The following is a 57,671-nucleotide window of genomic DNA, read 5'->3' as shown; positions in this document are numbered from 1 at the left end:
CGACCAGGTGGAAGAGGCCATCCTCCGCCAGATCGCGCTGCTCTGGCAGACCCGGGTGCTGCGCCGCGAGAAGCTGGGCGTGCCCGACGAGGTGGAGACCGCGCTTTCCTATTTTCGCGACGTGTTCCTGCCGGTGCTGCCCGCGCTCTACGCCCGCTGGGACCGCGCGCTGGGCGACCGCGCGCCGAGCTTCCTGCGCCCCGGCAGCTGGATCGGCGGCGACCGCGACGGCAATCCTTTCGTCACTGCCGACTCGATGCGCTTCGCCCTCGCCCGCGCGGCGGAGACGGTGCTCGACCATTATCTGGAGGCGGTCCATGCGCTAGGCGCCGAGCTGTCGATCTCGACCGAGCATGCGGAGGTGCCCGAGGCGGTGCTCGCACTCGCCGAAGCCAGCGGCGACACCGGCAAGAGCCGCAGCGACGAGCCCTATCGCCGCGCGCTGACCGGCATCTACGCCCGCCTTTCGGCGACGCACGAAAAGCTGGTTGGCAAGCAGCCGGGCCGGCCGTCGCCGATCGCGGGCGCACCCTATGGCCACCCCGCCGAGTTCCGCGAGGATCTCGTCGCCATCGCGCGCGGTCTCGCGGACGGCGGACCGCTCGCCACCGGCGGCGCGCTGGGTCGGCTGATCCGCGCGGTGGAAACCTTCGGCTTCCACCTCGCCACGCTCGACATGCGCCAGAACAGCGCGATCCACGAGCGGGTGGTCGCCGAGCTGCTGAAGTCGGCCGGCGTGTGCGACGACTATGCCGCGCTCGACGAGCAGGCGCGCATCGAGCTGCTCCGCCGCGAGCTGGCCAATGCTAGGCCGCTGACCAGCCCCTATGCCGTCTATTCGGAGGAGACCGCCACCGAACTGGCGATCGTCCGCGAGGCGGCGGCGGCGCATGCCCGCTACGGTCGCGACTGCATCCGCCATTACATCGTCTCGATGGCGCAGTCTGTGTCGGACCTGCTCGAAGTCCATATCCTGCTCAAGGAAGCCGGGCTCTATGTGCCGGGCGAGACGCCGCAGGCGCACATCATGGCGATCCCGCTGTTCGAGACGATCGCCGACCTCGAGGCCGCACCGCCGATCATGGAAGCCTGGCTGGGCCTGCCCGAAGTCGCCGCCATCGCCGCCGCGCGCGGGCACCAGGAAGTGATGATCGGCTATTCCGATTCGAACAAGGACGGCGGGTATCTCACCTCCACCTGGCAGCTGAGCCGCGGTTCGACCGCGCTCAAGCCGGTGTTCGAGGAAGCCGGCATCGCCATGCAGCTGTTCCACGGCCGCGGCGGCGCGGTGGGGCGCGGCGGGGGCTCCAGCTTCTCGGCGATCCTCGCCCAGCCGCCGGGCACGGTGCAGGGCCGCATCCGCATCACCGAACAGGGCGAAGTGATCGCCGCCAAGTACGGCAGCCCTGAAAGCGCGATGACCAATCTGGAGGCGATGACCTCGGCCACGCTGCTCGCCAGCCTGGAGCCCGAACGGCTGGCGCCTGCCGATGCCGATCGCTTCGCCGCGGCGATGGACCAGCTTTCGGACAGCGCCTTCCGTGCCTATCGCGGGCTGGTCTACGAAACGCCGGGCTTCACCACCTTCTTCCGCCAGATGACGCCGATTGCCGAGATCGCCGGGCTCAAGATCGGCTCGCGCCCGGCCAGCCGCAAGAAGAGCGACGCGATCGAGGATCTGCGCGCGATCCCCTGGGTGTTCAGCTGGGCGCAGGCCCGCGTGATGCTGCCCGGCTGGTACGGCGTCGGTGCGGCGCTCGACGCGTTCGAGGACAAGGGGCTGCTGCGCGAGATGGCCAGCGCCTGGCCGCTGTTCCGCGCGACGCTCGACAATATGGAGCAGGTGCTCGCCAAGTCCGACATGGGCATCGCCAGCCATTATGCCGCGCTGGTCGAGGACGGCGAGCTCCGCGACGCCATTTTCGGGCGGATCAAGGACGGCTGGCAGCAGACCCAGGACGGGCTGCTCCAGGTCACCCGCCAGACGCGGCTGCTGGAGAAGCACCCGCTGCTCGACACCTCGATCCGGTTGCGGCTGCCCTATATCGAGCCGCTCAACCTGCTCCAGATCGAGTTGATGAAGCGGCACCGGGCGGGCGAGGCGGATCCGCGGATCGGCGAGGGCATCCTCCTGTCGATCAACGCGATCGCCACCGCGCTGCGCAACAGCGGGTAACCGCCCGGAGCCGGGTCGAAACGCCCGGTTAACCATGGGGGCCTAGCGCTGATGGGCATGGGTCCAGGGCATCTCCGCAACATACGACGCGATTCGCTTCTCGCGGTCGGGCTCGCGTTGCTGATGGGGATCGCCTGGACGGTGCGCGACCATGTCGCGCTGGGTGCCTTGCGGTTGCCCGATACCGACGATCTGATGCGGCTGCAGCAGATACGCGACTGGCTGGGCGGACAGAGCTTTGCCGATCTCGCCCAGCACCGGCTGGGCCCGGCGCCGGGGCTGCAGATGCACTGGTCGCGGCTCGCCGACTTGGTGCCCGCGGTGCTGATCCTGACGTTGACGCCGCTGCTCGGCGCACATGCCGCGAGCGTGGCCGCCGTCACCGTATCGCCGCTGCTGCTGTTTGCCGCGATGCTGATCGTCGTCGCCGCGATCGCCCGCCGCCTGGGCCAGTCGGGGGTCGTCGCCGTCGTGCTCGGCGCGCTGGCCTTTCCCGCGATCACCTTGTTCACCCCCGGGCGGATCGATCATCACGCGCTGCAGATCGTGCTCGTGCTCGTGCTGCTCCATGCCTGTGCCGGGCGGGGCACGCTGGGGCAGGGGGCGATCGCAGGCGGGGCGACGGTGCTGTCGCTGATCGTCGGCATGGAGACGGCGCCGCTGCTCGCCGCCGGCGGTGCCGCCATTGCGCTGCGCTGGCGCCTCGATGCGGCCGCCGGCCAGGCGCGGATAGCGGGTTATGCGACCGCGCTGCTGCTGGGCCTGAGCGCCGCGGCGGTGGTCTTCCGGACGAGCGGCTGGGACGTTGCCGCCTGCGACGGCTTCACCGCCATCCTGTGGCTCGCGGCGATGCTGACGGCGCTGGCACCCGCCGCGATGGCCGTGGCGGGCTTCACTACCCAGTCCGTGGCCGTGCGGACCGGTGTGCTGATCGTCGCCGGAGGGCTCGCGCTGGCGGGTGCCGTCATGAGCGCGCCCGCGTGCCTCCATCCCTATGGGCAGGTCGATCCGCTGCTTGCGCGGCTCTGGCTCGCCCATGTCAACGAAGCGCAGCCGCTCTTCGCGCTGCCGCTCGGCAAGGCGGTCGCCGCCGGGGGCATGGCATTGGTCGGGCTCGGCGCCGGCATCTGGTTCGCCTGGACGACGCGGACCGCCGCGGCTTGGATCCTGCTCGTATTTCAGGCGACCGCGGTTGCGGTGATGTTGGTACAGGTACGCGGGGCGCCACTGGCGGCGCTCACCGCGGTCCCGGCGCTGGCCGCGATGATCGCCGCCGCCCGGCCGCGCGGACCGCTGGCGCTGGTGGTCGCCTGGCTGGCCGCCAGCGGAATCGCCTATGGGGGGGTCGGCGACCGGCTGACACCGCCAGCGCAAGCGTCTGCCCGTGGCTGTACGCCCGCCGCTGCCGCGGTGCGGCTCGCTGCGCTGCCGCCCGGCCTCGTTGCCGCGCCGATCGACTTCGGCCCGACGCTGCTCGCCACTACGCGACACCGTGTTCTCGCCGCGCCCTATCACCGCGATACGCAAGGAAATCGTGCCATGTACGACCTGTTCCTCAGCCCCTCCACCCAAGCGGAAACGCTCGCGCGGCGATGGGGGGTGGACTATATCGCGCTCTGCAAGGACGGCTTCGCCGAAGTCGGCGACCGTGCGCGCGATCGCCAGCTGCTGGCTGGCAGCCTGATGGCGGGGCAGCTGCAGCCCTGGTTGCGGCCGATATCGCCTGCGGGGTCGAGCACCCAGGTCTACACCCTCACCCAGCCCGTACGACGCACCGCCCAGTGAGCGAACCGCGGAGGGGGGAGGTGCGCTGGTGGGAACAGCGCTGGTTCGCGCTGGCGGCGGTGCTGCTCAGCGCGGTGCCGCTGCTGTGGCCCACAGTGCCGCCGCTTACCGACCTGCCCGGGCATATCGGCCGCTACCATATCGCCGCCCAGCTAGGGGATTCGGCGCTGCTCCGCCAGCATTGGGACTATCGCTGGCGGCTGATCGGCAACCTCGGGGTCGATCTTGCGGTGCTGCCGCTGGCACGGGTGTTCGGGGCGGTATTGGCGGCCAAGCTGGTAGTGCTGGCGATCCCGCCGCTCACCGTGGCAGGCCTGATCCTGGTGTCGCGCGCGAGCGGAGGGCGGCTTGCGCCTGCTGCGCCCTTTGCCTTCCCGCTTGCCTATGGTTTCCCGTTCCAGTTCGGCTTCGTGAATTTCTCACTTTCGGCAGCACTCGCGCTGCTGGCGCTGGCGCTGTGGATGCGCATGCAGCGCGCGCCGGGTATGCGTGGCCTGCTGTTCGTGCCCATCGCCCTGCTGCTGTGGGTGGCGCATTGCTTTGGCTGGGCGATGTTCTGCCTGTTCGCCTTCGGTACCGATCTGGCGGCGCTGCGCGCGAACGGTCGCGGCTGGGGCGAGGCGATCCTGCGCGCCGGGCTGCGCTGCCTGCCGCTCACCGTGTCGCTGGTGCCGATGCTCGCGGGCGGCGGCTCCGGGGATGGAAGCCTCGGCGCAAGCTGGGAATGGCTGGCCAAGCTGCAATGGCTGGCATCGCTGCTGCGCGAGCAGTGGCAGGGCTATGACCTGATCTGCGCGGTGGTGCTCCTCGCGCTTGTCTGGCTGGGTCTTCGCAGCGCGGCGCTGCGCGTGGACCGGCCGCTTGCCTGGTCAGCGGGGATCGGCGCGATCGCGTGGCTGGTGCTGCCCTATCGGCTGCTCGGCGGTGCCTATGTCGACATGCGGATGACGCCCTATGTCGTCGCACTGCTGATCGTCGCGATCCGAGCCCATGATCGACGGTTCGCCAACGCGCTGGCGCTGGCCGGCACCTTCTTCTTCCTGTTGCGCATGGCGACCACCACCTGGGTGTTCCTCGGCGCCGCCGCGGCACAGGAGCAAGCGGCGGCGGTGACAGTGCGGCTGCCGCGGGGTGCCGCAGTCCTCGTCGCGGTGCGTGAACCGTGCAGGTCCTGGAGCGTCGCGCGGCTGGCGCACGTCACCGGGCTCGCAGTTGCGCGGCGCGACGTGTTCGAGAACGGCGAATGGACCCTCGCAGGCCAGCAGTTGCTCCGCGACCGGCACCCCCGAGCCGGCGCCTATCGTGCTGATCCCTCGCAGATGATCTATGATGCGGGGTGCGGGGTGGACGCGCCCGGGCTGCCGGCGATGTTGCGAAGCTTCGATCGCGGCACCTTCGGCTATGTGTGGACGATCGATCTGCCCACCCCGCCGCTGCCGTCGGACCTGGTGCCGGTCGCGCGTTCCGGGCCCTCGACGCTGTTCCGCGTCGCACCTACGCCGCACAAGCGCTTGCCGTCCGGGCCGCTCGCGCACTAAAGCGGCGCGATGGATAAAGGGGTTCCGCTGCGCTGGTGGCAGACGCGCTGGTTCGTATTGCTCGCCACGCTGGTGGCGGCCGTGCCGCTGCTATGGCCGGAGATCCCGCCGCTCGTCGACCTGCCCGGCCATATGGGCCGCTACCGCGTGCAGCTGGTGTACGACCAGGTGCCGTGGTTGCGGCAATGGTATGATTTCCGCTGGCAGCTGATGGGCAATCTGGGGGTGGACCTGCTGGTCTTTCCCATGGCCAAGATCTTCGGCCTCGAACTGGGCGTGAAGCTGATCGTCCTCGCGATCCCGACGATGACGGTCGCGGGCTTCCTGATGATCGCGCGCGAAGTGCATGGCCGGATCCCCGCGACGGCGCTGTTCGCCTTGCCCTTCGCCTATGCCTTCCCCTTCCATTTCGGCTTCGTGAACTTCGCGCTGTCGATGGCGATGGCGATGCTGGCGTTCGGCTGGTGGTTGCGGCTGGCGCGGCTGGGCAAGTTCCGCTTCCGCTCGATGGTGTTCGTGCCGCTCTCGGTGATCATCTGGATCACCCACACCTTCGGTTGGGGCGTGCTCGGCGTACTTGCCTTTTCGGCCGAGCTGATCCGCCAGCACGATCTGCGCCGCAACCCCGACCTTCCCTGGTACAAGGATCTGGCGGGCGGCTGGCTTGCGCCGGTGTTCTTCGCCGGCCTGCAATGCGCGGTGATGGCGCTGCCAGCGGTGCTGATGGTGATCTGGCGCGGCGGCGAGCATGTCTCCGGCCAGACCTTCGACTGGTATAATTGGCGTGCCAAGACCCTGTGGGTCACCCAGATGTTCCGCGATCGCTGGCAGCTGTTCGACATCGCCAGCGTCGGCGTGATCTTCCTGCTGCTGCTCAAGGCGGTGCGCGATCCCAACATCCAATATTCGCGCAACCTCGGCCTCTCCGCGCTGCTGCTGCTGCTGGTCTACATCTTCCTGCCGCGCGTGGTGTTCGGATCGGCCTATGCCGATATGCGGATGGTGCCGTTCATGTTCGCGATCGCAATCCTGGCGATCCGGCCCAAGCCGGGCCTGTCGATGCGCGGCGCGACGCTGGTGGCGATGCTCGGTCTCGCTTTCTTCCTTGCCCGCATCGGCGCGACGACGGCGAGCTTCTACCTCTACGACAAGGCCTATGACCGCGAGCTGAAGGCGCTGGACCACGTCCCCATCGGCGCACGGCTGGTGAGCTTCGTCGGCGAGACCTGCTACAACGAATGGGCGATGACCCGGCTGCAGCACGTCCCCGGCCTCGCGCTCGAGCGGCGGCTGGCGTACACCAACGACCAATGGTCGATGGCCGGCGGCCAGCTGATGACGGTGCGCTACCGCGCCGCCAAGCGCTTCGCGCACGACCCCTCGGAGTTGGTGACCAACGTCCAGTGCCCGCGCGAATGGTGGCGCCCGATCGCGCGCAGCCTGGCACTCTTCCCGCGCGATGCGTTCGACTATGTCTGGCTGATCCGCCCACCGGCGTTCGACAAGCGTTACGAGCAGGGGCTGGTGCCCGTGTGGCGCGACGGGCCGAGTGTACTGTACCGGGTCGATCACAATGTGCCCGGGCCCGGCCTCAACCCGGGCGACCTGCCGATCCCGCGCCCCGAAGCCGTGCTGATCCGCGAGGCCGAGGCGGCGGGCGAACTGCCGGGCAACGGCACCGCGCCACCTTCTTGAGCGCACGCGTGATCTTCATGCCTACCCCACCATTGGCAGCAGCGGTGTCAAAGGATCCTGAGACGCCATGATTTCCACGCTTGCCTTGGCTGCCGTTGCACAATGGTCGATCTACACGAACGTCCGTTTCGGCTATTCCGTGTGCTACCCGCCCTCGGTCCTGCAGGCGCAGGAGGAAGCCGATAATGGCGACGGGCGCAAGTTCCTCGGCGGCAAGGGAGCGACGCTGCTGGCCTTTGGGCAGTGGAACAGCGAATCGGTCAGCCTGGCCGCCTGGACCGAACGCCAGGCCAAATTCTATGCCGGCAAGCATGGCAAGATAACCTATCGCGCGGGGCGCGGCGGCTGGCAGGTGATCTCGGGCACGAACGGGGCCGGAAGCGAATTCTACATCAAGGCCATGACGCGCGACGATGCGTTCGTCACCTTTCAAATGGAATATCAAACGGCGGAGGCGGCGAAGTACCGGCCGATCGTGCAGCGCCTTTCGCGTTGCTTTGCCTGGACCAGTCCGCCGCGCTGATTCCGACCGGTATCAGTCCGCCTTCTTGAACGGCGTCAGCTCTTCCAGATATTCCTGCTCGCGCTCCACCGCCTGCTGCTCGCGCACCAGGAAGTCGGCGACGGCACGGCGGAAGCCCGGGTCGGGGAGGTAGTGCGCGGAGTACGTCGTCACCGGCACATAGCCGCGCGCCAGCTTGTGTTCGCCCTGCGCGCCGGCCTCGACGCGGGGCAGGCCGCGTTCGATCGCGGCGTCGATCGCCTGATAGTAGCAGAGCTCGAAATGGAGGAAGGGCACGTCCTCAACGCAGCCCCAATAGCGGCCGTAGAGCGCATCGCTGCCGATCAGGTTGAGCGCGCCGGCGATCGGCCGGCCGTCGCGCTCGGCGAAGATCAGCAGCACCTTGTCGCCCAGCGCTTCGCCGAGCATCGAGAAGAAGGGCCGGGTGAGATAAGGGCGGCCCCATTTGCGGCTGCCGGTATCCTGGTAGAAGGCCCAGAAGGCATCCCAATGCGCCTCGGTGATCTCGGCGCCGGTGAGGCGGCGGATGGTCAGCCCCTCGACCGCCGCGGCGCGTTCCTTGCGGATCGCCTTGCGCTTGCGGCTGGCGAGCGCGCCGAGAAAGTCGTCGAAGCTCGCATAGCCGTCATTCTGCCAGTGGAACTGCGTGCCCGTCCGGATCAGCCAGCCCGCCGCTTCGAACAGCGGCACCTGCGCTTCCTCGACGAAGGTGGCGTGGGCCGAGGAGAGGCCGTGCTGGTTCACCACCGCCTCGACCGCGGCGATCAGCGCGGGTGCCTGGGCGGGGTCGCGCAGCAGCAGGCGGGGGCCGGGGACCGGCGTGAACGGCACCGCGATCTGCAGCTTGGGATAATAGCGGCCGCCGGCATGCTCCCAGGCATCGGCCCAGCTATGGTCGAACACATATTCGCCCTGGCTGTGGCTCTTGGCATAGGCAGGGGCGATCGCGGCGGGGGTGCCGTCCGGGCCGTCGACGACGATCGGCAGCGGCTGCCAGCCAGTCTGCGCCGTCGCCGAGCCCGACGCTTCGAGGATCGACAGGAAGGCGTGGCTGAGGAACGGGTTGTCTGGGCCCGCACAGGCATCCCACTGCGCCGCCGGGATCGAGGCAACGCCGTCGGCGAGGCGGGCGGTGACGGATGGGGATCGCACGAGGGACAAGATAGTGGCTGGCGCGCGGGGTGCCAGCCCTTTGTAATCCTAGAGGCAGGCCAGCGTGGCCGCGTCGATCGCGCTCGCCGCGCCCTGCAGCGCATAGCCGTCGACGAAGGGCACGCCGCCCGTATCCACGCTCTCCACGCTCAGTGCCCGCCCGTCGCGCATCGCGGCGACGATCGCCGAGTCGGTGCGCGCATCGGGTGCCCAGGCATCGTGGCGGCTGGCGGTGAGTTCGAAGCGTCGCTCGCCGGCGACCAGCATCACCCGCGCATGGTCCGCGCGCGCCCGGCTGAGCCGGACATAGAGCTGGTGCCGCACCCCGCGTCCCGGCCAGCTCGCGACGCTGAGATAGGCCTCGCCGCGCCGGGCAAGGTCGGTCGGCCGCGCCACCGCGAAGCAACGCGTGGGCGCGGTGTCGCGGAAGGCGCCCCAGCGTTCGAAAATGCCGATCGTCTCGCGCGGCCCCGCCAGTGCGAGCAGCGCCAGCGCCAGGATCATGCCGGCGCCGCGCCGCGCCCGGTGCCGAGATGCACCACCGTCTCCACGCCGCCCTCGATCCGGACGATCGAGCCTTGCGGCAGGTCAGGTGCCACTGGCGCATCGAACTGCGGCAGCACGTCGCGGCCAGTCATCACCCCGCGCAGGATTCGGCTCGACATGCCGTGCATGATCACCAGCCGGTCGCCGGGATCCTCGTCGGTATCGGCCAGCCAGCTGGAGACGCGCGCGGCGATCGCGTCATACCATTCGCCGCCCTCCGGCGGCCGCGTGTAGAGCCCGTGCTCGCGATCCAGGAACGTCCCTACCTCGCGCTCCAGATCGGCATAATAGCGCCCGCTCCAACTCCCCATGCCGATCTCGACCAGCCGATCGTCGGTGCGCGTCTGGTGCCAGTCGAGCTCGAGATGCTCGGCGATGATGGCCAGCGTCTGGAGCGCGCGGCCGGCGCTGGACGCCCAGAGCGTCAGCTTGGGCTTGGGGCCCAGCAGCGCGCGCAGCGCCGCGCCCATCGCATCGGCCTGGGCGAAGCCGGCGCGGGTCAGCGGGGTGTGGGGATGGTCGCCCTGCATCCGCCGGGCGATGTTGAACACGGTCTCGCCATGCCGCGCGATGAAATCGCGGCCTTTACGGGTGCTGGCCATGGCCATGTCTCTCGGGCGAAACCGGCGGAAACGCAATGCCCCGTTTTGGCCCTGATTCGTTCATCCCGGCGACAGGGCGCGGGGTGCATCCGTCCCCTCGCTCGCGGAGCACGCCGGGAGCGAACGGGAGGAAGAACAGGTCGCGGCGCCCATGGCGGGCCGCCCCTTCCCCTCGATGCCGAGCGTCCAGCCGAAGCCCTTGAGGCTTTCGGTTGAAGTCAGGTCGCACCCTGTCGGTGCGGCTTCAGTGAGGAGTATTCGTTATGCGTACCAAGCTTTCCATCGCCGCCCTGATCGCCACCACGGCCTTCGCCGCACCGGCCTTCGCCCAGTCGCAAGACCAGAGCTTCAACGGATCGCACGTCGAGGTGATCACCGGCTGGGATCATGTGAACGACAAGTCGTCCTACGACGCGTCCAAGGACGGTGTCACCTATGGCGGCAACATCGGCTATGACATCCAGCGCGGCAGCACCGTGTTCGGTGTCGAGGGCGAAGTGAGCGGATCGAGCATCAGCGACCGCAGCGGCGACGTGCTCACCGCCGGCGACCGGCTGCGCGTGAAGGCGGGCCGCGACCTCTATGTCGGCGGTCGTCTCGGTTTCCTCGCGGGTCCGCGCACGCTGATCTACGCCAAGGCCGGCTACACCAACGCGCAGTTCATCACCGACTATGATTCGCCGGCCACCGCTACCGCCCCGGCGCTCTCCTTCCGCCAGCGCGACAATTATGACGGCTGGCGCCTGGGCGCCGGTGCCGAGTTCAAGCTGACCGACAAGGTCTTCGCCAAGGCGGAGTATCGCTATTCCAACTATGGCTCGCAGGCCAACGGCGTCGATCCGGAGCGTCACCAGATCATCACGGGTCTCGGCGTCCGCTTCTGATCGCCGAAAAGGCAGTCTGACTGTGGAAAAGAGGGTCGGGGCAGCTTGCTCCGGCCCTTTTTCGCGTTAAGGGTACGTCATGGCGCATTGCCACCGGCCGGGTCTCGCCGGGTAGAAAGCAGGGCGACGGCCCGGGGGTTTGAGGTACATGAAGGCGACGATCGAACGCGCAACTCTGTTGAGGGGCCTGAGCCACGTCCAGTCCGTGGTTGAGCGGCGCAACACGATTCCGATCCTGTCCAACGTGCTGATCGATGCGCAGCTGGGCGGCACGATCCGGCTGATGGCGACCGATCTCGATCTGCAGATCGACGAGACGATACCGGCCGCGGTCGATCAGGTCGGCGCGACGACGGTGTCGGCGCACACGCTGTTCGACATCGTCCGCAAGCTGCCCGAGGGCTCGCAGGTGGTGCTCACCGCGGCCGAGGGTAAGCTGACGGTGGTCGCCGGCCGCGCCCGCTTCCAGCTCGGCACGCTGCCGCGCGACGATTTCCCGATGATCGCCGAGGGCGAGCTGCCGACGACGTTCGAGCTGCCCGCCGAGACGCTCAAGCAGATCATCGACAAGACCCGCTTCGCGATCTCCACCGAGGAGACGCGCTATTATCTGAACGGCATCTTCTTCCACGTGACCGACGATGCCAGCCGCATGCTCCGCGCGGCGGCGACCGACGGCCACCGGTTGGCGCGCGTCACCGTGCCCTGCCCGGATGGCGCCGATGCGATGCCGGGCGTGATCGTGCCGCGCAAGTGCGTGGCGGAGCTGCGCAAGCTGCTCGACGAAGTCGACGGTTCGGTGGGCGTGTCGCTCTCGCCGTCGAAGATTCGCTTCGACCTGGGCCAGGCGATCCTCACCTCGAAGCTGATCGACGGCACCTTCCCCGATTACAGCCGCGTGATCCCGACCGCGAACGACAAGCTGCTCAAGCTCGATCCGAAGAGCCTGATGCAGGGCGTCGACCGCGTCTCGACCATCGCGACCGAGAAGACCCGCGCGGTGAAGATGGCGCTGGAGCGCGACAAGGTCGTGCTGTCGGTGACCAGCCCCGAGAACGGCGTCGCGGCCGAAGAAGTCCCCGGTGAATATGCCGCAATGGGTTTCGAGATCGGCTTCAACAGCCGTTACTTGATGGACATTCTCGGCCAGATCGAAGGCGATCTCGTCGAAGTACATCTGGCGGACGCTGCTGCACCGACGCTGATCCGCGAGAATGATTCGTCGCCCGCGCTCTACGTATTGATGCCGATGCGGGTCTGATCCCGCATCGATTTTTCTTGTGCGAACAGCGGCTTGTCCATGGTTGACGGCCGCTTTCCGGCGCACCCCGCGCTTTCCCCGGCTATGTCGGCCGCTGCTTTGCGACCATAAGTGGGCCCAAGCCCCGAGGGTCGCACTTTACGGGACTTGGGTCGGGCGGCGGGTCTCCCTGGATCCGTCGTCCGCCTCAAAGCTTTCGGCCGCGCGTTGAAAAGATCCCGCGCGCCTGCTATTAACAGTCATGTCAGTTAGAGGGATCGGACTGCATGGCGACCAAGGCTCCGCAACCGTTGCTCAACCCCGGCGTGCCGCTCAAGCGCGAATGGAGCACCGCCTTGTCGGCGCTGCGCAAGCTGCTCGCCAATGGCGACGATACCGAACAGGTCTTCAAGATCATGCGCGCGCTGAACGGCGACGTCAGCCAGCGCAATTACCGCAAGCTGCTGACCATGCCCGGCGGCGGCAAGCTCGCCTATCGCCGGCTGGAGCTGTCGCAGCGGCTCTCCGACCGCAGCTGGATCGACAGCTTCGCCCCCGGCACCTTCGGTGCGGCCTATCGCGATTTCCTCGATTCGACAGGCTATTCGGCCGACGGGCTGGTCCAGGTCAGCATGGTCGAGGGTGGCTTCCAGGGGATCGAGGTCGAACACCCCTATGCCTGGATGGGCCGGCGCGAGCGCGATATCCATGATCTCTGGCACGTGCTGACCGGCTACAAGGCCGACGAGCATCTGGGGGAACTGTGCCTGGTCGCCTTCTCCTATGCGCAGACGGGCGGCACCGGCTGGGGCTTCATCGCCATTGGCGGCGCGCTCAAGAGCATCCGCACCACCGGGCGGCTCGATTGCGTGAAGGCGATCTGGGAAGGCTATCGCCACGGCAAGCGCGCCGGCTGGCTGCACGCCGAGGATTACGAGCAGCTGCTCGAGGAGCCTTTGGAGACGGCGCGGGCGCGGCTGGGTATCACCGAGCCGAAACAATATCGCATCGCCCAAGCCAAGCTGGCCGAGGCGGGGATCGGCGCGCTCTAAGGGGTCTCGCCCCACTTCCGCTTTTCCTCCTGTCGCTTCTCCTCCATCTCCTTCGCGATCGATCGCAGCGCCTCGGGGCTGAACAGATCCTTAGGGACGGCGAAGCGGGCGGGAGCGATGGGCTCGAAGTCGAGGGCGAGCAGTTGAACGGTCCTGGCATCGCCGATCATCAGCGGCGCGCCCTTTTCCGCCATCGCCGCCAGAGCCGCGCGGAACTGGCCGCGCTTGTCCAGCGGGCCGAACGTATCGAAAAAGCCGCTGGCCGCCGATCGGAGCGCGCGGTTCACCGGTGCCAGCTTGGGCGAGTCGGTGAACGCGGCTTCGATGCTGTCCGCCGGGTCGCTCTTGCCCGCGGGCCAGAGCCGCCAGACCTGCCCCTTCAGCCCCAGCACCTCGATCGCGCGCAGCGGCTCGAGACGCGGGGCGGCCGTAGCCGGTGCGGGGGGCGGCGGTGTCTTCCCGGCCGCGCGGAACATCACGCGGAGGAATTCCAGCATGTCGTCGCGGTGGCCGGAGATAGCCATGCCGTCGAACTTGCCGAAGGTGACATATTCCTCGCCACCGCGGCGAAGATAGACGAAGTCGTCGATCTGGACACGCGCGTCGCCGTTGTCGGCCACTTCCACGATCAGCCGGTCCACGCCGGCCTTGTAGGTCGCGGTGACGTCCGCCAGCGCCGGCCATGGGGCCAGCGCCAGCAGGATCGGCAGTGCGCGTGCCAGACGCTTGCGCATTACTTCGCGGCCGGAGTCGCTTCCGGTGCCGAAGCAGGTGCGGCAGGTGCTGCGGGCGCACCCTCGGCCGGTGCGGCACCGGCCTTGTCGCCGGCGGCCTTGGCGGCTTCGAGCGCCTTGTTGGCCTGGTCCTCGATCCGCTTGCGGAGTGCGGCGCGATCGAGCACGTTCGGCAGCGCGAACTCGCTGGCGGGGATCGCGCCCGGCTTGACGCTCTGCAGCGTCAGCGCGTCGCCCAGGCGGAGCACGGCGCCCTTGGCGATCACGTCTTCCAGCACCTTTTCGGCCTTGGGGACGCTGGTGAACACGGTGGCCATGCGCGCGCCGGTCAGCTTGGTCTGCATGCCGATCGCGGCGGCGATGTTCTTCAGGCGGCTGTCGTCGCTGACGACGATGCGGATCGAATCGCCCTGCGGGTTGCCCTTGGGCTGGACGCTCCAGATCGTGCCCTTCTGGTCGCCGACCTTCTCCTCGCCGACCTGGACCGCTTCATAGTCGGGGTCCTGCGGCAGCGCCTGGGCCTTCATGCCCTTGGCCTTGGCGATGTCCTGCGTCGCGCCGACGAAATCGGCGAAGCTGGCGGCGAACTTGTCGTTGCCGTCGGTGATCACGACATAATCGGTGCCACCCTTGTGGATCAGGGTCTGCGGGCCGGCTTCCACCTTGGCGTCACCATTGGCGGCAGCTTTGACGGTGATCGTGCCGCGGCCGCCGGCGGCGGCGTAGGTGGCGGTCACGTCCTCGGGTGCCTTGGTGCAGGCCGCAACCAGCGCGAGCGCGGCAATCGTAACAGTCTTGCGGATCATGTGTTTCTATCCCTTCGCCCTGATCTATCGGCCAAGCGGTGTTCGTGGGCAAGGTGCTGCGCTACAGCCCCTTTCATGGCCGTCAAGCGTCTCCTGCTCACCGACTTCCGCAACCACGAAGATGCCCTGCTGACCCCGGGGGCGGACTTCGTCGTGCTGAGCGGCGAGAATGGCGCGGGCAAGACCAATATCCTGGAAGCCGTATCGCTGCTCGCGCCCGGCCGCGGCCTGCGCGGGGCGCCGCTCAGCGAGATGGCGCGGCAGGGCGGGGCGGGGGGCTTCGGCATCGCCGCGACACTCGACGAAGCCGAGATCGGCACCGGCACCCGCGCCGATGCGCCCGAGCGGCGGATCGTCCGGGTCAACGGGGCGACCGCCGCGGCGACCAGCCTGGCGCAGTGGCTGGTGGTGCTGTGGCTCACCCCCGCGATGGACCGGCTGTTCCTCGAAGCGCCGGGCGACCGCCGCCGTTTCCTCGACCGGCTGACCCTCGCACTCAACCCTCGCCACGCCCACGAGGCGACCCGCTACGAAGCCGCAATGCGCGAGCGCAACCGGCTGCTCGCCGACGAACTGCCGCCCGATCCGGCCTGGCTCGATGCGCTGGAGGCACGGATGGCCGAGCATGGCGCGGCGATCGATGCCGCTCGCCGCGATGCCGTGGCCGCGCTGGGCGCCCGCCTTGCCGACCAGCCTGCGGGCCCCTTCGCGCGAGCGGGCCTCACGCTGGAGGGCTGGCGGGGCGACGCGCCCGCGCTCGCCGCAGCGCTGCGCGACGGCCGCCGCCGCGATGCCGCGGCCGGGCGTACCCTCACCGGCCCGCACCGCGCCGATCTGCAAGTCACGCATCTCGACAAGGCCCAGCCCGCGCATCTCTGCTCGACCGGCGAGCAGAAGGCGCTGCTGCTCGGCATCGTGCTGGCCCATGCCGAACTGGTGGCGGACCGGGTCGGCACCCCACCGATCCTGCTGCTCGACGAAGTTGCCGCGCATCTCGATCCCGGCCGCCGCGCCGCGTTGTTCGAGCGGCTGGCCGGGCGCGGGCAGGTGTGGATGACGGGCACCGAGCCCGCGCTGTTCGAAGCCGTTCCCGCCACCGCTACCCGCTACCGGGTAGCCGATGGCAGGATCGAGCCCGCCTGAGCCTCATTCCTGCTCGGTGTACGCTTTCACCAGATCGAACAGATAGTCGCGACCGGTATAGAGCGAGCGGATCTCCACCCGCTCGTTGAGGCCGTGGACGCCGTTCCCGTCGGGATCGCCCCAGGCGCCCGGCACGCCATAGGTGGGGATGCCCACGGCGGCGAGGAAGATGCCGTCGGTCGCGCCCGTCGACATGGTCGGCACCAGGGGCACGTCGGGGAAATATTTGGCGACCAGTTTCTCGGCCGGCCCCACCACCTTGGGATCGAGCGCTGGCGGCTTGGCGATCGGCCGCACCGGCGGGACCATGGTGATCGTCACCTTGGCGTCGCCGATCGCCGTTGCCAGCGACTTCTGGATTTCCTCGCCGCTGTGGCCGGGGAAGATCCGGCAGTTGATGTTCGCCGCGGCCCGCTGCGGCAGGGCATTGTTGGCGTGGCCGCCCTCCAGCAAGGTCGCGACGCAGGTGGTCCGCAGCATCGAATGGTAGATGCGATCGGTGTTGAGCAGAGTCTCGGCGCCCTTGTCGGCCGGGTTGGCGGCGATCGCCACCATCGCCTTGCCCATCGCATCGCTGCGCGCGGCCCCCGCCTTGGCGAAATAGGCGCGGGTGGTGTCGGAAAGTTCCAGCGGGAAGTCATAGGCGCGGATCTTCACCAGCGCATCGGCCAGCTCGTAGATCGCATTGTCCGGCACCGGGATCGAGCTGTGGCCACCAGGATTGCTCGTCTCCAGCCGGAAATTCTGCACCGCCTTCTCGCCGACCTGCATGCTCTGGACGAGCACCTTCCCATGCCCGTCCGACTTGCCGCCGCCGCCTTCGTTGAGCGCGAATTCGGCGTCGATCAGGTCGCGCTTGTTCTTGGCCAACCATTCGGCGCCGTTGAACGCCCAGGTCGTCTCCTCGCCGCAGGTGAGCGCCAGCTTCACGGTGCGCTTAGGTCTGTACCCCGCCTGCTGGAAGCGGATCAGCGTGTCCGCCCAAGCGGCCGCCATCGCCTTGTCGTCGGCGGTGCCGCGGGCGTAATAATAGCCATTCTCCTCGACCAGCTTGAACGGATCGCGCGTCCAGTCCTCGCGCTTGGCCGCGACCACGTCGATATGCGCGAGCAGCAGGAGCGGCTTCCCCTTCTTCGACGTGCCCGGATAGACCGCGACCAGCCCGCCGTCCTTCGGATGCTCGGGCGTCGAGAACAGCGTGAGCTGATCGTCCTTGAACCCGGCCGCCTTCAGCCGCGCGGCGATCTGCTCGGCCGCCTGGGTGCAACTGCCGACATTTACCACGGTGTTAGTCTCGACCAGTTCCTTGTAGAGTTCGAAGAACTTGGCCTGATCGGGCCGCGTCTGCGCAGCGGCGGGTGCAGCGATCGCGGCTGCGAGCGCGGCGGTGGCGAGAAGCATCTTCATCCGGTTTTCCCCATTTTCCCTGCGCGCAGTGGAGCATGGGAACGGGGAGAAGGGAAGCGCCTCCACAGACGCTTCCACGCTCCCTACATAGGATCCGTGCCCGCCGATCTCCCCGCACTTCTGGCCGACTGGTTCACCGCGCGCGGATGGGCGCCGCGGGGGCACCAGTGGGACATGCTCACGGCCGCGCGGGCGGGGCGGCATGCGCTGCTTGTCGCGCCCACGGGGGCCGGCAAGACGCTGTCGGGCTTCCTGCCGACGCTGGCCGAGCTGATCGAGGCGCCGGCCGAGGGGCTGCACACGCTCTACATCTCGCCGCTCAAGGCGCTGGCGGTGGACGTGCAGCGCAACCTGCTGACACCCATCGAACAGATGGGCCTGCCGATTCGCGTCGAGACGCGCACCGGCGACACGCCGCACGAGAAGAAGGTCCGCCAGCGCGCCCGCCCGCCCCAGGTGCTGATGACCACCCCGGAGTCGCTCAGCCTGCTGCTCTCCTATGAGGACAGCCTGACGATGTTCGCCGGGCTGAAGACGGTGGTGATCGACGAGATCCACGCCTTCGCCACCGGCAAGCGCGGCGACCTGCTGGCGCTGGCGCTCGCCCGGCTGGAGCGGCTGGCGCCGGGCTTCCGCCGGGTCGGGCTCTCCGCCACCGTCGCCGATCCCGACGGCTATCGCGCCTGGCTCGCGCCCTATGGCGACATCGATGCGGTGACGCTGGTGCAGGGCGAGAAGGGCGCCGATCCTGACATCGCGATCCTGCTGCCCGAGGGCCGCGTGCCCTGGGCTGGGCATTCGGGCATCTATGCCATCCCGCAGGTGATGGCGGAGATCGAGACGCACAAGACGACGATCGTCTTCTGCAACACGCGGGGCTTGGCCGAACTCGTTTTCCAGCAGCTGTGGAAGGTCAACGAGCTCAAGCTGCCGATCGGCGTGCATCATGGCAGCCTCAGCCTGGAGGCGCGGCAAAAGGCCGAGCAGGCGATGGCCGACGGGCGGCTGCGCGCGCTGGTCGCCACTGCCAGCCTCGATCTCGGGGTGGACTGGGGCGATGTCGACTGCGTGATCCAGATGGGCGCGCCCAAGGGTTCGTCGCGGCTGCTCCAGCGGATCGGCCGCGCCAATCACCGGCTCGACGAGGCGAGCGAGGCGGTGCTGATCCCCGGCAACCGCTTCGAATATCTGGAGGCGCGCGCGGCACTCGATGCGGTCGAGGCGGGCGAGCTGGATCCCGACATCTTCCGCCCCGGCGCGCTCGACGTGCTCGCCCAGCATGTCATGGGCTGTGCCTGCGCGGCACCCTTCCAGGCGGCCGACATGCTGCGGGAAGTGCGTGCAGCATTGCCCTATTCGGCGCTGACCGAGGAGGTCTTCGATCGCGTCCTGAATTTCATCGCCGATGGCGGCTACTCCTTGCGAGCCTATGACAAGTTCAAGCGGCTGACCCAGGGCAAGGATGGGGTCTGGCGGGTCACCCAGCCCAATTTTATTGCGCAGCATCGGCTGAACGCCGGCATCATCGTCGAATCGCCGATGCTGGAGGTGCGGTTCAAGAACGGCAAGCGGCTGGGCAAGGTGGAGGAGGGGTTCGCGGCCTCGCTCTCCCCCGGCGACACCTTCTTCTTCGGCGGCCTCGCGCTGGAAGTGGAGCGGGTGGAGGCGACCGATCTGATCGTCCGCGCCACCGCCAAGCAGGCGCGGGTGCCGAGCTATATGGGCGCGCGGCTGGCGATCACCGCCAACCTCGCCGACCGGGTGCGCACCTTCCTGTTCGATCGCAGCCAATGGGCGCGCTTCCCCAGCGATGTTCGCGAATGGCTGGAGACGCAGGACCGTCGTTCGACGCTCCCGGCGCCGGGCCAGCTGCTGGTCGAGACCTTCCCACACGAAGGCCGGCACCACCTCGTCATCTACAGCTTCGAGGGCTGGAACGCGCACCAGTCGCTCGGCATGCTGGTCACGCGGCGGATGGAGGCGATGGGGCTCAAGCCGCTGGGCTTCGTCGCCAACGACTATGCGCTAGCGGTGTACGGGCTGGAGAAGATTCTCGATCCGCGTCCGCTCTTCTCGCCCGACATCCTGGAGCACGAGTTCGTCGACTGGGTGCAGGGCTCCGCCTTGCTCAAGCGCGCCTTCCGCGAAGTGGCGATCATCGGCGGGCTAGTCGAGCGCCAGCATCCCGGCAAGAAGAAGACCGGGCGGCAGGTCACCTTCTCCACTGACCTGATCTACGACGTGCTGCGCAAGTACGAGCCCGATCACCTGCTGCTCCGCGCCGCCTGGGAAGATGCGCGCGCCAAGATGACCGATGTCGGCCGTCTGGCCCGGCTGCTCGACGAAGCGGGCGCGCGGATGCTCCATGTCGATCTGGAGCGGGTCAGCCCGATGGCAGTCCCGGTGCTGATCATGATCGGTCGCGAGTCGGTGGCGCAGGGCACCACCGAAGATGCGCTGCTCGAAGAGGCGGAAGCCATTGCTGCCGAGGCGATGCGGCTCGACTGACCCCGTTCTTTTGCGGGATTGCTGCGCAACATGAACAGGCGTATTTTCCCTATATGTTCGGAGTCTCGTCCTCGCTGGTCCTTTGGGCCCTGCCGCTCGGCTTGCTGGCAAGCGGGCCTGTCGCCGTCCGGACGGACCCGGAGACCGCCCCCGCCGCCGGCCAGCCCGACGCGATCCAGCTCGCGCTCGGCGAGACCAATGCGCGCCTCACCGTGCCGGTCGCGATCACCCAGCAGGGGCCCTACAACTTCATCATCGATACCGGTGCCGAGCGCACGGTGGTGTCGCACGAGCTGGCGGCGCGGCTGGGACTCACGGCGGGGGCTTCGGTACACGTTACCTCAATGACCGGCCGCAGCCTAGCCACCACGGTCATCGTGCCCGATCTCAAGATCGAATCGATCGGCACCGCGCACCATATCGTCGCGCCTGCGTTCGATGCCGCCAATATCGGTGCGGCGGGGCTGCTCGGCATCGACACGTTGCGCGATCATGAGGTGACGATCGACTTCGACACCGCGACCATGGCGGTGCGCCCCAGCGTCAAGCGCAAGCGGAACGAGAAGCATGATCCGGACGAGATCATCGTCTCCGCCAAGGACCAGTTCGGCCAGCTGATCGTCACCGATGCCTATTATGGCAACGCCCGGGTGCAGGTGGTGCTCGATACCGGCTCGCAGGTGACAATGGGCAACGAGGCACTCCGCCGGAAGGTCGGCAAGAGCCTCGGCGTGCTGCAGACGATCGAGCTGACCAGCGTCGATGGCGGCAAGACGCTGGCGCAATATGGCCATGTGCCCGACATGCGGGTGAGCAACGTCGCGTTCGATGCGCTGCCGGTCGCCTTTGCCGAGGCCGAGCCGTTCAAGCGGTTCGGGCTTACCAAGCGGCCGGCAATCATGCTCGGCATGGATGCGATGCGCAGTTTCCGTCGGGTCGAGATCGATTTTCCCAACCGGCAGGTGCGCTTCTTCCTGCCCCGGGGCATGCGCGACAAGCGCGCCAATTTCGAGGCGCCGCTGCTGCCGCCGGGCCTGCGGAATCCGGCGCGCGATTGACTTTACCGGCCGGGTCTGATTGGCCTGACCATATGACCACGCTTTCGCGCGCGACGCTCGCCGGGCTTCCTGCCGGCATCCTCCGCCCCGGCCACGACCTGGCCGCGATCCGCACCGGGATCGTCCATTTCGGTCCCGGCGCCTTCCACCGCGCCCACCAGGCGGCGTTCATCGATAAGGTGCTCGACAGCGATCCGCGCTGGGGCATCGCCGCGGTGTCGCTACGGAGCGGCACGACGACGGACGCGCTCAAGGCGCAAGACGGACTCTACACGCTGGCGGTGATCGACCGCGAGCCCTCGACCCGCATCATCGCCGCGCATTCGGATGCGATCGGCCCGGGCGAAGGCGCCCGCCTGCGCGCGCTGCTCGCCAGCCCCGAGGTGCGGATCGCGACCAGCACGGTGACCGAAAAGGGCTATTGTCTGGGCGGCGACGGCACGCTCGACATGAACCACCCCGACATCGTCCATGATCGCGCGCGTCCGGAAGAGCCGGCCAGCGTGATCGGCTGGATCGTCACCGGCCTCGCCGATCGCCGTGCGGCGGGCGTGGCGCCCTTCGCGATGCTCTGCTGCGACAACATGACCGGCAATGGCGGCAAGCTCCGCGCCGCCTGCGTGGCGCTGGCGCGCGCATGGGATGCAGACCTCGCCGACTGGATCGCGGCGGAGGTGGCGTTTCCGGATTCGATGGTCGACTCGATCACCCCGGCCAGCGACGCGGCCTTCCTCGCCACGGTGGCGGGCGATCTCGGCGTCGAGGACAAGGCGGCGGTGCAGCGCGAATCCTTTACCCAATGGGTGCTGCAGCGCTTCGACATGGCCGACGGGCCGGACCTCGCCGCCGCAGGCGTGACGCTGACCAGCGACGTGCGCGGCTATGAACAGGCCAAGCTGCGCATCCTCAACGGCAGCCATTCGAGCCTGGCCTATATCGGCCTGCTCCTCGGGCACGAGACGGTGTTCGAGGCGATGTCGGACGCGGCGCTCGGCGGCTTCGTCACGCGGCTGGCGCATCAGGACATCGCGGCATCGCTGGGGCCGGTCGATGGGCTGGACGTGCCCGGCTATGTCGATGCGGTGCTCGATCGCTTCCGAAACCCGGCGATCCGGCATCTGCTGGCGCAGATCGCCTGGGATGGCTCGCAGAAGCTGCCGTACCGGTTGCTCGACACGACGGCGGCGGCGCTGGACGCCGGGCGTCCGGTCGAGCGGCTCGTAGTGCCGGTCGCCGCTTGGATCGCTTTCCTGGGCAACAAGGCCAAGGCAGGCGAGACGATCACCGATCCACTGGCGGAGGTGCTCGCCGCGGCCGCAACCGATGCGGCGCCGGTAGAGGCGGTGCTGGCGCTGCGGCAGGTCTTTCCGGCGCGCGTGGCCGAGGATGCGCGGTATCGCGAGGCGCTCGCCGCTGCGTATGCGGCGATCCAGGCTGGTAAGCTGGGCGAACTGCTCGCGAGCTGATCCCCCTTCTTCTAAATCCCCCTCCCGCAAGCGGGAGGGGGGAAGAGATGGCTAGCGCGCCTGCCGCCTCGTGTAGAGATACAGCCCGGCGGTAATCGCCAGGAACAGCGCCGTGCCGCCCGCCAGCGCCACGCCCGCGAACCCGGGCCCGACCAGCGCCAACGGAGACTCGCTGCCCGTCTCGTACACGATGCCTGCGTAGAGCACCCCGAACAGGCTGTCGCCGACGATCATGCCGGTCGCCATCAGCACGCCCATCCGCTTGACAAACTCGGGGTCCCGGGCCCGTTCGGCGGCGCGGTCGTAGAACCAGCCGATCACCGCGCCGATCACCACGGTCAGCGTCACGCCCATCGGCAGATAGATGCCGAGGCCCACCGCCAGTGGTGGCAGTCGCAGCTTGGTGGTGCGCGCCAGCACCTCGTCGACCAGGATCACGCCGGCGCCGATCAGCGCACCCACGCCGATCAGGTCCCAGCGCAGATCGCCGCCCAGCACGCCCTTGGCGAGCGACGAGATCAGCGCCGCCTGCGGGGCGGGCAGCGCGTCGGCGCTGGCACCTGCCACGCCGGCAAAGCCGAACGAGGCGTTGAGAACGCTCAGCACCGGCGGGATGACGAGGCTGCCGAAGATCACGCCGAAGATCAGCGCCACCTGCTGCTTCCACGGCGTCGCGCCGACCAGCTGGCCGGTCTTGAGGTCTTGGAGATTGTCGTTGGAGATGGTCGCCACGCCGAACACGATGCCGGTGACGATCAGCGCATAGGCGATCAGCGCCTGGGTCGTGCCGGGATCGAGATTGCGGCCGTACAGCCCAACGAGCATCAGCGCGGCGGCGACCACTGAGAGGATGCCGATCCCCGAGACCGGGCTGTTCGACGCGCCGATCAGGCCCGCCATATAGCCGCACACCGAGGCGATCACGAGCCCGACGACCAGCACGAACACCAGCGATCCCGCCACCAGCAGCCCCGCCGAGGCGGAAAGCGGCCCGGCCGCGAGCACGCTCCACAACAGCCAGCCGATCGGCAGCAGCATGCCCAGCGTCACCACTGCGACGATGCCGATCGGCAGGTCGCGCTCGCCGATCGGCACGTCTGCGCCGCTCCGCGCGGCGGCCGAGGCGGCGAGCGAGGAGCGGATGCCGCCGATTACCGGGCCGATGATCTTGAGCAGCGTCCAGATCGCCGCCATGCCGATCGTGCCTGCGCCGAGGAAGCGCACGTCGCTGCGGAACGCGGTGTTCGCCACCGCCTCGGCCGTGCCGGGCATGCCGGCGCTCAGGATCGGCAGCGCGATCCACCAGCCGATCGCGACGCCGACCAGGATGGCGATGCCGACCGTGAGGCCGATCAGGTGCCCTGCGCCGATCAGCGCGAACTGGAGCCCGCCGATGATACCGGTCGAGCCCGCGCCCGCCTTGAAGAACACCGCGCCTTCCTCGGCTGCCAGCTTCATCCTTGTGACCAGCGCGAAGCCCGCCGCGGCCACCGCGTTGACCACGATCACCTTCAGCCCGCGCGCGCTCTCCTCGGCGCCCTCGCGGCTGCCGGCGCCGACCTGCAGCACTTCGGCGGCGGCGCGGCCCTCGGGGTAGGGGAGGTCGGGGGAATCGACCACCAGCGCGCGCCGAAGCGGCACCGAGAACATCACGCCGAGGATGCCGCCGAACATCGTGATCGCGGCGGTCTCGACATAGGGGAAGCCGTTCCACCAGCCGATCATCACCAGGCCCGGCAGCACGAAGATGATCGCGGCCAGCGTCCCCGCCGCGCTGGCGACGGTCTGGACGATGTTGTTCTCGAGGATCGTCGAGCCGGGGAAGAAGCGCAGGATCGCCATCGAGATCACCGCGGCGGGGATCGAGGTGGCGAAGGTCAGGCCGATCTTCAGGCCGAGATAGACATTGGCGGCAGTGAACAGCAGCGTGATCGCGCCGCCGAGCAGCACGCCGCGCAGCGTGAGTTCAAGCGGCGCGCGGGCGGGGGCAGTTGCCATGCGCTAGGGGCTCCAGAGTGGCAGCCCGGCTATGCCGAGCCAGCAAAAACCCATCGTGCCACCCCGTGTCCGGTTTGGACAGGCCGTTTACGATGGGGCGTGGAGGCGAACCGCCGCGAACAGGCCGGGCCGAACCCGGAATATGTGCGGGGAGCGGTCGGTAAGCCGAAGTGCGGCGACGGCGACGAGGGTCCCGCCGAGCACATCCACCACATAATGGCCGCCAATGGGAATCGCGGCGAACCACATCAGGAGGTTCAGCGGCAGCGACACGATGCGCAGCAGGCGGAACGGCCAAAGCGCCCATGCGAAGAGCACGGCCATGCTGGCGTGAAAGCTCGGAAAGCTGATGATCCCACCGAGGTCTGTGAGATCGATAGCGTGCATCTCGTGCGCCTGCAGGGCGCTGATCACCATGCCGTAATGCCGCGCATTGGCCGGCACCGGTGCGTAGCCGTAGAAGTCGAAAGCAGCCGCGGCCGGCATGAGGAAGAAGACTGGCAGGCCAAGCAGAATTGCCACGCCGAACGCGGCGAGGAGGCGATGCATTCGCGCGGTGCGACCGGACGCGCAGAGCAAGAGGATGATGGCGGAGGGAAGCCAGAAGCATGCGTAGTAGGCGCGCTCGAGCACAAGCAGCAGCCAAGGGCCGGCGGTGGTCGTGTTGCGGATATACAGCCAGTCGAAGCCTAGCAAATGATCCGCGCTATCCAGCAGGGGGTCGGTGAGCGGGCCGGCATGCCAGAGCACAAGATAGCTGGAAACGGCGCCCACCATGCCAATCACGAGAAGCAAGGCCATCGCGGCCAGTGCCTCGACCAGCCAAGCGATGCGGGGGCATAGCCCAGGGTCTGCCAGCAGCCCGGCAATGAGCAGCAGGCACGCCAGAACGACGCGATCGATCGAGCCCTCCGTCACCGAAAGCCCAGTCGCTTCGACGGCTAGAACGCAGCACAAAAAGGATATGGCGACGCTTCGCCACAATATCCTGCGCATCACGACGATCCCCCCTTGCCCCAGCCCAGGCTGGCAACAGGAGCTTAACGCCGCGTCAAAGCCAGTGAATTTCCTGCAGCTATTTCATGATGCTAAAGCTGCAAGCTAGGCCCCGCCTATTGTGTCGACGCGCGGCGATCAGCCGCGGAACAGCCCGCCCAGCACGCCGCGCACCACCTGCCCCAGCACGCCGCCACCGCCCTTGCTGCCGAACACCGCCTTGCTGACTTCGTTGGCCACCGCGCGCCCCGCTGCCGACGAGGCCGAGCGGGTGGCGGAGCGGATCGCGCGGTTGAGCGGGTTGTTTGCCGCCTCGCGCTCGGCTGCGATGCGGGCGCGTTCCTCTTCCTTGGCGCGACGCGCGTCTTCCTTGGCCTGCGCCGCGGCGGCCTTTTCCGCAGCGTCCCGCGCCTGAGCTTCGGCGGCGGCGGCGCTGGCCTCGGCGCGCTTGGCGCCGAGCAATTCCTCGGCGGATTCGCGGTCGATGGCGGTGTCGTACTTGGCGCCGACCGCGTCGGTTTCCACCAGAATCTTGCGCTCGTCCGCCGCCAGCGGCCCTACCCGCGAGGCCGGTGGTCGGATCAGCGTGCGCGTCACCGGCGCGGGCGATCCATCGGCCTGGAGCAGCGAGACCAGCGCCTCGCCAACCGCCAGCTCGGTGATCGCGGTCGCCACGTCGAGGCCGGGGCTCGCCCGGAAGGTCTCGGCGGCGGCGCGGATGGCCTTCTGGTCGCGCGGGGTGAAGGCGCGCAGCGCGTGCTGGACGCGGTTGCCGAGCTGCGCGGCGACGTCCTCGGGGATGTCGATCGGGTTCTGCGTGACGAAATAGACGCCGACGCCCTTCGACCGGATCAGCCGCACGACCTGCTCGATCTTCTCGAGCAGCGCCTTGGGCGCATCGTCGAACAGCAGGTGGGCCTCGTCGAAGAAGAAGACGAGCACCGGCTTGTCGGGATCGCCGATCTCGGGAAGCGTCTCAAACAGCTCGGAGAGCAGCCAGAGCAGGAAGCTGGCATAAAGCCGCGGGCTCGCCATCAGCTTGTCGGCGGCGAGGATGTTGATCACGCCGCGACCGCCATCGTCGTGCGCCAGGAAATCCTGCATGCTCAGCGCCGGCTCGCCGAAGAAATGGCTGCCGCCCTGGGAGCGCAGCTGGAGCAGCTGGCGCTGGATCGCGCCGACGCTCTGCTTCGAGACATTGCCGTAGGTGGTCGAGAGTTCGTCGGCCCGCTCGGCGCAATGGGCGAGCATCGCCTGCAAATCGTCAAGGTCGAGCAGCAGCAGGCCGTCGGCATCGGCGACATGGAAGGCGATGGTCAGCACGCCTTCCTGCACTTCGTTGAGGTCCATCAGCCGGGCGAGCAGCAGCGGCCCCATTTCGGAGACGGCGGCACGGATGGGATGGCCCTGCTCGCCGAACAGGTCCCACAGCTGCACCGGCATCGCCTGGTACTTCCAGTCGCTATCGCCGATCGCCTGCGCGCGCGCGGCGAAGGCGGCATGCGGCTTGGCGAGCGGCGATCCGGCCATGCCGAGCCCGCCCAGATCGCCCTTCACGTCGGCGACGAACACCGGCACCCCGGCGGCGGAGAACCCCTCGGCCAGCCCCTGCAGCGTCACCGTCTTGCCGGTGCCGGTCGCGCCCGCGATCAGCCCGTGGCGATTGGCCCGGCGCAGGTTCAGCTCGATCCGCGCGTCCCCGGCTGCACCAACGAAAAGGCCCGTCTCTTCCGCCATTTCCTGCTCCTTTATGGGGGAGCAGGCATAGGGAAGAAACGGGCCTTGGTCAGCCGTTTTGCGGCGGATCAGTTCCCGGCGAGACCGACCGGGATGTAGTTGCCGATGTTCTTGCGCTGGACGTAGAGCACGACCTGCTTGCGGCCCGCTGCCTTGGCGGCGGCGGCGGCCTTGGTCAGGTCGGCGGGGGTGCGGACCGGCTGCTGGTTGATCGAGACGATCACGTCGCCGCGCTGCAGGCCCTTGCCGGCCGCGTCGCTGCTCGGGTTGACGCCGAGGATCACCACGCCGCCGATCGAGGGGTCGACGCCGATCGAACGCGCGATCTGCGGGGTCAGCGGCGTCACGCCGATGCCGAGCAGCGCCGTGGGGGCGGTGGCGGCGCTGCTGCCGTCGTCGCCGTCATCGCCCTGCGCGCCGTCCTGGTCGTTCGGGTCGAACTGGGCGAGCTGCTCTTCCGGCGGGCGCGTGCCGACCGTCACGTTGACGGTCTGGCGCTTGCCGTCGCGGAGCAGTTCCACGGGGATGCGGGTGCCCGGCGTGACGTTGCTGACGATGTAGGACAGCGTCTGATCGGGGGTCACGTCCTTGCCGTTGACCTTGACGATCACGTCGCCCTGCTTGATCCCCGCCTTCTCGGCCGGCTGGCCGGGCTCGACGCGCGCGACCAGCGTGCCGCGGTCCGAGGGCAGGCCGAAGCCGGCCGCCAGGTCCTTGGTCAGGTCCTGCATCGCGATCCCGAGATAGCCGCGCGTGATCGTCTGGCCCTTCATCAGCTTGTCGATGATCGGCTTGGCTTCCTCCGCCGGGATCGCGAAGCCGATGCCGACATTGCCGCCGGTGGGCGAGAGGATCTGCGAGTTGATGCCGATCACGTTGCCGTTCAGGTCGAACATCGGGCCGCCCGAATTGCCGCGATTGATCGAGGCATCGGTCTGGATGAAGCGGTCATAGGCGCCGGTGCCGGTGACGCGGTGCGTCGCCGAGATGATGCCGGCGGTGACGGTGCCGCCCAGGCCGAACGGATTGCCGATCGCCAGGATCCAGTCGCCGACGCGAGCGCGCGCCGAATCGCCGAACTTGACGAAGGGCAGCGCGGTCCCGTCGATCTTGAGCACCGCGAGATCCGACTGCGCGTCATGGCCGATCAGCTTGGCCTTGAAGTCGCGGCCGTCGGCCAGCGTGACGGTGATCGACTCGACCACCGCGCCCTGCGCGCCGGCCGAGATGACGTGGTTGTTGGTGACGACATAGCCGTCGGCCGAGATCACGAAGCCCGAACCCAGCGACTGCGCCTCACGGGTCACCGGCTGGCCCTGGCCCTGGCCGAACATCTCGAACGGCGTGCCGGCGAACGGATTGGCGTTCACCTTCACGCGCTGCGTGGTCGAGATGTTGACGACGGCGGGCTGGAGGCGGGCAACGAGATCGGCGAAGCTCATCGGCGCGCCGGCCTTGGGGGCCATCGCCTGGATGGTGCCCGGCTCATTCTGCGCGGTCTGCGCGCCGGCCGGCTGGTTGAGCGAAAGCGCGGTGGCGGCGCCACCCAGCAGGATCGCAGTAGTCAAGGCGTAGGCGTAACGCACGGGGTCATTTCCTCTCGAAAGGAATGGTGTTCGTCTCAAAACGCGCTTCTACCCAGCGCGGCTGAACCTGATTTGAATATGAACGAGCGGACAGACTCATCGTTGCCCGGTGAACTCGCGCAGATATTCGTTGTTCGGCGACAGGATGATCTGGCTCTCGCCCTTCGCATCGGGGCTCAGGAAGGTGGTCCGGTACGACTGCATCGCACGGTAGAAGTCGTAGAATTTCGGATCCTTGTTGAACGCCGCCGCATAGATCTGCGCCGCCTGCGCCTGGGCGTTGGCGCGGATGATCTGCGCGTCCTTCAACCCTTGCGCCTTGATCGTCTCCGCCTCCTGGCGGCGGGCGGTGGCCATGCGGGTCAGCGCACTGGTCAGCGGCGAGCCCGAGGGCAGCTCGGTCTGCTTGATCCGCACGTCGACGATCTGCACGCCGTACTGGCTGGCCAGCCGCTGGAGCGAGGCCTGGACGTTATCCATCACCTGGCCGCGCTCGGGGCTGAGCAGCGTGCTCGAGCGGCGCTTGCCCAGCTCGTTGCGGAGCGACGAGCGCAGCAGCGGCTGGAGCTGCTCGCGCAGCCGGTCCTCGGTGCCCACCGTAACCACCATCCGCAGCGGATCGGTGACGCGGTAGCGGGCATAGGCGTCGATCTCGAGCCGCAGCTGGTCGGTCGACAGTACGGGCTCGTCGGGCAGGTCGACGTCCAGGATCCGTTTGTCCACCCACACAAGGCGGTCGACGAACGGGATGCGGAACACCGGGCCGGCATTGGTGCGGCCGAAGCCCTCACCATCCTTGTAGGCGTTGACCGTGCGGTACGGCTTTTCCAGCCGCAGCACGACGACCTGCTTGGTCTCCGGCACGATCGCCACGGTGCTCATCAGCACGATCAGCACCACGATCACCGCGACGACGAGCGCGATCGGATTGCGGGCCCACGCCATCACTTGGCGGCTCCCTTGTCCTGCGCATCGGCGGGCGCATTGCCCCGGCGGAGTGCCGGCAGCGGCAGATAGCTGTTCACGCCCGGTGCCTCGACGATCGTCTTGTTGGTGTTGGCCAGCACGGCCTCCATGGTTTCGTAATAGAGCCGGCGCTTGGTCACTTCGGGGGCCAGCTTGTACTGTTCGTAGATCTTGTCGAACTCGGCAGCCTCGCCCTGCGATGCGGCGATCACGCGCTGGGCATAGGCATTGGCGTTGTTGCGGTTCGATTCGGCTTCCTGCTGCGCGGCGGTGACGGCCTTGAAGTCGTCGTCGACCTGCGCCGGCGCGGCGGCCTTCTGGATTGCGACGCCCTGGATGCGGATGCCCGCGCCATATTCGTCGAGGATCTTCTGCATCGCGACCTGCGCCTCGGCCTCGATCTTCGAGCGGCCCTCGCCGATCGCCTCGTTGAGCGTGGTGTTGGCGATCACCGCGCGCATCGCGCTTTCCGCCGTGGCGCGCACCGTCTCGCGCGGATCGGCGATCTGGAACACATAGGCCGAGGCGCTGCGCACGTCCCAGCGGACCGAATAGGCGAGATCGACGATGTTCTGGTCGCCGGTCAGCATCAGATTCTCGCCGCTGTTCGGAAAATTCTCGGTGCGGATGTTGCCGACATCGACGACGTCGACCAGCTGGAAGGGGGCGGGCAGGGTGAACTGAATGCCCGGATCGAGCGTGCCCGAATAGCGGCCGAGGAAAGTGACCACGCCCTTCTCGCGCGGCCCGATCGGGTGGATCGAGGTGTAGAGCACCCACACCGCCAGCAGGCCGGCGAGGATCAGCAGCCAGAGCCGCGCGCCGGTGGGCACGCCGGGCAGCCCGCCGCCGCCACCGCCGCTCCGGGCCCGCCGCCACAGCTCGTCGAGCGCGCTGGGCGATCCGGCGCGGGTACGCCGGCCCTCGGGCGGGACGGACCACGGGTTGCGCGGGCCCCCGCCATTGCCGTCATCCTTGTCCGGGCCGCCGCCCCAGGGGCTTTTCGGCGGCTCGTTGTGGAAGGTGCCGGACAGCGCGTCACGGCCAGAACTATTCACCATGCCGACCTTTATAAGCAGGGCGACGCGGATTTACAGTGGCGTCGGACGATTGTGTACCTATGTGCCGCGGCATGACTGACCCGCAGGACCTTTCCGCCGCCCTCGCCCCCGTTTCCGCCGGCCGCGCCACGGTGCGCCTCGAAGGCGGCCGCGCCAATGTCGTGCTCGACGTGACCGGCCTTGCGCCCGAGACCCGCGACGCGCTCGAAGCCGAGGTGCGCAGCGCCGCCGCCGCGCTGCCGGGGGTCGCCGCGGTGCGCATTCTCCTCACCAGCGAGCGCCGCACCCGCCGCATCCTCGCCGTCGCCAGCGGCAAGGGCGGGGTGGGCAAGTCGACCGTCGCGGCCAATCTCGCCATCGCGCTGGCCCGGCGCGGGCTCAAGGTCGGGCTGGTCGATGCCGATATCTACGGCCCCTCCCAGCCCAAGTTGCTGGGCGTCGAGGGCGTGAAACCGCAGGCGCGTGACAAAGTATTGCTGCCGATCGAAACCCCGTTCGAGCTCAAGATGCTGTCGATGGGCGGGCTCGTCGCCGAGGGGCAGGCGATCGCGTGGCGCGGGCCGATGGCGGGCGGCGCGCTGGGCCAGATGGTCGATGCCGACTGGGGCGATACCGAGCTGCTCGTGCTCGACCTGCCGCCCGGCACCGGCGACGTGCAGCTGACGATGATCCAGAAGCACAAGCCGGCGGGCGCGGTGATCGTCTCCACCCCGCAGGACCTCGCGCTGATCGACGCCACCCGCGCCATCGACCTTTTCAACAAGGCCGGGGTGCCGATCGTCGGGCTGGTCGAGAACATGGCCGGCTATTGCTGCCCGCATTGCGGCGGCGTCTCCGATCCGTTCGGCAGCGGCGGCGCGGAGAAGGCGGCCGGCGCGCTCGGCATCCGGTTCCTCGCCCGCATCCCGCTGGCGATGGAAATCCGCTCCGCTTCGGATGCAGGCACGCCCCCCGCCGCCGGCGATACGGAGTCTTCCGGATCCTTTGTAACGCTCGCCGATTCGGTCTATGAATGGCTAAAGAGGTGATGCATGCCGCTGACGCGTGACGAAGACATCCGCACCCTGCTCGAGGAAACGCGCACCATCGCGATGGTCGGCGCGTCCGATCGTCCGAATAGACCCAGCAATGGCGTGATGGTGCTGCTCCAGCGCCACGGCTATCGCGTGATCCCGGTCAACCCGCAGATTACCGGCGAGCATATCCATGGCGAGTTCGTCTTTCGCGAATTGAGCCAGATCGGCGTGCCGATCGATATGGTCGACATCTTCCGCAAGTCCGAACATGCCGGCGAGGTGGTGGACGCGGCGATCGCCGCCGGTGCCAAGTCGATATGGATGCAGCTCGACGTGATCGACCATGACGCCGCGGCGCGCGCCGAGGCAGCCGGGCTCAAGGTGGTGATGGACCGCTGCCCCGCGATCGAGATCCGCCGCCTCGGCCTGGCGCCCGTCGCCGCCGCCTGAACCGCAAACACGAACCCATCCTTTCCGTCATCCCGGCGAAAGCCGGGATCCAGTCGCCTCTCGCTAGCAGCAAGAGCCGGAACGGAGACCCCAATGAATCCCGGCTTTCGCCGGGATGACGGCGGGTTGGGTGTTGCCGTCAGGCCGACTAAAGCGCGGCGAGCGCCTCGCGCAGCCGCGCCACGTCTCGGGCATCCTGATAGAGGCCCAGCCCGATCCGCAGCACGTCGCCGCGGACATCGGTGACGATCTCGTCCTCCAGCAGCGCCTTCTGCCAGTCCGCCGCGTTCGGGCTGCGCAAGGCGACGAAGCGGGCCTGGGATGCATCCGGCGCGGCGGGGTTGATCCGCTCGGCGTCGAGCGGAAAGTCCGCCAGCAACTGCGCCCGCAGCGGCGCGACATGGGCGTTGATCGCCGCCGTCGTCAGTCCCTCGCGCGCCAGCATCTCGCGCACCGCGACGAAGCGGTAGAGCCCCGACGGATCGAACGTCGCGCCGAGGAAGCGTCGGGCGTCGGGCGCATAGCCGATCTGGCCCGGCGGCAGCGCGAGGTCCTCGAACTCGGCATACCAGCCGGTGATCTCCGGCCGCGGCCCGAAGCCCGGTGGCGCGTGGAGGAAGCCGACGCCTTCGCCCGCCATCGCGTATTTGTAGCCGCCCGCGACGTAGAACACCCGGTCCGCCACCGCCGACAGGTCGGTCTCTACGCCCATGAAGCCGTGATAGCCGTCGATCAGCACCCACGGCCCCTCGGGCCGGGCCAGCGCGGCGAGATCGGCAACCCCGTCGAAGATGTGGCCCGTACCGAACTGGACATGGCTGGCCACGATCAGGTCGAAGCCGCCGCGCTGTGCGGTGGCGACAATTTCGCCCATCGGTACCCGCGTGACCACCGCCGTGCCCGCCTCTTCCCAGCGCAGCGACTGGCGGCGGAAGCTGTGGAACTCGCCGTCGGTGGCGAGGATGCGCAGCGGCCGGCGCGGTGCCATCGCCGAGACGATCCGCAGCAGCAGCTCGTGGGTGTTCGACGCGAACACCACCGTCGACGGGTCGGGCAGCTGCAGCTCGGCGGCGACATGCGCCTGCGCGGCGGGCCAGATCTCATCCATCACCCGGCCCCATTTGCGGTCGGCGAGGCGGGCGGCATCGTCCCACGCCGCCTGCTGGCCGAGCCAGGAGGCATCGGGCCAGAGATGATGGCTGTGCGCGGCGAAGTGCAGCCGGTCGGGTGCTGCGGCCAACGCGCGCTGGAACAGGTGTTTGAAGCTGCTCACAGGTCGGTCCTGAGCGACCAGAGTTCGGGGAAGGCGCGCTTGGCGAGCGTCGATTCGAGATAGGATACCCCCGGCGTGCCGCCGGTTCCCATCTTGCCGCCGATCACCCGGCTGACGGTGAGCACATGCTTATGCCGCCACGTCGCCATCGCGTCGTCGATATCGACCAGCTTCTCGGCGAGCTGGTACAGGTCCCAGTAGCGATTGGTGTCGCGATAGACTTGACCCCAGGCGGCGCGCACCTCGTCGTTCGGCTGATAGGGCGTCGGCCAGTCGCGGTGCAGCACGGCATCGGGCAGCGCGAAGCCGGCGGCGGCGAGCGCGGCGTTGGCATCGTCCCACAGGCTGGGCAGCGCGGCGGCTTCGTCGGTCAGCGGCCCCGGCACCCCGCCGCCGCGCAGGCCGAGCATCGTCTCGACCGCGCGGAACTGGTCCGACTGGAAGCCCGAGCTGCCGCCGAGCACCGAGCGAAAGCGGGTATAGTCGCTGGGCGTCATCGTCGCGAGCACGTCCCAGCTCATCGTCATCACCGCCTGGATCCGGCTCACCCGCGCCAGGCCCTTATACGCCTCGATCAGCTTGCCGTCGCGGACCAGCCCCTTGGCGAGGTGCAGCTCGGCGAGGATCTGCTTTAGCCACAGCTCCTTGGTCTGGTGGATGATGATGAACAGCAGCTCGTCATGCCGGTCCGAAAGCGGATGCTGGGCGGCGAGCAGCTGGTCGAGGGCGAGATAGCGCCCATAGGTCATGCCTTCGGTCATGGCGTCGACGCTAGCAGCGGGGCGGGAAACGGCAATGGGGGAGGGTGCCAGGGCTTGATCGTGCACAGATGCTCTAACGCCAGCTTTGTGGAAGCCGCTGCTGTTGGTGATTGGACCTACGAGCTGCCTCGGCTGAGGAAGTAGGTGCCGGATGCAATCTGATCCGCCAGCTCGCCGTCTCGGCTCTTGAGTCCCTCATACGCACGAGCAACATCGCCCAGGCAGATGTTCCGGATCGGTGTAGGACTTGCGTGCTTATGCATTGCCGTCAATAACAATCCAAAGAACCTACCGTATACAGATTGGTGGTATTCGCCGAATAACTCCCGCACAGCCTCTGAGGGGGTGATCCAAAAATCCAAACCATTGAAGTTTCTAACATAATCACTGTAAATGTGGATGACGTTATCGTTTGCAAGCACCACAACATTTCTAACGTCATCCGTGTAGGTGTAATCTATAACATCAAAAAATATGCTGTCTATAACTGTACTATGGTGATTATCCATCGTTTTACTCTAACTGGACATTGCGAGATCGTGTATTCTGAATCATGCATGGTGCATCGCTATCCATTGCCATCACATGTCATGGCAATGAGCGCGCTTCGCGTCTGCGGACTGAATGGGGTGTTCAAAAGCTGGGCAAGCTCGTGCAATTCTCGATACTCGGCGGAAGTAATCGTTCCGCCATGCTCATATATGTACGTGTAAAGCGTCTCGAAGGCGAGCGGCAGCTCGTCGAAGTCTATGTACTCCAGCGCGAAGTCAATGCGCCAGGATTCTATCCTGTCGTTGAAGCCCAAACCAAGGGTTCGTACTCGGTGTGCAATGTCGTTCATCGCTGCACATCATAGCGCATGATTGAGTATGCAAGGCGTCAAGCTCCCAACCTTAGTGATCAGTACCTTGGTCTCCCAGGGAGTGGGCGCCGCACAAGGTTATCGCTACCACCACCCATCCCCCTACCAACGTCCCCTTTCCCTCCCCGCCGCACCGCGCTAAGGCCCCTCGCGAATCTTCGCATTCGCAGCACCCCGACGGTGCGCCCGCGCGGCCTATAATGGGCTGCGTCCACCGAGCGCCCGGCGGACCAGATTTAGGGAAAGGACCCCGCGCCTCATGACCGCCATCGGCAACGATACGCTCGGCACGCGTGACTCGCTCACCGTCTCCGGCAAGACCTACAGCTTCTACTCGCTCCCCAAGGCGGCGGCGAAGCTCGGCGACATCAGCCGCCTGCCCTTCTCGATGAAGGTGCTGCTGGAGAACATGCTCCGCTTCGACGACGGCGTGACCGTAACGCCGGAGGACGCCCAGGCGATCGTCGACTGGCAGCAGAACCCCAAGGCCCCCAGCCGTGAAATCCAGTATCGCCCCGCGCGCGTGCTGATGCAGGACTTCACCGGCGTGCCCTGCGTGGTCGATCTCGCCGCGATGCGCGACGCGATCACCAAGCTCGGCGGCGATGCGGCCAAGATCAACCCGCTGGTGCCGGTGCACCTCGTGATCGACCACTCGGTGATGGTGGACGAGTTCGGCACGCCCCAGGCGTTCGACGACAACGTCAAGCTCGAGTACGAGCGCAATGCCGAGCGCTACGAGTTCCTCAAGTGGGGCTCCAAGGCGCTCAACAACTTCTCGGTGGTCCCGCCGGGCACCGGCATCTGCCACCAGGTGAACCTGGAATATATCGCCCAGTCGATCTGGTCGTCGCAGGCGCCGGACGGCGCGACGATCGCCTATCCGGACACACTGGTCGGCACCGACAGCCACACGACCATGGTCAACGGCCTGGGCGTGCTCGGCTGGGGCGTGGGCGGCATCGAGGCGGAAGCCGCGATGCTCGGCCAGCCGGTGTCGATGCTGATCCCCGAAGTGGTCGGCTTCAAGCTCACCGGCAAGCTGGCCGAGGGCATCACCGCGACCGACCTGGTGCTCACCGTCACCCAGATGCTGCGCGCCAAGGGCGTCGTCGGCCGTTTCGTCGAGTTCTACGGCCCCGGCCTGCACGCGATGACGCTCGCCGATCGCGCGACGATCGCCAACATGGCGCCGGAATATGGCGCGACCTGCGGCTTCTTCCCGATCGACGACAAGACGCTCGACTATATGCGCCTCACCGGCCGCAGCGAAGAGAATGTCGCGCTGGTCGAGGCCTACGCCAAGGCGCAGGGCATGTGGCACGGCGCGGATGCGGTGGAGCCGATCTTCACCGACACGCTCGAGCTCGACATGTCGACGGTGCGTCCGTCGCTCGCCGGCCCGAAGCGCCCGCAGGACCGCGTCAGCCTCGACAGCGTCGACGAAGTGTTCAACGGCGACCTGACCAAGGTGTACAAGAAGGAGCAGCCCGCGCGCGTCGGCGTCGAGGGTCGCGACCATGACATCGGCGACGGCGACGTGGTGATCGCCGCGATCACCAGCTGCACCAACACCTCGAACCCGTCGGTGCTGATCGCCGCCGGCCTCGTCGCCCGCAAGGCGCGCGAAAAGGGCCTGACCCGCAAGCCGTGGGTGAAGACCTCGCTCGCGCCGGGCTCGCAGGTCGTCACCGATTACCTCAACAAGGCCGGCCTCACCGAGGATCTCGACGCGATCGGCTTCAACCTGGTCGGCTATGGCTGCACCACCTGCATCGGCAACTCGGGTCCGCTCGCCGAGCCGATCAGCCAGGCGATCAACGGCAACGACATCGTCGCCGCCTCGGTTCTGTCGGGCAACCGCAACTTCGAGGGCCGCGTCTCGCCGGACGTCCGCGCCAACTTCCTCGCCTCGCCGCCGCTCGTCGTCGCCTATGCGCTGAAGGGCACGGTGACCGAGGACATGTACGAGACGCCGATCGGCACCGGTTCGGACGGCGCGCCGGTGTTCCTGAGGGACATCTGGCCCTCGAACGAGGAGATCCAGGGCCTGATCAACGCGAACATCGACGACGAGATGTTCCGTTCGCGCTACGGCAATGTCTATCTGGGCGACAGCCACTGGCAGGGCATTTCGGTGACCGTGTCGGACACCTATGCCTGGCCGACCTCGTCGACCTATATCCACAACCCGCCGTACTTCGAAGGCATGTCGATGACCCCGGCGCCGGTGCAGGACATCGTCGACGCCAAGCCGCTGGCGATCCTGGGCGATTCGATCACCACCGATCACATCTCGCCCGCCGGCAGCATCAAGGCGGACTCGCCTGCCGGCGTGTTCCTGCAGGAGCACCAGGTCGCCAAGAAGGACTTCAACAGCTACGGCGCGCGCCGCGGCAACGATGAAGTCATGGTCCGCGGCACCTTCGCCAACATCCGCATCAAGAACGAGATGGTGCCGGGCGTCGAAGGCGGCATGACCAAGTACGCCGGCGAAGTGATGCCGATCTACGACGCCGCCATGCGCCACAAGGCGGACGGCACCGCGCTCGTCATCGTCGCGGGCAAGGAATATGGCACCGGCTCGTCGCGCGACTGGGCGGCGAAGGGCACCAACCTGCTCGGCGTTCGCGCGGTGATCACCGAGAGCTTCGAGCGTATCCACCGCTCGAACCTGGTCGGCATGGGCGTGCTGCCGCTGCAGTTTGCCGAGGGCGTGACCCGCGAGACGCTGAAGCTGGACGGCTCGGAAACCTTCACCATCACCGGCGTCGCGGGCCTCCGCCCGCGCCAGGACGTGGAAGTGAAGCTCACCCGCGCCGACGGCTCGTCGGAGACCTTCCTCACCCGCTGCCGGATCGACACCGTCAACGAGCTGGAATATTTCCTCAACGGCGGCATCCTGCACTACGTGCTGCGCAAGCTCGCGGCCTGATCCGTCGCTAACAGCAAAAAACCGGCGTCCTCCTTAGGGGGGCGCCGGTTTTTTTTTATGCTTGCGGTCTGCCGGGCAGTGATCGTCATGGCTGCTGAAGTATTCACGTATGTGAAGATGTGTGATGATCTTGCGACACAAGGTTTCATCAAAACAAAAAATCGTAACATTTCCTGCTTGACCCCATGCCGTCGGCTCCATCACTTTGGTTAACGATCGGTAAACCGGGATTCGGTGCGATCGAAGTCATCGACCAAAATGGGGGTTCGGATGAAGACGACGAAGATGAAGGCGCTGCTCGCGACTGCCACGGCATTCGGGCTGGCGATTACTGCCGCGGCACCTGCCTCGGCGCAGACGAAGATCGTGCTCAACGACATTGGCGGCGTGAAGGGCTCGCCCGCTGAACTCGGCTTCAAGATCGCCGCGAGCTATTGGGAGAGCGTGCTCACCAGCAACGTGACGCTGCACTTCGACGTCGGCTTCGCCCATCTCGGCGGCAACATTCTCGGCGGAACCAACAGCAACCTGCTCACCAACGTCTCGACGAGCAGCTATTACGGCGCGCTTGCTGCCAACGGCTCCTCGGCGCTCGACGCGAGCGTGCTCTCGCATCTCGCACCACTCAGCGGCACCGGCAGCGTCTCGGCGATTGTGCCGGCCTATGCCAAGCCCGCGACGCTCGACGGCATCGCCACCAGCGGCACGCGCCTTACGCCGGACGGCAAGGCGATCAGCAACACCATGGCGCTCAGCACCGCGAATGCGCAGGCGCTCGGCGCTGCGGCAGCGGACGTCGACGCGGTGATCCGCTTCTCGAGCGACTTCGCCTTCGACTTCAACCCGAATGACGGCATCAAGGCCGGCACCGCCGATTTCATCGGCGTGGCCATCCACGAAATGGGCCACGCGTTGGGCTTCCTCAGCGGGGCGGACGATTTCGACTATTCAGCCGGCACCGGCTTCAAGACCGACAACTACTGGTGGGCCTATGCATCGGACTTCTTCCGCTACAGCGGCGAAGGCGAGCTCAACTGGGCGTTCAACCAGGATTCCTACTTCTCGATCGACGGCGGCAAGACCGTCTTCCAAGGCAAGGACTATTTCTCGACCGGCGAGAACAACGGCGACGGTTGGCAGGCCTCGCACTGGAAGGCCAACAACACCTGCAGCAACTATATCGGCGTGATGAATCCGTACACCTGCGGCGGGCAGATGGACACGATCACCTCCGCGGATCTCGCCCTGATGGACGCGATCGGCTGGAACGTGAACGTCGATGTGCTGGCAAATGGTGGCTACAAGTTCAGCACCAGGGACGTCGCGCAGGCCTGGATCGCCGCCGGTGGTGCGGTCCCGGAGCCGGAAAGCTGGACGATGCTGATCCTCGGCTTCGGCGCGATCGGCGGCGCGATGCGCTATCGCAACCGCTCGCGGCAAGTCCGCTTCGCCTGATCCAGTTCGGTTGAAAGTACAGCGGCCTCGCTTCCTCGGAAGCGGGGCCGTTTTGCTGTGGTCGGCGGGTCTGCGATGCGCGTGGGGTAGATGCGTCAGGCTACCGAAATATTCTTCAGTTCGGGGCAAATTTGCTGAATGAGAAAGACTTTTACGTAAGTAGTCAAGCGCGCGTATAGAGGTGTGGGGCGGTAGATAATGCATTTTCCAATAGTGCCTTGGTGTTTTTCTTGACCTGTGGGTGTTGCTTCCACCAAAATGGTTAACGATCGAACGTCGGCGAATCAGTTCGATCCATTTCGCGAACTAGGGGGTTCGGATGAAAATCAAGATGATGAAGGCGCTGCTGGCAACAGCGGCGGCGATAGGCTTGGCATGTACTGCGACGCAGCCGGCGGCAGCACGCGCCAAGATCGTGCTGAACGACGTCGGCGGCGTGAAAGGCTCGCCAGCAGAACTCGGCTTCAAGATCGCGGCAAGCTATTGGGAAAGCGTCCTCACCAACGACGTGACGCTGCACTTCAACGTCGGCTTCGATCATCTCGGCGCCAACATTCTCGGCGGCACCACGAGCCAGCAGATCACCTCCTCGATCAGCGGCTATTATGATGCGCTGATCAAGAAGGCCGCCAGCCCGCTCGACGCAAGCGTTCTCGCGCACCTCTCGCCGTTGAGCAGCCAAGGTAGCGTGTCGGCACTAGTGCCCGGCTACGGCAACCCCACCAATCTCACCGGTGTGGCAACCGCTGGCACGCGCGCGGCTCCCGATGGGAAAGCGATCAGCAGCAACCTGTTCCTCACCACGGCCAACGCGCAGGCGCTCGGCATGGGCGGGTCCTCGGTGGATGCGACGATCCAGTTCTCCAGCGACTATGCCTTCGACTTCAACCCGGTCAACGGCATCAAGGCGGGCGAGTCCGATTTCATCGGTATTGCCATCCACGAAATCGGCCATGCGCTGGGTTTCGTGAGCGGGGTGGATCGGCTGGATTATTTCGCCGGCTAATCGCGATTCCGCGCGGATGATTACACCTGGGCCTATGCCGCCGACATGGTCCGGTACAGCGGCACGGATCAGCTCAACTGGAGCTTCAACCAGCCCTCCTATTTTTCGATCGACGGCGGCGCCACGGTCTTCCAGGGCAAGGACTATTTCTCGACCGGCGAATATTATGGCGACGGCTGGCAGGCCTCGCACTGGAAGGCGGACAACACGTGCGGCACCTATGTCGGCGTGATGAACTCCTATACGTGCGATGGGCAGACCGACGTGATCACCGCGGCCGACCTCGCGCTGATGGATGCGATCGGCTGGAACGTGAACGTCAATGTGCTCGCCAATGGCGGCTACAAGTTCACGACCAGGGACGTCGTCCAGGCCTGGGCCGCTGCCGGCGGCGCCGTGCCGGCTCCGGTACCGGAGCCTGCGAACTGGGTGATGCTGATGCTGGGCTTCGGCGTAATCGGCGCTGCCATGCGCTACCGCAATCAAACCCAGCGGGTCCGTTTCGCCTGATCCTGTCGAGCCAAAGCAAAACGGCCTCGCATCTTCGGATGTGAGGCCGTTTTGCGTGGCGCCCGGAAGCGAACGCATCCGTTTTGCACCTAGCTACGCTTCCCAGCGGGCGGCCCCCGGGTCTAGCGGGGCGGTTGCGAAGCGGCGCATCGCGCCGGTCGTTCGCCTCTGGCGGGAGTACGGCTATGGGCACGTATTACGCACGGCATCTGGCTTGCACTGCGGCAGCGCTGCTCGCGTTCGCGGCGCCGGCTGCGGCACAGACGCACATCGTGCTGCACGATGTGGGCGGGGTCACCGGGTCTCCCGCTGACGTCGCGCTGAAGATCGCGGCGCATTACTGGGAATCGGTGCTCACCAACAACGCGACGATCCACATCAATGTGGGTTTCCAGGCGCTCGATCCGGGCGATCTGGGTACGACGGGCTTTCGTTATTATGACGGCATCACCATCGCCAGCTACCAGAACGCGCTGGTGTTCACCGGTAACAGCGCGCTCGACGCACAGGCGGCGAGCCATTTCCAGCCGCTGAGCAGCGCGGGCACCCCGACGGTGCTGATCCCGGCCTATGACGATCCGGTCCACAAGAACGGGGTCGCCACTTCGGGCAGCCGTATCGCACCCAACGGCAGCATCATCGGCAGCACGGTCGCGCTGACCGGGGCCAATCTGAAGGCGCTGGTGAACAATGTGACCGGGCTCGACGCGGAGATCATCTTTTCCAGCGACTATGCTTTCGATTTCAATCCGTCGGACGGGATTACCGTCGGCAGCTATGATTTCATCGGCACCGCGATCCATGAGATGGGCCATGCGCTGGGGTTCACCAGCGGCGTCGACACCTTCGACAATGTGGTGGGGCCGGTCGATCATATCGACAACATTCCGGTCGCTTATGGCATGGACCTGTTCCGCTATTCGGCACCGGGCCAGCTCGACTGGCGATTCGGCGCGCCTGCCTATTTTTCGACCGACGGGGGCGCCACGGCCTTCGGCGGCAATGCCTATTTCTCGACAGGTGAAAATTACGGCGACGGCTGGGAGGCCTCGCATTGGAAGATCGTCGGCAACTGCACCGGCTTCATCGGCATGATGAACCCCTATTCGTGCGATGGCGTGAACGACGTCGTCACTGCCGCCGATCTGGCGGTGTTCGACGCGATCGGCTGGAACCTCAACGTCAATGTACTGGCGAACCCCGGCTATGCCGTCTCCACGGCGCAGATCTACCAAGCCTATTACGCCTTCAACGCCCACCGCTCCTTTGCGATGGTGCCGGAACCGGCAGCCTGGGCGATGCTGATCGCGGGGATCGGCTGGGTAGGCGCGGCGGCACGCTATCGGCGACGGCGGGCGCCCGTCTGTACCGGCTGAGCTGCGAGACTGGCGCAGAGTCTCGCAGCCCCTTGCCGTTCAGCCGCCGATGCCGAGCAGCTCGATCTTGAACAACAACGTAGCGCCACCGGGGATCGGCCCCTTGCCCTGGAAGCCATAGCCGAGCTCGGCGGGCACCGCGATCTCGATCGTGTCGCCAACCCCCATCAGCGGCACGGCGATCTGCCAGGCGCGGATCAGGCGATCGAGCGGGAAGCGCGCGGGCGGGCCGCCGTACGAGCTGTCGAACTCGGTGCCGTCGACGAAGGTGCCGGCATAGTGCAGCGTCACCATGTCGCTGACCGACGGGTGCTGGCCCGAGCCGTCGCCTTTCACCCGCCGCCAGCGCAGGCCGCCTTCGAGCACGCGCCAGCCCTGCGCCGAGCTGCGGCTGGCCAGCGCCAGCGACTGGGCGCTCTGCCAGCGCAGGTCCTGCGAACGATCGACCGGGGCCTCCTGCGCCGTGGCGGGCAGGGCGAACAGCAGCGCCGCCGCTGCGAGCATCGCGCGCGCCATCAGCCGAACACCCGGCCGGCGACGGCGTCGAGCTTCGACAGCAGCTGCGGATCGCGCGCCGAGGGGGCGGTGATTAGTGCCATGTCGAGGCACGTGTCGATCGGCGAGGGCGTGCGCTCCTCGGGCAGGTTGCGCAGCAGGTGCATCACCATCTTCCGGGCCTTCTCCGCATTGTTCGAGAGCTGGGCGATCACCTGCGCCACGTCGACCGCTTCCTCGCCTTCGCGCCAGCAGTCATAGTCGGTGACCATGCCGACCAGCGCATAGGGCAGTTCCGCCTCGCGGGCGAGCTTGGCCTCGGGCATCGCGGTCATGCCGATGATGTCGCAGCCCCAGCTGCGATACAGGTTGCTCTCGGCGCGGGTCGAGAATTGCGGGCCTTCCATCGCCAGATAGGTGCCGCCGACATGGGTGGTCGCACCCGCCGCCTGCGCCGCCTCCGCTGCCAGCGCGGAGAGGCGCGGGCAGACCGGATCGGCCATCGAGACATGCGCGACCATGCCTTCGCCGAAGAAGCTCGACGGACGGCCCTTGGTACGATCGATGAACTGGTCGGCGATGGTGAAGGTGCCGGGTGCCCGTTCCTCCGCCAGCGAGCCGACCGAGGACACCGCGAGCACGTCGGTCACGCCCAGCCGCTTGAGCACGTCGATATTGGCGCGGACGTTGAGGTCCGAGGGGCTGATGCGGTGGCCGCGGCCGTGGCGGGGCAGGAACACCACCTTCACATGCCCGACATGGCCGACGAAGCAGGCGTCCGAGGGCTTGCCCCAGGGGCTCGCCACCTCCACCCATTCGCCGCCCTCGATGCCCTCGACATCGTAGAGGCCCGAACCGCCGATGATTCCGATCGTCCAACCGCTCATGCGTCACCCTTTGCTGCGTTGCGGCGGGCATAGGCGAAATAGACGACGAGACCCAAGAGGTTCCAGCAGCCGAACCAAATCTGCGTCTTGGTCGGCAGGCTGAGGAAGAGGTAGAGGCAACCGAAAATCGCGCCGAGCCCAACGACCCAGGCGGCCGGGGTGCGGAACGGGCGAACGAGCTCGGGTGCGCGGCGGCGGAGCACCAGCAAGCACAGGCCGACTGCGGCGAAGGCGGTGAGCGTGCCGGCATTGGCGAGCGCGGCGATCTCGTCGATCGGGAGGAAGGCGGCGAAGATGCTGACGATCGCCGCGGTGAACAGCGTGATCCGCACCGGCGACCCACGCCGTGAGACCTTGGCGAGGCTTTTCGGCAGCAGGCCGTCGCGCGCCATCACGAAGAAGATGCGGCTCTGGCCGAACAGGAAGCCGAGGATCACTGTGGGCAGCGCGACGATGGCGCTCAGCGCGAGGAACTTGGCGACGCCGGGCTGGCCGATCTCGCGCAGGATCAGCGCCAGCGGCTCGGGGCTGTCAGCGAAGCGCGTATAGTGGAGCGCGCCCACGGCAGTGAGCGCCACGATCATGTAGATGGCGACGCACGCCACCATCGACCCGACGATACCGATCGCTAGGTCGCGGCCGGGGTTCTTGGCCTCTTCCGCAGCGGTCGAGATGGCGTCGAAGCCATAGAAGGCGAAGAAGATGATCGCGGCGGCGGCCATCATGCCGCGCTCCACCCCGCCGCTGGCATGCTTGGCGAAGCCGAACGGCGCGAACGGATCGAAATTGGCGGCATCGAAATAGGGGAGCGCGACCGCGACGAATACCGCGAGCGCGACCAGCTTTACCGCCACCAGGATCGCGTTGAGCGTCGCGCTTTCGCGGGTGCCGAGGATCAGCAGCCCGGCGACCAGCCAGACGACGAACAGCGCGGGTACGTTGACGCCCCAATGCGCTACCTGCCCGGCGACCATCTGCGGGCCATGGGTGAGTTCTGGCGGGACGCCGAGGCCGAGCAGGAACGGCGTCGCATAGCCCGACCAGCCGACCGCGACCGTGGCCACCACCAGCGTATATTCGGCGAGCAGGCTCCAGCCGACCACCCAGGCGACGATCTCGCCCAGCGCCACATAGCTGTAGGTATAGGCGCTGCCCGAGGTGGGGATGCTCGTCGCCAGCTCCGCATAGGCGAGCGCGGCGCAGGCGCATATCGCGCCCGCCACCACGAAGGAAAGGATCACGGCGGGCCCCGCCCGGTCCGCACCGACGCCGATCAGGGTGAGAATGCCCGTGCCGACGATCGCGCCGACCCCCAGCGCCACCAGATGGTACCAGCTCAGCGTGCGCGCTAGGCGATGCCCGTGCGGCTGGTCCTCCGCGGCGGTGATGGGTTTCAGACGGAACAGACTGGCCATGGATCCTCCCCTTTGTTCTTGGCCCGCCGGTGATAGCGGGGCGGGGGGAGGGGGCAAGCCCGTGGCGCGCTTACTGCTGGCTGCAGCTGGTCAGCTTCGCCGCCTCGGACGACTTGGCGACCGTGTCGCCTTCCTTCACCTGGTAGAGCTGCGGCCAGCGTTTCCCGGTGATGAACAGCCGCTTGGTCGAAGCATCATAGGCGATGCCGTTCGCGACATTGTCGGTGCCGCGGTCTTTCGGGCCCAGGTCGCTCACGTCCAGGAAGCCGGTGACCTTGCCGCTCGTGGGATCGATCTTGGCGATCAGGTTGGTCTGCCAGATGTTCGCATAGATCTGCCCGTCGACCCATTCGAGCTCGTTGAGATTGGCGACCGGGCAGCCATTAGCGGTCACCCGCAGCGTCGAGGTGACCTGCATCGAGTTCGGATCGAGGAAGCGAAGCACCGGCGTGCCGTCGCTCATGATGATGCCCTTGTCGTTGCGCGTCAGGCTCCAGCCCTCGCCGGTATAGGAGAAGGTGCCGCGCGGCTCGAACTTGTCGAGGCCGTAGATGAAGCCGGTCTTGTCCTGCCAGGTCAGCTGGAACAGCTTGTCGCCCCAGGCGACGATGCCCTCGCCGAAATAGGGGGCGGGCAGCGAGGTTTCCTGCTCGACCTTGCCGGTGGCAGGATCGACCTTGCGGATCACGGACTCGCCGACCTGGCCGGTGCTTTCGTACATCGCCCCGTGATCGAAGAAGAGACCTTCGGTGAACGATCCGGTGTCGTGCGGCAGCGTCGCGACGGCGACGGCGCGGACCACGGGAATGCCGCTTGGCTTGATCCGGGTGAAGGCGAAGGCAGCGCCTCCGACCAGCACGATCGCTGCCAAAACCACCAACAGGATGCGCTTCATCGGAACCTCTTCGCTTCTACGTGCGCCCACCCAAGCCGAAGCCGGGGCTCCGTGTAAACCCCTAGCGCGCCAGATCGCGGCGCACATAGACGAGCAGATGGCTCTCCTCGCGGGCGCCACGCAGGGCGAGGCGATAGTCGCGGACGAGCAGCGGCGCCATCACCGCGATGCTCTGCCGGTTCCACGGCGAAAGCGGCGAATCCATCGTCACCACTACCGGGGGGCGCTGCGCCATGATGCGGCGGACCTCGGCAGCCTCGTCGATCCCGGTCGCGCCCTGTTCGGCTTCGTAGGCGAGGGTGGAGGGGAAGGCATAGGCGGTCGGCACGCAGGCATGGCCGAGCAGGTACAGCACCGAATCGCCGGCGAAGACATAGGGGCAGCCCTGGTCGGCATGCGCGGCGACGATCCGTGCCGCGGCGCGGGCGGTGGCGCGGTCGTCAGGCTCGATCTGCCAGTGGACGACCAACAGGATCGCGGCGGCGAGAGCGCTCGCTCCCAGCGCCACCTGGGAGCGCCCGAGCGCAGGGGCAGCGACGATGGCGAAGGGCACCAGCAGCGGCAGGGCGTAATGGTCGAAGAAGGCGCCGATCATCGCGAAGCCGATCAGCGCCGCACCCAGCCAGCCGAAGGCGACCCGCAGCACGGCGCGATGTGCTGCAAGCTGCCACCGCCAGCTGAGTGCCGCACAGACGAGGAACGGCGAGAGTTGCGCGGTGGTGCCGGCGAGCCGATCGACGATCTTGGCCGCGGGATAGCTGCGCCGCAGTGCCACGGATGCGAAGTTGGAGAACCAGAAGCTCGAGAACGCCGCGGGCCCCTGGGTGTAATACCAGGCGACCGCGCCCAGCGTGGGTGCCAGCCCGAGCAGCGCCCACAGCGTCCCCGCGCCGAGCAGCAGCGGCGGCCTCGCTCCGGCGCGGTGCAGGTACCAGAGGTGCGCCAGCCCGAAGAATGCGCCTTCCACCACCGGCGTATATTTGGTCTGTATCGCCAGTCCTGCGAGCAGGCAGGCGGCGGCGCCCTGCAGCACGATCCTCCGCCGGTCGCGTGCCTCGGCAAGGGCGGGCAGCCGCAGCGTCAGCCAGCCCGCCGCCGCCATGAACAGGTTGTAGAAGACCGGCGACTGGCCGCCGCGCCCGCTGAGATAGCCGAGCCACAGCAGATAGGCGCAGCCCGCCGCCGCCGCGCCCAGTCTCCGCGCGCCCAACTGCCGCGCCGAGAGTGCGATCAGCCCGGCGGTCAACGCTGCGAAGGCCGTTGCGGTCAGCTGATAGGCGAGGATGCCGTCGCCCGGCAGCAGTCGCATGCCGGCGAACAGCAGGAACAGCCCCAGCGGCTTGCGGTCCCAGAAATCGACATAGGGCAGGGCGCCGTGCAGCATCCGATCGCCGACCAGCAGATAATATTGCTCGTCAACATGGATCACCGGGTTGCCGAAATCGTGTAGCCGCAACGCGATCGCCATTGCTGCAAACAGCAGCACTGCCAGCACGATATGATGCCACACGCGTGCTCGACGGGCGATGCGAACGGGGGTCCAATGCTCCACGGGGCAGACCAACTAATCGGCGCGGGCGCTCTCGTCATGCGCGAAATTTCTGCGGCCACCAGTGCGGGATCGCGTGGCCATATCGTCGCAGCGACCAGGCTTAACCGGTCCGAAATTTTTATCGCCGGAGCAGTGTGGATCGGTCGCGCAGGCGTCGTCTTTCGATCGGGTGGGGAGGAACTGGCCGAGCCAGGAGCCAGCCGGCGGCAAGCACTTGGCCGCCGCTCTGGTTCTGCGGGCGGTCCCCTGCGCCCATTCGAACCGATGGGATGCTCGCAGCGATGTTTCTGGATCTTTCGAAGGACCCGTTCGACCGCCAGCCGCAGGGTCCGGACCTGCAATGGACCGTGCTGATCCCGTTCTTCAACGAGCGCGACTATCTTCCGGCAACAATCGAGAGCCTTGCCCGGCAGACTGCCCCGTTCACGCTGGTGCTGGTGGACAATGGCTCGACCGACGGCAGCGCCGAGGTCGCCGAAGCATTCTGCCGGGCCTATAAGCTCGATTATCTGCTGATCACCGAACGCACCCCCGGCAAGGTCGCCGCGTTGCGCGCCGGGCTCGCCTGGGTGCGCACCCGCTGGGTAGCGACCTGCGATGCCGATACTGTCTACCCGCCGCACTATCTCGCGGCGGCGGAGGCGATCCTGTCGCGGCCCGGCCATGTCGTTGCCGGCGCCTATTTCATCGCCCCCGAGATCAGCGATCCGGCACGGGTGACCGAGGCGGCGCGGTTTCTTGCCGCCGCGCGGCTGCTGCCGCGGCAATGCCATGCCGGCGGTGCGGGCCAGGCCTTCTGCACGCGCAGCCTGCGCGCGGCCGGCGGCTTCGATGCGGCGCGCTGGAATTTCGTGCTGGAGGATCACGAGGTGATTCACCGCGTCATGCGCCAAGGCCGCATGGGCTATTCGACGGAGCTGTGGTGCACGCCAAGCCCCCGCGAGCGCGACCGCGATTCGATCCGCTGGACGCTGTTCGAACGGCTGCTCTACTCGGCGGCGGCGCCGATCGCTGGCGACTGGTTCTTCTACAAATTTCTCGCGCGCCGGCTGCAGCGCCGCCGCCTGCTGAGCAATCGCATCCGCGAGCGCCAGTATCAGCATCTCGAAGGACCGGTGCTTGTCCCGTCTCATTCTCTGCTCTGACGATTTCGCCTATTCGCCGGCGATCAGCGCTGCGATCGTCACCCTCGCCCAGGCCGGCAAGATCAACGCGATCAGCTGCATGGCGGTGATGCCCGGCTGGGCGGAGGATGCGCGGCTGCTGGTGGACTTGCCGGCGCATGTCGAAATCGGACTGCACTTGACCCTCACGGAGGAGGCGCCGCGCACTGCGATGCCGCGCTTCGCGCCCGGCGGGCGGATGCCGGCGATCGACCCGCTCTCCCGCATGGCGGGGCGGTGGGCAGTGCCGCTCGACGAAGTGGCGATGGAGGTTTCGGCGCAGTTCGACGCTTTCTTCGCGGCAATGCGGCGGTCGCCCGACTTCGTCGACGGGCACCAGCACGCCCATGCGCTGCCCGGGATTCGGGACCTTGTGCTGGCAGAGACCGTCGCGCGTGCGCCGGGCGCTTGGGTCCGCGACTGCACCGACAGCCCCCTGGCGATCCTGCGGCGCCCCTTCTCCGGCAAGGCCATTGGCAGCGCCTGGCACAGCCGGGGCCTGCGCAAGGCTGCTGCAGCGCTGGGGCTTCGCACCAATCACGGCTTCTCCGGCCATTATGACTTCCGCGGCGATTATGCGGCGCTGTTCCCGCGGTTCCTCCGGCGACCGGGGCCGATGCACCTCGTGATGTGCCATCCGGGTGCAGGCGAGCGCGCCGGCGACAGTATCGCCGCGGCACGCATTGTCGAAGCCAAGGCCTTGCACCGGCTGCCGATCGCCGACATGGCTGGTGCGGAGGGACTGGCGTTTCCTGCCTGACCCTCGCCGGGGGATCGGACGGGCGTGGGCGAAGACGGGCTGAAGGCGGTGTTCCTGGCGCAGCGGCCGATGCTGCTGCGCTTGCTTACCGCGCGCCTGGGCAATCGCGACGATGCCGAGGACGCGCTGCAAGACATGTGGCTGCGGATCGACCAACTGGCCGAGCAGCCGATTGCCCAACCCGCGGCATTCCTCTTCCGCGTCGCTGCCAACCTCGCCACCGATCGGCGCATCGCCGCCGGCCGCCGCGGCAGCCGCGATGCCAACTGGATGGAGACACAGCCGGCCGCGGAGGAAGTGCCCGACGCCGAACGTACGCTGGTCGCGCGCAGCGAATGGCATGCGGTGGAGGAGACGATCGCCGAGATGCCCGAGCGGATGGCAACCGCTCTTCGCCTGTTCCGGCTCGAGCAGCGTCCGCAGCGTGCGATCGCCGAGCAACTGGGTATTACGGTCAGCGGCGTCGAGAAACTGCTGCAGCGCGCCTACAAGAAAATTCAGGAGCGGCTTGATTCCGGTGGTGCGGGTTCGCCCGGCGTGCGTCGTCTCGATAGTGAAAGGGGTTCCGACCGTGCAGGTTGAGACGGAAGACGCAATCCAAACGGCGATTGCCTGGCAGCTGAAGCTGGCCGAGGCGGACGAGGCCGTGTGGGCGGCGTTCGTCGCCTGGCTGGAGGAAAGTCCGCTGCATGCGGAGGCCTATGATCGCGTCGCCGCGACAGACCGGCTGATCGCGGAGGCGCGCTTCCCCGAACCCGCCCCCATTGCGGAAAACGACAATCTGCCCGCGCCGCGCCGCTGGCTCTGGTGGACGGGCGGTGCCGCGGCGGCGGCGGCCGTCGCGCTTGCGATAGTGCCGACGATCCAGCCGCGCGCGCAAACCTATCAGGTCGCCACCCGCGACGGCGAGCGCCGGACGGTAGCACTCGGTGACGGCACGCAGATCGAGTTGAGCGGCGGCACCCAGTTGACGCTCGACCATGCCGATTCGCGTGTGGCAACGCTCGATCACGGCGAGGCGCTGTTCCATGTCCGCCACGATTCTCGGGCAGCATTCACGCTCACGGTTGGCGGCGTCGCGGTGCAGGATCTCGGCACTGTGTTCAACGTGACCCACCTCGACGGCCGGATGAGCGTCGCCGTGTCCGAAGGATCGGTGGCATTCCAGCCTGGCGGCGCGGCGGTGACCTTGCGCGCCGGCGATGCCGTGTCGGCGCGCGACGATGGTGGCGACGTGGCGCGCACCCGCGTCGCACCTGCCTTGGTGGGCGGCTGGCGCAGCGGACGTCTGAGCTTTGCCGGCCAACCCTTGCACGAGGTTGCAGGGTCGCTGAAACGGCTTTACGGCACCGATATCGCCCTGCGGGGCACGCTGTCGGAAAGGCCGTTCACCGGTGTCGTTCAATTTTCGGGCGTCGCCGATCGCGATGTGCCGCGCCTTGCCGAATTGATCGGGGCGACGTGGCGTCGTGACGGGGGGCAGTGGATATTGGCGGAGCAGGGGCCTAGCGCCCCTTAGTCTCGCGTTCGCCCTGGCGCTGCCTGCCACGCCGGCGCTTGCCCAGCGCGGACCGATCAGCCTGCCCGCCACAACGCTCGACGTCGCCATCGGCCAGCTGGCCCGCGAGACCGGCACCGATATCGTCAGCATCGATCCGGGCCTCCGCTCGATCCGGACGCCGGCGATCCGCGGCGCGCGCGGGCTGGAGGCGGCGCTTCACCACCTGCTGAAGAATACGGGCTATCGCGCGCGACGCCTTGCCGGAGGCGGCTATCGGATCGAACGGGGTGCGCTGCCACTAGCGCGAGCGGTGCCGCCTGCACGGCCGCCCGCCGCGCCGCTGCCACCGCCGCCGGCCCCGGACCCCGATATCGTCGTAACCGCCAGCAAGCAGCGGATCACGCTTCTGCGCTATCCGGGCAGCCTGACCCAGGTCGCCGATCCGTCGGCGCTGCCGGGCGTCGCCGCCGGCACGCTGAGCGATGCCGCGCATCAGGTGCCGATCCTGCAGAGCACGCAGCTGGGCGCGGGTCGCAACAAGGTGTTCATCCGCGGCATCGCCGACAGCAGCTTCAACGGCAGCACCCAGGCGCCGACCAGCGTCTATCTCGACGATGTCCAGCTCAACTATTCGGGTCCCGAGCCGGGGCTGCGGCTGTACGACATGGCCAGCGTCGAGGTGCTCGAAGGGCCACAGGGTACGCTGTACGGCTCCGGTGCGATCGGTGGGGTGATCCGGCTGACGTCAAACGCGGTGAACCTGCACGATGTCGCCACCGCCGCCACCGCTGGCGTCACCGCGACCGGCGGTGCGGAGCCGGGCTATGATCTCGCCGGCATGCTCAACCTGCCGCTGCTGGAGGAAAAGGCTGGGGTGCGGCTGGTGGCCTACCATATTCGTGACGGGGGCTATCTGCGCGATCAGGATCGCAAGGTTCGCGACGTCAACCGCGCCAATACCAGCGGCGCACGGGTGGCGCTCCGCGTCGCGCCAGGAGAAGGCTGGCAGGTGGAGGCGAGCGGGGCCGGGCAGTGGATCGACGCCGCCGACGGGCAATATGCCGAGCGGGTCGAGGGAGCGCTGGCGCGGCGCACGCTGCTCGCGCAGCCTTTCGACAACCGCCTGTTGTTCGGGCGGCTGGTGATAAGCAAGGATTGGGACAGCGGCCTTCGCTTCGTCTCGGCGAGCGGAATTGCAGGCTTTGACACGCGCGAGATCTTCGATGCGACCGCGCGGAGCGCGCGCGGTGCCGTGCTGAGCCCGCGGACGATCTATCGCGCCAATCACGACAAGCAGTTGCTCAGCCAGGAGGCGCGGCTGTCGCGCTCGCTGCCCAATGGCAATAGCTGGGTCGCCGGTTTCACGGTCGTCAGCGATAGCGACGTGCTTACCCGCAGCGTTGCCCAGGCGGGGCGCGACGTGAGCATCGTCGGCGTCACCAATGTCACCAATGCGGTGTCGGGGTTCGGCGAGGCGACATTCGCGCTCGCACCCAGCCTGTCGGTAACCGTGGGCGGACGCTATTCCAGCGCGCGCACCGATGGCGACCCCTCGGCGCAGGCGCGCCCCTCGAACTTTGTCAAAGGGCGGTTGACGCAGCGTTTCGATCCTACCGTGGCAGCGTCGCTGCGGCTGGCGTCGGACCTGGCGCTGTTCGCGCGGTTCCAGACCGGCTACCGCACCGGCGGTCTCGCCGTCGCGCCGGGCGTAGGGCGCGTGGCCGATTACAAGTCCGACGCGATCATGGTCGGGGAGGCGGGTATTCGCAAGCTGCGGCGGGGGGCGACCGGGCTCGCCGCGTCGGGCAGCGTCTCCGCTGCCCGTTGGGAGAATGTCCAGGCCGACCTGATCACGCGGCTTGGCCAGCCCTATACCGCCAATATCGGCAATGCGAAGATCGTCACGGTGGAAGGCAATCTCGACTGGGTGCCGGTACGCGGCCTGCGTGCGCAGGCTTCGTTCCTGTTCACCAACAACCATGTCGAAGGGCCGATCGCCGACCTATCCAAGCGGAACAACCGGCGCTTGCCGGAGACGCCGCCTTTCGCGGCGCATGCGGGACTGTCCTATGCGTGGGACGTATCGCCGGGGCAGCCGCGGGTCGGCCTATCGGCGGATTATACCGGCCGCTCGGTACTTGGCACGGGCGACTTTCTCGACCTGAGCCAGGGGCGCTACTGGACCGCCGATGCCTTTGCCGCACTGCGCATTCGCAGGGCGGAGCTGAGCGTCACCCTCAACAACCTCACCGATCGTCGCGCCAACCAGTTCGCGTTCGGTAATCCGTTCAGTCTCAGCCTGCGCGACCTGCTGACCCCGCTGCGGCCGCGCAACCTGCGGATCGGGATCACGACAGGCTGGTGACCTCCGCCTCGGGGGCGAGCGGGAAGCGCAGGGACACGCAAGTCCCTTCGCCGGGCCGGCTCTGCACCGTCAATCGGCCCTGATGCACCTCCATGATGCGGCGGACGATCGACAGGCCGAGCCCGGCGCCGTCGGAGCGCTGATGGTCCGCCCGCCAATAGCGTTCGGTGGCGTCCTGCGGGTCGGAAGCGGCGATGCCGGGCCCGTCGTCGCGGACCCGCAGCACGCCGTCGGGCGCGACCAGCACCTCGATTGCGGTACCGGGCGGCGTGTGGCGGCTCGCGTTGGTGATCAAGTTGGCGAGAGCGAGACCCGCCAGCACCGGGTTGCCGCGTACCGGTACGGGCGCGGGCGGCGCGTCGAGCGCGATCGTGTCGCCCGCCGCCAGGATCTGCGGCGCGTGCAGGCCGATCGTATCCTGCGCGAGGTCACGTGCGTCGAACGTCTCGAACTTGTCGTCGGCCGTCGCTTCCAGCGTGGCGAGGTCCTGCAATTGTGCGACGACATGGCCGAGCCGGTCGGCCGACTCCCGCAGCCGGGCGCGGAGCACCCTATCCTCCACGCCTTCGAGTTCCACCCGATGCACGGTGAGCGGCGTGCGCAGTTCATGGGCGACGTTGGCGACGAATTCGGATTGGTTGCGGAAACTCGCCTGCAGTCGCTCGAGCAGGTCGTTGGTGGCATGCGCGAGCGGCGCCACCTCCAGCGGCAATCCCGCTTCCTCGATGCGCACGTCGAGATTGTGCGGGCCGATCGCCGCCGCCTGGTGCGAGGCGTCGCGCACCGCGAAGAACAACCTCGCAATCAGCGCGCTGTTGATCAGCGGCAGCAGCAGCAGGATCGAGATCAGCACCGGGTCATAGCGCCGGATGAAGCCGTGGATGACGTCGTCGAGGATCGCGCCCGGGCCGGTTCGATCCTGGGTCACGATCACCCAGATGCGGGCAGCGCCCACGCGCACCGGCTGGCTGACGCCCACAAAGGCATCCGCGCGGAACGGCACCTGCTCGGCCGCCCGCGGCGCGTTCCGCCAGGGCACGAGATCGGCATAGGGGCTTTCGGCGATTGTTCGGCCGCCAGCATCGACGACGACGAAGGCGCGGCCGTCATAGGGCGAGGCGTAGAGGCGGACCATCGCCGGATCGAGCGGGACGACGGGGCCGTTCGCGCCGCCGCGTATGCCATGGGCGATCGCCCGCGCCTGTTCGGCGAGGATGCGCTGTTCGTAGCGGTGCGCCTCGGTGCGGAGGAACGAGGTGAGCAGCATCGGCAGCGCGACCGCGGCGATCGCGATCGCGCCCAGTTCGAGCAGCAGGATGCGGGCGATCAGCGAGCGCGGCCAGAACTTCATCGCGCCGGTCTATCGCAAGCCGGCGGCGGCGGCCATCACGCGGCGATGTCGCGCATCATGTAGCCGACGCCTCGGATCGTCTCGATGCGGAGCGTCGCGCCCGCGGCCTCCAGCTTACGGCGTAGCCGATAGGCCTGCACTTCGAGCGCATTGGAGCCCACGGGTTCGGTGAGGCCGTACAGCTGATCCTCGGCGAACTGCTTGCTGATCACCTGGCCGAAGCGGCGCAGCAGCAGCGCGGCGAACTGGCGCTCGCGGGCGGTGAGGATGACGGGGTTCTCACCCACCGTCAGGTCGCCCGAGACGGTGTCGAAGCGGACATTGCCGAAGCGTAGTTCCGCGCCCGCCAAGGCTCCCTGCCGGCGAAGGACCGCGTGGAGGCGCGCGGTCAGTTCGTCGACGTCGAAGGGCTTGGCGACATAGTCGTCTGCCCCCGCATTCAGCCCCGCGATTCGCGCATCCAACGCGCTGCGGGCGGATACCGCGATCACCGGAATCGGGTCGTTCTGCGCGCGCAGGCTGCGGATCAGCCCCAGCCCGTCGCCATCGGGCAATCCCAGGTCGAGCAGCAGCGCGGCATAGCGCGCGGCTGCCAGCATCTGGCGGCCATCGGCGAGATTGGCGGCAACGTCGCTTTGCACGCCGCGGCGTTTCAGCGCTTCGGTCAGCGCAGTCGCGAGCGGCTGGTCGTCCTCGATCATCAGCACCCGCACGATTTCATCTTCCCGTAAGCTTCCTGTCAGTCGGGTCCAATAATGGCGCGCTGCAGCATCGACCGCAACGGATGTGTGTCTGCTATATTGCACCCGAGAGGTGGACCTCGTGACTGGACATAATTTGGAAAGCAACACCTTGCCCGAAGCGCGCCGGATGACGAAGCGTTCGCAAGGGTTGCTGGTGGGGGCGATCGTGGTCGCGGTGGTCGCGATCCTCGTGCTGGCGATGGTCGTGAAGGCTGCGCTGACCCCCAAGCCCGTCCCCGACACACCGATACCTGCGGGTGCGTTCCGTCCGACGCAGCAGCAGCTGGCGCAGCTCCAGTTCGCCACGGTGCAGGGCGGCGCCAATGTCGAGCTGGTGCGCGCCAGCGGCTCGATCCAGGCCGACGGCGACCACAGCACGCCGATCGTGCTGCCTTTCTCGGGCCAAGTGCTCCAGGTGCTGGTCGAGCCCGGCCAGCGCGTGACGCGCGGCCAGCCGCTGCTCCGCATCGCCTCGCCCGAACTGATCGACGCGCGCAACACGCTGCTTAGCGCCAGCGCCCAGCGCGCGAGCGCGGCCGAGGCGCTGCGCATCGCCCAGGGCAATGTCACCCGGCAGAAGGCGATTTACGAGACCGCCGGCGGTGCGATGAAGGACTATCTCCAGGCGCAGGCTGATTTCGTCGCCGCCCAGTCCGCCGCGCGCCAGGCCGAGTCGGCTCAGCGCGCCGCGCAGGATCGGCTGGCGCTGTTCGGCAAGACCGAGGGTGTCGGCACCTCCGCCTATACGGTGTACCGCGCACCGGTTTCGGGCATCATCGCCGATCGCAACGTCGCGCCGGGCCAGTTCCTGAGCAGCGGCAATGCGACGCCGGTCATGACGATCACCGATCCCGCCCGCGTCTGGCTGGTCGCGCAGCTCGCCGAGAGCGAAGCCGCGAGCATCCGCGTCGGCGACCAGGTGGTGGTCACCACCCCGGCACTGCCCGGCCGCGAATTCACCGCGACGGTCGACAATGTCGCCGCAGGCCTCGATCCGACGACGCACCGCCTGCCGGTGCGCGCGACGATCGCCAATCCGGGCGGCGAGCTGAAACCGCAGATGTTCGCCTCCTTCACGATCCGCCGCCCAGTCGACAGCGGCAAGGGCGTGCTCGTGCCTGCCGTCGCCGTGATCCATGAGGGCGATACGACGCGCGTGTGGGTGAAGGCCAAGGACGGCCTGATCTATGGACGCCCGGTGCAGATCGGCGAGACCGATGGCGGACTTACCCGCGTGCTCAGCGGCCTGAACCCGGGCGACCGGATCGTCGCCAAGGGCGCGCTGTTCGTCAACGAGGCGGGTCTCGGCGAATGAACCGCTTGGTAGAAATGGCGCTGCGCCAGCGGATGCTGGTGCTCACCCTGCTGATCGGCATGATCGCGGCGGGCGTGATCGGCTTCATGAACCTCAATATCGAGGCTTATCCCGATCCGGTGCCGCCGATGGTGGAACTGGTGACGCAGAGCGACGGCATCTCCGCCGAGGAGATGGAGCGCAACGTCACCACCCCTATCGAAGTGGCGATCGCGGGGCTCCCGCACCTGACCGCGGTGCGCTCGATCTCGCTGTTCGGCCTGTCCGACGTGAAGATCCAGTTCAGCTATGACGTGACCCACGAACAGGCACAGCAGATGGTGCTGGGCCGCCTGTCGCAGCTGGGCAACCTGCCCAACAACGCCCAGCCGCTGATCTCCCCCACCAGCCCGATCGGCGAGATCTACCGCTATCGCCTCACCGGCCCCAGCGGCTATTCGGTGATGGACCTCAAGACCATCCAGGATTGGGTGCTCCAGCGCCGCTTCAAGCGCATCCCCGGCGTGATCGACGTGACCGGCTGGGGCGGCAAGCTGCGCTCCTACGAAGTCCAGCTCGATCGCGACAAGCTGACCGCGCACGGCATCACCGTGCCGCAGGTGCTGGCAGCGATCGGCAAGAGCGATTCGAACGTCGGCGGCCAGACGGTCAATTTCGGCGAACAGGCGGCGATCGTCCGCGGCGTCGGCCTTATCCAGTCGGTCGACGCGATCAACAACGTGCTGGTCGGCAGCGCCGGCACCACGCCGGTGCTGCTGCGCGACGTCGGCCAGGTGAAGATCGGCAACCTGCCGCGTCTCGGCGTGGCGGGCGAAGGCCAGGACGACGACATCGTCATGGGCATCGTGCTGATGCAGCGCGGCGCCCAGTCGCTGCCGACGATCAACCGCGTGAAAGCCGAGATCGAGGAGATCAACACCAGCGGC

48 protein-coding genes and 1 pseudogene (2 of these 49 running past the window's edge) are annotated in these 57,671 nt (G+C 67.6%); 26 read left to right on the top strand and 23 right to left on the bottom strand.

Annotated features, from left to right (window positions below):
* From ppc to ABIC35_RS13075, 5 genes are all read left to right on the top strand, one after another.
* Positions 1-2,176, top strand: partial view of a phosphoenolpyruvate carboxylase gene (gene ppc, locus ABIC35_RS13095; RefSeq protein ID WP_121072449.1) — the 3' portion only. The gene continues 491 nt to the left of window position 1, outside the view; only the last 2,176 of its 2,667 coding nucleotides appear in the window; the start codon falls outside the window, past its left edge; its stop codon occupies positions 2,174-2,176.
* A 51-nt stretch (positions 2,177-2,227) separates the two neighbouring features.
* Positions 2,228-3,961 (top strand): hypothetical protein, encoded by a 1,734-nt coding sequence (locus ABIC35_RS13090; protein ID WP_354278477.1) that lies wholly within the window; start codon positions 2,228-2,230, stop codon positions 3,959-3,961.
* 20 nt (positions 3,962-3,981) lie between these two features.
* Entirely contained in the window at positions 3,982-5,499 is a 1,518-nt protein-coding gene (locus tag ABIC35_RS13085; RefSeq protein ID WP_121072447.1) for a hypothetical protein, read from the top strand.
* A 9-nt stretch (positions 5,500-5,508) separates the two neighbouring features.
* Positions 5,509-7,194 carry a hypothetical protein gene (locus ABIC35_RS13080; protein WP_121072445.1) on the top strand — a complete coding sequence of 562 codons (1,686 nt, stop codon included), beginning with the start codon at positions 5,509-5,511 and terminating at the stop codon, positions 7,192-7,194.
* Positions 7,195-7,261: 67 nt separating this feature from the next.
* Entirely contained in the window at positions 7,262-7,717 is a 456-nt protein-coding gene (locus ABIC35_RS13075; RefSeq protein WP_121072443.1) for a hypothetical protein, read from the top strand.
* Positions 7,718-7,729: 12 nt separating this feature from the next.
* Here ABIC35_RS13075 and ABIC35_RS13070 read toward each other — a convergent pair whose 3' ends face one another.
* Genes ABIC35_RS13070 through ABIC35_RS13060 form a run of 3 tightly spaced genes read right to left on the bottom strand, consistent with a single transcriptional unit; the run spans position 7,730 to position 10,017 of the window.
* On the bottom strand, positions 7,730-8,869 hold the full coding sequence (locus ABIC35_RS13070) for a GNAT family N-acetyltransferase (RefSeq protein WP_121072441.1): 1,140 nt from the start codon (positions 8,867-8,869) through the stop codon (positions 7,730-7,732).
* A gap of 48 nt (positions 8,870-8,917) precedes the next feature.
* Positions 8,918-9,373 (bottom strand): hypothetical protein, encoded by a 456-nt coding sequence (locus tag ABIC35_RS13065; protein WP_121072439.1) that lies wholly within the window; start codon positions 9,371-9,373, stop codon positions 8,918-8,920.
* Positions 9,370-10,017, bottom strand: coding sequence for a histidine phosphatase family protein (locus ABIC35_RS13060; RefSeq protein WP_121078987.1), 648 nt, complete (start codon positions 10,015-10,017; stop codon positions 9,370-9,372). Before ABIC35_RS13060 ends, ABIC35_RS13065 begins: the two co-directional genes overlap by 4 nt.
* Before the next feature lie 263 nt (positions 10,018-10,280).
* On the opposite strand from ABIC35_RS13060, the gene ABIC35_RS13055 reads away from it, so the two are divergent.
* The 3 genes from ABIC35_RS13055 to ABIC35_RS13045 all read left to right on the top strand — a co-directional run bounded on the left by ABIC35_RS13055 (position 10,281) and on the right by ABIC35_RS13045 (position 13,193).
* The gene (locus ABIC35_RS13055; RefSeq protein ID WP_121072437.1) at positions 10,281-10,901 is read left to right on the top strand and encodes an outer membrane protein; all 621 of its coding nucleotides are present in this window, start codon (positions 10,281-10,283) and stop codon (positions 10,899-10,901) included.
* Between the two features lie 148 nt (positions 10,902-11,049).
* Positions 11,050-12,162, top strand: a complete 1,113-nt coding sequence (gene dnaN, locus ABIC35_RS13050; protein WP_121072435.1) for a DNA polymerase III subunit beta — start codon at positions 11,050-11,052, stop codon at positions 12,160-12,162.
* A 266-nt stretch (positions 12,163-12,428) separates the two neighbouring features.
* Positions 12,429-13,193, top strand: a complete 765-nt coding sequence (locus ABIC35_RS13045) for a Coq4 family protein (RefSeq protein WP_121072433.1) — start codon at positions 12,429-12,431, stop codon at positions 13,191-13,193.
* On the opposite strand, the gene ABIC35_RS13040 is transcribed toward ABIC35_RS13045, so the two are convergent.
* The gene (locus ABIC35_RS13040; protein ID WP_121072431.1) at positions 13,190-13,927 is read right to left on the bottom strand and encodes a hypothetical protein; all 738 of its coding nucleotides are present in this window, start codon (positions 13,925-13,927) and stop codon (positions 13,190-13,192) included. The two genes, ABIC35_RS13045 and ABIC35_RS13040, sit on opposite strands and share 4 nt — an antisense overlap.
* The gene (locus ABIC35_RS13035; protein ID WP_121072429.1) at positions 13,927-14,733 is read right to left on the bottom strand and encodes a hypothetical protein; all 807 of its coding nucleotides are present in this window, start codon (positions 14,731-14,733) and stop codon (positions 13,927-13,929) included. Before ABIC35_RS13035 ends, ABIC35_RS13040 begins: the two co-directional genes overlap by 1 nt.
* Before the next feature lie 75 nt (positions 14,734-14,808).
* On the opposite strand from ABIC35_RS13035, the gene recF reads away from it, so the two are divergent.
* The gene (gene recF, locus ABIC35_RS13030) at positions 14,809-15,876 is read left to right on the top strand and encodes a DNA replication/repair protein RecF (protein ID WP_121072427.1); all 1,068 of its coding nucleotides are present in this window, start codon (positions 14,809-14,811) and stop codon (positions 15,874-15,876) included.
* A gap of 3 nt (positions 15,877-15,879) precedes the next feature.
* Here recF and ABIC35_RS13025 read toward each other — a convergent pair whose 3' ends face one another.
* Positions 15,880-17,283, bottom strand: coding sequence for a M20/M25/M40 family metallo-hydrolase (locus ABIC35_RS13025; protein ID WP_121072425.1), 1,404 nt, complete (start codon positions 17,281-17,283; stop codon positions 15,880-15,882).
* 96 nt (positions 17,284-17,379) lie between these two features.
* On the opposite strand from ABIC35_RS13025, the gene ABIC35_RS13020 reads away from it, so the two are divergent.
* From ABIC35_RS13020 to ABIC35_RS13010, 3 genes are read left to right on the top strand one after another with little or no spacing between them, the layout of a single operon-like run.
* Positions 17,380-19,791: a ligase-associated DNA damage response DEXH box helicase gene (locus tag ABIC35_RS13020; protein WP_354278476.1), complete on the top strand. Its 2,412-nt coding sequence runs from the start codon at positions 17,380-17,382 to the stop codon at positions 19,789-19,791.
* 53 nt (positions 19,792-19,844) lie between these two features.
* Positions 19,845-20,849, top strand: coding sequence for a retroviral-like aspartic protease family protein (locus tag ABIC35_RS13015; RefSeq protein WP_121072423.1), 1,005 nt, complete (start codon positions 19,845-19,847; stop codon positions 20,847-20,849).
* A gap of 32 nt (positions 20,850-20,881) precedes the next feature.
* The gene (locus ABIC35_RS13010) at positions 20,882-22,315 is read left to right on the top strand and encodes a mannitol dehydrogenase family protein (protein ID WP_121072420.1); all 1,434 of its coding nucleotides are present in this window, start codon (positions 20,882-20,884) and stop codon (positions 22,313-22,315) included.
* Between the two features lie 51 nt (positions 22,316-22,366).
* Here ABIC35_RS13010 and ABIC35_RS13005 read toward each other — a convergent pair whose 3' ends face one another.
* The 6 genes from ABIC35_RS13005 to hflK form a co-directional block, all read right to left on the bottom strand.
* Positions 22,367-24,313 carry an OPT family oligopeptide transporter gene (locus ABIC35_RS13005; RefSeq protein WP_121072418.1) on the bottom strand — a complete coding sequence of 649 codons (1,947 nt, stop codon included), beginning with the start codon at positions 24,311-24,313 and terminating at the stop codon, positions 22,367-22,369.
* 87 nt (positions 24,314-24,400) lie between these two features.
* Entirely contained in the window at positions 24,401-25,231 is an 831-nt protein-coding gene (locus tag ABIC35_RS13000; RefSeq protein ID WP_183049264.1) for a phosphatase PAP2 family protein, read from the bottom strand.
* 216 nt (positions 25,232-25,447) lie between these two features.
* On the bottom strand, positions 25,448-27,046 hold the full coding sequence (locus ABIC35_RS12995) for a helicase HerA-like domain-containing protein (protein WP_121072414.1): 1,599 nt from the start codon (positions 27,044-27,046) through the stop codon (positions 25,448-25,450).
* A 68-nt stretch (positions 27,047-27,114) separates the two neighbouring features.
* Positions 27,115-28,632 (bottom strand): Do family serine endopeptidase, encoded by a 1,518-nt coding sequence (locus ABIC35_RS12990; protein ID WP_121072412.1) that lies wholly within the window; start codon positions 28,630-28,632, stop codon positions 27,115-27,117.
* Between the two features lie 96 nt (positions 28,633-28,728).
* The gene (gene hflC / locus ABIC35_RS12985) at positions 28,729-29,577 is read right to left on the bottom strand and encodes a protease modulator HflC (protein WP_121072410.1); all 849 of its coding nucleotides are present in this window, start codon (positions 29,575-29,577) and stop codon (positions 28,729-28,731) included.
* The gene (hflK, locus tag ABIC35_RS12980) at positions 29,577-30,659 is read right to left on the bottom strand and encodes a protease modulator HflK (protein ID WP_121072408.1); all 1,083 of its coding nucleotides are present in this window, start codon (positions 30,657-30,659) and stop codon (positions 29,577-29,579) included. Before hflK ends, hflC begins: the two co-directional genes overlap by 1 nt.
* A gap of 71 nt (positions 30,660-30,730) precedes the next feature.
* Between hflK and ABIC35_RS12975 the strand changes: the two genes are divergently transcribed.
* Entirely contained in the window at positions 30,731-31,687 is a 957-nt protein-coding gene (locus ABIC35_RS12975; protein ID WP_121078983.1) for an Mrp/NBP35 family ATP-binding protein, read from the top strand.
* 3 nt (positions 31,688-31,690) lie between these two features.
* A complete protein-coding gene (locus tag ABIC35_RS12970; protein WP_121072406.1) occupies positions 31,691-32,125 on the top strand; it encodes a CoA-binding protein in 435 nt (144 codons plus the stop codon).
* 148 nt (positions 32,126-32,273) lie between these two features.
* On the opposite strand, the gene ABIC35_RS12965 is transcribed toward ABIC35_RS12970, so the two are convergent.
* From ABIC35_RS12965 to ABIC35_RS12950, 4 genes are all read right to left on the bottom strand, one after another.
* Positions 32,274-33,398 (bottom strand): aminotransferase class V-fold PLP-dependent enzyme, encoded by a 1,125-nt coding sequence (locus ABIC35_RS12965; RefSeq protein WP_121072404.1) that lies wholly within the window; start codon positions 33,396-33,398, stop codon positions 32,274-32,276.
* On the bottom strand, positions 33,395-34,159 hold the full coding sequence (locus ABIC35_RS12960; protein WP_121072402.1) for a tryptophan 2,3-dioxygenase: 765 nt from the start codon (positions 34,157-34,159) through the stop codon (positions 33,395-33,397). Before ABIC35_RS12960 ends, ABIC35_RS12965 begins: the two co-directional genes overlap by 4 nt.
* A gap of 116 nt (positions 34,160-34,275) precedes the next feature.
* Entirely contained in the window at positions 34,276-34,668 is a 393-nt protein-coding gene (locus ABIC35_RS12955; RefSeq protein ID WP_147425810.1) for a hypothetical protein, read from the bottom strand.
* A 59-nt stretch (positions 34,669-34,727) separates the two neighbouring features.
* Complete coding sequence (locus ABIC35_RS12950; RefSeq protein ID WP_121072400.1) at positions 34,728-35,000, bottom strand: MafI family immunity protein; 273 nt, start codon at positions 34,998-35,000, stop codon at positions 34,728-34,730.
* Positions 35,001-35,280: 280 nt separating this feature from the next.
* On the opposite strand from ABIC35_RS12950, the gene acnA reads away from it, so the two are divergent.
* From acnA to ABIC35_RS12925, 5 genes and pseudogenes are all read left to right on the top strand, one after another.
* On the top strand, positions 35,281-37,956 hold the full coding sequence (gene acnA / locus ABIC35_RS12945) for an aconitate hydratase AcnA (RefSeq protein ID WP_121072398.1): 2,676 nt from the start codon (positions 35,281-35,283) through the stop codon (positions 37,954-37,956).
* Between the two features lie 270 nt (positions 37,957-38,226).
* The gene (locus ABIC35_RS12940; RefSeq protein WP_354278475.1) at positions 38,227-39,411 is read left to right on the top strand and encodes an NF038122 family metalloprotease; all 1,185 of its coding nucleotides are present in this window, start codon (positions 38,227-38,229) and stop codon (positions 39,409-39,411) included.
* A gap of 319 nt (positions 39,412-39,730) precedes the next feature.
* A pseudogene (locus ABIC35_RS12935) lies at positions 39,731-40,717 on the top strand (NF038122 family metalloprotease); the annotation flags it as partial.
* Positions 40,709-40,927 carry a PEPxxWA-CTERM sorting domain-containing protein gene (locus ABIC35_RS12930; protein WP_354278497.1) on the top strand — a complete coding sequence of 73 codons (219 nt, stop codon included), beginning with the start codon at positions 40,709-40,711 and terminating at the stop codon, positions 40,925-40,927. The pseudogene ABIC35_RS12935 and the gene ABIC35_RS12930, both read left to right, overlap by 9 nt.
* Positions 40,928-41,112: 185 nt before the next feature.
* Positions 41,113-42,303 carry an NF038122 family metalloprotease gene (locus ABIC35_RS12925; protein ID WP_121072392.1) on the top strand — a complete coding sequence of 397 codons (1,191 nt, stop codon included), beginning with the start codon at positions 41,113-41,115 and terminating at the stop codon, positions 42,301-42,303.
* A gap of 39 nt (positions 42,304-42,342) precedes the next feature.
* On the opposite strand, the gene ABIC35_RS12920 is transcribed toward ABIC35_RS12925, so the two are convergent.
* The 5 genes from ABIC35_RS12920 to ABIC35_RS12900 form a co-directional block, all read right to left on the bottom strand.
* A complete protein-coding gene (locus tag ABIC35_RS12920; RefSeq protein ID WP_121072390.1) occupies positions 42,343-42,819 on the bottom strand; it encodes an FKBP-type peptidyl-prolyl cis-trans isomerase in 477 nt (158 codons plus the stop codon).
* Positions 42,819-43,685, bottom strand: a complete 867-nt coding sequence (locus ABIC35_RS12915) for an S-methyl-5'-thioadenosine phosphorylase (protein ID WP_121072388.1) — start codon at positions 43,683-43,685, stop codon at positions 42,819-42,821. Before ABIC35_RS12915 ends, ABIC35_RS12920 begins: the two co-directional genes overlap by 1 nt.
* Positions 43,682-45,100, bottom strand: a complete 1,419-nt coding sequence (locus tag ABIC35_RS12910; RefSeq protein ID WP_121072386.1) for an amino acid permease — start codon at positions 45,098-45,100, stop codon at positions 43,682-43,684. The genes ABIC35_RS12915 and ABIC35_RS12910 overlap by 4 nt, the downstream gene beginning before the upstream one ends.
* Before the next feature lie 70 nt (positions 45,101-45,170).
* Positions 45,171-45,995 carry a glutaminyl-peptide cyclotransferase gene (locus ABIC35_RS12905; protein WP_121072384.1) on the bottom strand — a complete coding sequence of 275 codons (825 nt, stop codon included), beginning with the start codon at positions 45,993-45,995 and terminating at the stop codon, positions 45,171-45,173.
* A gap of 61 nt (positions 45,996-46,056) precedes the next feature.
* The gene (locus ABIC35_RS12900; RefSeq protein ID WP_354278474.1) at positions 46,057-47,505 is read right to left on the bottom strand and encodes a hypothetical protein; all 1,449 of its coding nucleotides are present in this window, start codon (positions 47,503-47,505) and stop codon (positions 46,057-46,059) included.
* A gap of 323 nt (positions 47,506-47,828) precedes the next feature.
* Between ABIC35_RS12900 and ABIC35_RS12895 the strand changes: the two genes are divergently transcribed.
* The 5 genes from ABIC35_RS12895 to ABIC35_RS12875 are packed head-to-tail and all read left to right on the top strand — an operon-like array spanning position 47,829 to position 53,336.
* A complete protein-coding gene (locus tag ABIC35_RS12895) occupies positions 47,829-48,692 on the top strand; it encodes a glycosyltransferase family 2 protein (RefSeq protein WP_121078976.1) in 864 nt (287 codons plus the stop codon).
* Positions 48,667-49,470: a ChbG/HpnK family deacetylase gene (locus ABIC35_RS12890; RefSeq protein ID WP_121072382.1), complete on the top strand. Its 804-nt coding sequence runs from the start codon at positions 48,667-48,669 to the stop codon at positions 49,468-49,470. The genes ABIC35_RS12895 and ABIC35_RS12890 overlap by 26 nt, the downstream gene beginning before the upstream one ends.
* A 24-nt stretch (positions 49,471-49,494) precedes the next feature.
* Positions 49,495-50,052, top strand: a complete 558-nt coding sequence (locus tag ABIC35_RS12885; RefSeq protein ID WP_121072380.1) for an RNA polymerase sigma factor — start codon at positions 49,495-49,497, stop codon at positions 50,050-50,052.
* A complete protein-coding gene (locus ABIC35_RS12880; RefSeq protein ID WP_121072378.1) occupies positions 50,042-50,989 on the top strand; it encodes a FecR family protein in 948 nt (315 codons plus the stop codon). Before ABIC35_RS12885 ends, ABIC35_RS12880 begins: the two co-directional genes overlap by 11 nt.
* On the top strand, positions 50,940-53,336 hold the full coding sequence (locus ABIC35_RS12875; RefSeq protein ID WP_354278473.1) for a TonB-dependent receptor domain-containing protein: 2,397 nt from the start codon (positions 50,940-50,942) through the stop codon (positions 53,334-53,336). Before ABIC35_RS12880 ends, ABIC35_RS12875 begins: the two co-directional genes overlap by 50 nt.
* Here the strand turns inward: ABIC35_RS12875 and ABIC35_RS12870 are convergent.
* Together ABIC35_RS12870 and ABIC35_RS12865 are read right to left on the bottom strand one after the other, a co-directional pair.
* On the bottom strand, positions 53,320-54,687 hold the full coding sequence (locus tag ABIC35_RS12870) for an ATP-binding protein (protein ID WP_121072376.1): 1,368 nt from the start codon (positions 54,685-54,687) through the stop codon (positions 53,320-53,322). The genes ABIC35_RS12875 and ABIC35_RS12870 overlap by 17 nt on opposite strands.
* Positions 54,688-54,722: 35 nt before the next feature.
* Positions 54,723-55,400 carry a response regulator transcription factor gene (locus ABIC35_RS12865; protein WP_121072374.1) on the bottom strand — a complete coding sequence of 226 codons (678 nt, stop codon included), beginning with the start codon at positions 55,398-55,400 and terminating at the stop codon, positions 54,723-54,725.
* 157 nt (positions 55,401-55,557) lie between these two features.
* Between ABIC35_RS12865 and ABIC35_RS12860 the strand changes: the two genes are divergently transcribed.
* Together ABIC35_RS12860 and ABIC35_RS12855 are read left to right on the top strand one after the other, a co-directional pair.
* Positions 55,558-56,745: an efflux RND transporter periplasmic adaptor subunit gene (locus ABIC35_RS12860; RefSeq protein WP_121078972.1), complete on the top strand. Its 1,188-nt coding sequence runs from the start codon at positions 55,558-55,560 to the stop codon at positions 56,743-56,745.
* Positions 56,742-57,671 carry the start of an efflux RND transporter permease subunit gene (locus tag ABIC35_RS12855; RefSeq protein WP_121072372.1) on the top strand. Its footprint extends 2,241 nt past the window's final position, so only the first 930 of its 3,171 coding nucleotides appear in the window; its start codon is at positions 56,742-56,744; its stop codon lies beyond the right edge, outside the window. Before ABIC35_RS12860 ends, ABIC35_RS12855 begins: the two co-directional genes overlap by 4 nt.

The sequence above is a fragment of the Sphingomonas trueperi genome, assembly GCF_040545965.1.
GTDB lineage: Bacteria > Pseudomonadota > Alphaproteobacteria > Sphingomonadales > Sphingomonadaceae > Sphingomonas > Sphingomonas trueperi_C.
This window is presented reverse-complemented; position numbering and strand designations above follow the sequence as displayed.

Bases quoted from the DNA above. Each gene is read 5' to 3' on its own strand.
- ABIC35_RS13090 (WP_354278477.1), top strand. From the start codon at position 2,228: ATGGGCATGGGTCCAGGGCATCTCCGCAACATACGACGCGATTCGCTT.
- ABIC35_RS13080 (WP_121072445.1), top strand. From the start codon at position 5,509: ATGGATAAAGGGGTTCCGCTGCGCTGGTGGCAGACGCGCTGGTTCGTA.
- ABIC35_RS13075 (WP_121072443.1), top strand. From the start codon at position 7,262: ATGATTTCCACGCTTGCCTTGGCTGCCGTTGCACAATGGTCGATCTAC.
- ABIC35_RS13065 (WP_121072439.1), bottom strand. From the start codon at position 9,373: ATGATCCTGGCGCTGGCGCTGCTCGCACTGGCGGGGCCGCGCGAGACG.
- ABIC35_RS13060 (WP_121078987.1), bottom strand. From the start codon at position 10,017: ATGGCCAGCACCCGTAAAGGCCGCGATTTCATCGCGCGGCATGGCGAG.
- ABIC35_RS13055 (WP_121072437.1), top strand. From the start codon at position 10,281: ATGCGTACCAAGCTTTCCATCGCCGCCCTGATCGCCACCACGGCCTTC.
- dnaN (WP_121072435.1), top strand. From the start codon at position 11,050: ATGAAGGCGACGATCGAACGCGCAACTCTGTTGAGGGGCCTGAGCCAC.
- ABIC35_RS13045 (WP_121072433.1), top strand. From the start codon at position 12,429: ATGGCGACCAAGGCTCCGCAACCGTTGCTCAACCCCGGCGTGCCGCTC.
- ABIC35_RS13040 (WP_121072431.1), bottom strand. From the start codon at position 13,927: ATGCGCAAGCGTCTGGCACGCGCACTGCCGATCCTGCTGGCGCTGGCC.
- ABIC35_RS13035 (WP_121072429.1), bottom strand. From the start codon at position 14,733: ATGATCCGCAAGACTGTTACGATTGCCGCGCTCGCGCTGGTTGCGGCC.
- recF (WP_121072427.1), top strand. From the start codon at position 14,809: ATGGCCGTCAAGCGTCTCCTGCTCACCGACTTCCGCAACCACGAAGAT.
- ABIC35_RS13025 (WP_121072425.1), bottom strand. From the start codon at position 17,283: ATGAAGATGCTTCTCGCCACCGCCGCGCTCGCAGCCGCGATCGCTGCA.
- ABIC35_RS13015 (WP_121072423.1), top strand. From the start codon at position 19,845: ATGTTCGGAGTCTCGTCCTCGCTGGTCCTTTGGGCCCTGCCGCTCGGC.
- ABIC35_RS13010 (WP_121072420.1), top strand. From the start codon at position 20,882: ATGACCACGCTTTCGCGCGCGACGCTCGCCGGGCTTCCTGCCGGCATC.
- ABIC35_RS13005 (WP_121072418.1), bottom strand. From the start codon at position 24,313: ATGGCAACTGCCCCCGCCCGCGCGCCGCTTGAACTCACGCTGCGCGGC.
- ABIC35_RS12995 (WP_121072414.1), bottom strand. From the start codon at position 27,046: ATGGCGGAAGAGACGGGCCTTTTCGTTGGTGCAGCCGGGGACGCGCGG.
- hflC (WP_121072410.1), bottom strand. From the start codon at position 29,577: ATGGCGTGGGCCCGCAATCCGATCGCGCTCGTCGTCGCGGTGATCGTG.
- hflK (WP_121072408.1), bottom strand. From the start codon at position 30,659: ATGGTGAATAGTTCTGGCCGTGACGCGCTGTCCGGCACCTTCCACAAC.
- ABIC35_RS12975 (WP_121078983.1), top strand. From the start codon at position 30,731: ATGACTGACCCGCAGGACCTTTCCGCCGCCCTCGCCCCCGTTTCCGCC.
- ABIC35_RS12970 (WP_121072406.1), top strand. From the start codon at position 31,691: ATGCCGCTGACGCGTGACGAAGACATCCGCACCCTGCTCGAGGAAACG.
- ABIC35_RS12960 (WP_121072402.1), bottom strand. From the start codon at position 34,159: ATGACCGAAGGCATGACCTATGGGCGCTATCTCGCCCTCGACCAGCTG.
- ABIC35_RS12955 (WP_147425810.1), bottom strand. From the start codon at position 34,668: ATGGATAATCACCATAGTACAGTTATAGACAGCATATTTTTTGATGTT.
- ABIC35_RS12950 (WP_121072400.1), bottom strand. From the start codon at position 35,000: ATGAACGACATTGCACACCGAGTACGAACCCTTGGTTTGGGCTTCAAC.
- acnA (WP_121072398.1), top strand. From the start codon at position 35,281: ATGACCGCCATCGGCAACGATACGCTCGGCACGCGTGACTCGCTCACC.
- ABIC35_RS12940 (WP_354278475.1), top strand. From the start codon at position 38,227: ATGAAGACGACGAAGATGAAGGCGCTGCTCGCGACTGCCACGGCATTC.
- ABIC35_RS12930 (WP_354278497.1), top strand. From the start codon at position 40,709: ATGGATGCGATCGGCTGGAACGTGAACGTCAATGTGCTCGCCAATGGC.
- ABIC35_RS12925 (WP_121072392.1), top strand. From the start codon at position 41,113: ATGGGCACGTATTACGCACGGCATCTGGCTTGCACTGCGGCAGCGCTG.
- ABIC35_RS12920 (WP_121072390.1), bottom strand. From the start codon at position 42,819: ATGGCGCGCGCGATGCTCGCAGCGGCGGCGCTGCTGTTCGCCCTGCCC.
- ABIC35_RS12915 (WP_121072388.1), bottom strand. From the start codon at position 43,685: ATGAGCGGTTGGACGATCGGAATCATCGGCGGTTCGGGCCTCTACGAT.
- ABIC35_RS12910 (WP_121072386.1), bottom strand. From the start codon at position 45,100: ATGGCCAGTCTGTTCCGTCTGAAACCCATCACCGCCGCGGAGGACCAG.
- ABIC35_RS12905 (WP_121072384.1), bottom strand. From the start codon at position 45,995: ATGAAGCGCATCCTGTTGGTGGTTTTGGCAGCGATCGTGCTGGTCGGA.
- ABIC35_RS12895 (WP_121078976.1), top strand. From the start codon at position 47,829: ATGTTTCTGGATCTTTCGAAGGACCCGTTCGACCGCCAGCCGCAGGGT.
- ABIC35_RS12870 (WP_121072376.1), bottom strand. From the start codon at position 54,687: ATGAAGTTCTGGCCGCGCTCGCTGATCGCCCGCATCCTGCTGCTCGAA.
- ABIC35_RS12860 (WP_121078972.1), top strand. From the start codon at position 55,558: ATGACGAAGCGTTCGCAAGGGTTGCTGGTGGGGGCGATCGTGGTCGCG.